The 57,671-nt window shown below is 38.6% G+C and carries 55 protein-coding genes and 1 pseudogene (1 of these 56 cut by a window edge); 35 read left to right on the forward strand and 21 right to left on the reverse strand.

Annotated elements, in window-relative coordinates:
- Positions 1–96: 96 nt before the first annotated feature.
- On the reverse strand, positions 97–2,454 hold the full coding sequence (locus RM541_RS01865; protein ID WP_311498526.1) for an AAA family ATPase: 2,358 nt from the start codon (positions 2,452–2,454) through the stop codon (positions 97–99).
- 284 nt (positions 2,455–2,738) lie between these two features.
- Here RM541_RS01865 and RM541_RS01870 point away from each other — a divergent pair, with 284 nt between their 5' ends.
- From RM541_RS01870 to RM541_RS01885, 4 genes are all read left to right on the forward strand, one after another.
- Positions 2,739–6,011, forward strand: coding sequence for an amidohydrolase family protein (locus RM541_RS01870; RefSeq protein WP_311498527.1), 3,273 nt, complete (start codon positions 2,739–2,741; stop codon positions 6,009–6,011).
- 280 nt (positions 6,012–6,291) lie between these two features.
- Positions 6,292–8,046, forward strand: coding sequence for an SLC13 family permease (locus RM541_RS01875; protein ID WP_311498528.1), 1,755 nt, complete (start codon positions 6,292–6,294; stop codon positions 8,044–8,046).
- A gap of 154 nt (positions 8,047–8,200) precedes the next feature.
- Positions 8,201–8,533, forward strand: a complete 333-nt coding sequence (locus RM541_RS01880; protein WP_311493603.1) for a DUF202 domain-containing protein — start codon at positions 8,201–8,203, stop codon at positions 8,531–8,533.
- An 18-nt stretch (positions 8,534–8,551) separates the two neighbouring features.
- Positions 8,552–8,935 (forward strand): DUF6122 family protein, encoded by a 384-nt coding sequence (locus RM541_RS01885; RefSeq protein ID WP_311498529.1) that lies wholly within the window; start codon positions 8,552–8,554, stop codon positions 8,933–8,935.
- On the opposite strand, the gene RM541_RS01890 is transcribed toward RM541_RS01885, so the two are convergent.
- Positions 8,932–9,852 (reverse strand): DUF302 domain-containing protein, encoded by a 921-nt coding sequence (locus RM541_RS01890; RefSeq protein WP_311498530.1) that lies wholly within the window; start codon positions 9,850–9,852, stop codon positions 8,932–8,934. The two genes, RM541_RS01885 and RM541_RS01890, sit on opposite strands and share 4 nt — an antisense overlap.
- A 263-nt stretch (positions 9,853–10,115) precedes the next feature.
- Between RM541_RS01890 and RM541_RS01895 the strand changes: the two genes are divergently transcribed.
- Complete coding sequence (locus RM541_RS01895) at positions 10,116–10,730, forward strand: deoxynucleoside kinase (RefSeq protein WP_311493608.1); 615 nt, start codon at positions 10,116–10,118, stop codon at positions 10,728–10,730.
- A 375-nt stretch (positions 10,731–11,105) separates the two neighbouring features.
- On the opposite strand, the gene RM541_RS01900 is transcribed toward RM541_RS01895, so the two are convergent.
- From RM541_RS01900 to RM541_RS01915, 4 genes are all read right to left on the reverse strand, one after another.
- A complete protein-coding gene (locus RM541_RS01900) occupies positions 11,106–12,143 on the reverse strand; it encodes an App1 family protein phosphatidate phosphatase (RefSeq protein WP_311498531.1) in 1,038 nt (345 codons plus the stop codon).
- Between the two features lie 71 nt (positions 12,144–12,214).
- Positions 12,215–14,677: a DNA ligase D gene (gene ligD / locus RM541_RS01905; RefSeq protein WP_311498532.1), complete on the reverse strand. Its 2,463-nt coding sequence runs from the start codon at positions 14,675–14,677 to the stop codon at positions 12,215–12,217.
- On the reverse strand, positions 14,677–15,450 hold the full coding sequence (ku, locus tag RM541_RS01910) for a non-homologous end joining protein Ku (protein ID WP_311498533.1): 774 nt from the start codon (positions 15,448–15,450) through the stop codon (positions 14,677–14,679). The genes ligD and ku overlap by 1 nt, the downstream gene beginning before the upstream one ends.
- Before the next feature lie 172 nt (positions 15,451–15,622).
- Positions 15,623–15,871: a DUF7218 family protein gene (locus RM541_RS01915; protein ID WP_311498534.1), complete on the reverse strand. Its 249-nt coding sequence runs from the start codon at positions 15,869–15,871 to the stop codon at positions 15,623–15,625.
- 240 nt (positions 15,872–16,111) lie between these two features.
- On the opposite strand from RM541_RS01915, the gene RM541_RS01920 reads away from it, so the two are divergent.
- The gene (locus RM541_RS01920) at positions 16,112–16,585 is read left to right on the forward strand and encodes a hypothetical protein (RefSeq protein ID WP_311498535.1); all 474 of its coding nucleotides are present in this window, start codon (positions 16,112–16,114) and stop codon (positions 16,583–16,585) included.
- Positions 16,586–16,671: 86 nt separating this feature from the next.
- Here the strand turns inward: RM541_RS01920 and RM541_RS01925 are convergent, their stop codons facing one another.
- From RM541_RS01925 to RM541_RS01945, 5 genes are all read right to left on the reverse strand, one after another.
- The gene (locus RM541_RS01925; protein ID WP_311498536.1) at positions 16,672–17,526 is read right to left on the reverse strand and encodes an SDR family NAD(P)-dependent oxidoreductase; all 855 of its coding nucleotides are present in this window, start codon (positions 17,524–17,526) and stop codon (positions 16,672–16,674) included.
- Between the two features lie 316 nt (positions 17,527–17,842).
- Complete coding sequence (locus tag RM541_RS01930) at positions 17,843–19,108, reverse strand: MgtC/SapB family protein (RefSeq protein ID WP_311498537.1); 1,266 nt, start codon at positions 19,106–19,108, stop codon at positions 17,843–17,845.
- Positions 19,109–19,161: 53 nt separating this feature from the next.
- Complete coding sequence (locus RM541_RS01935; RefSeq protein WP_311498538.1) at positions 19,162–21,468, reverse strand: sodium-translocating pyrophosphatase; 2,307 nt, start codon at positions 21,466–21,468, stop codon at positions 19,162–19,164.
- A 119-nt stretch (positions 21,469–21,587) separates the two neighbouring features.
- Entirely contained in the window at positions 21,588–22,100 is a 513-nt protein-coding gene (locus RM541_RS01940; protein ID WP_311498539.1) for an inorganic diphosphatase, read from the reverse strand.
- Positions 22,101–22,334: 234 nt separating this feature from the next.
- Complete coding sequence (locus RM541_RS01945; protein ID WP_311498540.1) at positions 22,335–23,312, reverse strand: pyruvate dehydrogenase complex E1 component subunit beta; 978 nt, start codon at positions 23,310–23,312, stop codon at positions 22,335–22,337.
- 316 nt (positions 23,313–23,628) lie between these two features.
- Between RM541_RS01945 and RM541_RS01950 the strand changes: the two genes are divergently transcribed.
- From RM541_RS01950 to RM541_RS02000, 11 genes are all read left to right on the forward strand, one after another.
- The gene (locus RM541_RS01950; RefSeq protein ID WP_311498541.1) at positions 23,629–24,375 is read left to right on the forward strand and encodes an electron transfer flavoprotein subunit beta/FixA family protein; all 747 of its coding nucleotides are present in this window, start codon (positions 23,629–23,631) and stop codon (positions 24,373–24,375) included.
- A 77-nt stretch (positions 24,376–24,452) separates the two neighbouring features.
- The gene (locus RM541_RS01955; protein ID WP_311498542.1) at positions 24,453–25,421 is read left to right on the forward strand and encodes an electron transfer flavoprotein subunit alpha/FixB family protein; all 969 of its coding nucleotides are present in this window, start codon (positions 24,453–24,455) and stop codon (positions 25,419–25,421) included.
- Between the two features lie 75 nt (positions 25,422–25,496).
- Positions 25,497–26,123, forward strand: coding sequence for a bifunctional nuclease family protein (locus RM541_RS01960; protein WP_311498543.1), 627 nt, complete (start codon positions 25,497–25,499; stop codon positions 26,121–26,123).
- 79 nt (positions 26,124–26,202) lie between these two features.
- Complete coding sequence (locus RM541_RS01965) at positions 26,203–27,912, forward strand: NupC/NupG family nucleoside CNT transporter (RefSeq protein WP_311498544.1); 1,710 nt, start codon at positions 26,203–26,205, stop codon at positions 27,910–27,912.
- Positions 27,913–28,188: 276 nt separating this feature from the next.
- Positions 28,189–29,013: a thymidylate synthase gene (locus tag RM541_RS01970; protein WP_311498545.1), complete on the forward strand. Its 825-nt coding sequence runs from the start codon at positions 28,189–28,191 to the stop codon at positions 29,011–29,013.
- A 28-nt stretch (positions 29,014–29,041) separates the two neighbouring features.
- Positions 29,042–29,419, forward strand: a complete 378-nt coding sequence (locus RM541_RS01975; RefSeq protein WP_311498546.1) for a TonB family protein — start codon at positions 29,042–29,044, stop codon at positions 29,417–29,419.
- Positions 29,420–29,455: 36 nt separating this feature from the next.
- Positions 29,456–29,866 carry an energy transducer TonB gene (locus tag RM541_RS01980; protein WP_311498547.1) on the forward strand — a complete coding sequence of 137 codons (411 nt, stop codon included), beginning with the start codon at positions 29,456–29,458 and terminating at the stop codon, positions 29,864–29,866.
- Positions 29,867–30,119: 253 nt separating this feature from the next.
- Positions 30,120–31,283, forward strand: a complete 1,164-nt coding sequence (gene egtB, locus RM541_RS01985) for an ergothioneine biosynthesis protein EgtB (protein ID WP_311498548.1) — start codon at positions 30,120–30,122, stop codon at positions 31,281–31,283.
- Positions 31,284–31,294: 11 nt separating this feature from the next.
- Complete coding sequence (locus RM541_RS01990; RefSeq protein WP_311498549.1) at positions 31,295–32,257, forward strand: L-histidine N(alpha)-methyltransferase; 963 nt, start codon at positions 31,295–31,297, stop codon at positions 32,255–32,257.
- An 81-nt stretch (positions 32,258–32,338) separates the two neighbouring features.
- Positions 32,339–32,791: a hypothetical protein gene (locus RM541_RS01995; protein ID WP_311498550.1), complete on the forward strand. Its 453-nt coding sequence runs from the start codon at positions 32,339–32,341 to the stop codon at positions 32,789–32,791.
- Positions 32,792–32,796: 5 nt separating this feature from the next.
- Positions 32,797–33,078 carry a DUF427 domain-containing protein gene (locus RM541_RS02000; protein WP_311498551.1) on the forward strand — a complete coding sequence of 94 codons (282 nt, stop codon included), beginning with the start codon at positions 32,797–32,799 and terminating at the stop codon, positions 33,076–33,078.
- A gap of 57 nt (positions 33,079–33,135) precedes the next feature.
- On the opposite strand, the gene RM541_RS02005 is transcribed toward RM541_RS02000, so the two are convergent.
- Positions 33,136–33,426, reverse strand: a complete 291-nt coding sequence (locus RM541_RS02005) for an isoamylase early set domain-containing protein (RefSeq protein WP_311498552.1) — start codon at positions 33,424–33,426, stop codon at positions 33,136–33,138.
- Between the two features lie 167 nt (positions 33,427–33,593).
- Positions 33,594–34,676, reverse strand: coding sequence for an aminotransferase class V-fold PLP-dependent enzyme (locus tag RM541_RS02010; RefSeq protein WP_311498553.1), 1,083 nt, complete (start codon positions 34,674–34,676; stop codon positions 33,594–33,596).
- Between the two features lie 63 nt (positions 34,677–34,739).
- Between RM541_RS02010 and RM541_RS02015 the strand changes: the two genes are divergently transcribed.
- The 5 genes from RM541_RS02015 (at position 34,740) to fabD (ending at position 38,100) form a co-directional block, all read left to right on the forward strand.
- Positions 34,740–35,183: a 2TM domain-containing protein gene (locus RM541_RS02015; protein WP_311498554.1), complete on the forward strand. Its 444-nt coding sequence runs from the start codon at positions 34,740–34,742 to the stop codon at positions 35,181–35,183.
- A gap of 5 nt (positions 35,184–35,188) precedes the next feature.
- The gene (locus tag RM541_RS02020; protein WP_311498555.1) at positions 35,189–35,674 is read left to right on the forward strand and encodes a dihydrofolate reductase; all 486 of its coding nucleotides are present in this window, start codon (positions 35,189–35,191) and stop codon (positions 35,672–35,674) included.
- On the forward strand, positions 35,658–36,524 hold the full coding sequence (locus RM541_RS02025; protein WP_311498556.1) for a fructosamine kinase family protein: 867 nt from the start codon (positions 35,658–35,660) through the stop codon (positions 36,522–36,524). The genes RM541_RS02020 and RM541_RS02025 overlap by 17 nt, the downstream gene beginning before the upstream one ends.
- A gap of 101 nt (positions 36,525–36,625) precedes the next feature.
- Positions 36,626–37,126, forward strand: coding sequence for a pyridoxamine 5'-phosphate oxidase family protein (locus tag RM541_RS02030; RefSeq protein WP_311498557.1), 501 nt, complete (start codon positions 36,626–36,628; stop codon positions 37,124–37,126).
- Positions 37,127–37,218: 92 nt separating this feature from the next.
- Positions 37,219–38,100, forward strand: coding sequence for an ACP S-malonyltransferase (fabD, locus tag RM541_RS02035; protein WP_311498558.1), 882 nt, complete (start codon positions 37,219–37,221; stop codon positions 38,098–38,100).
- Between the two features lie 148 nt (positions 38,101–38,248).
- Here fabD and infB read toward each other — a convergent pair whose 3' ends face one another.
- From infB to rimP, 3 genes are read right to left on the reverse strand one after another with little or no spacing between them, the layout of a single operon-like run.
- Entirely contained in the window at positions 38,249–41,041 is a 2,793-nt protein-coding gene (infB, locus tag RM541_RS02040; protein ID WP_311498559.1) for a translation initiation factor IF-2, read from the reverse strand.
- Positions 41,042–41,099: 58 nt separating this feature from the next.
- A complete protein-coding gene (nusA, locus tag RM541_RS02045) occupies positions 41,100–42,332 on the reverse strand; it encodes a transcription termination factor NusA (protein WP_311495120.1) in 1,233 nt (410 codons plus the stop codon).
- Between the two features lie 12 nt (positions 42,333–42,344).
- Positions 42,345–42,806, reverse strand: a complete 462-nt coding sequence (gene rimP / locus RM541_RS02050) for a ribosome assembly cofactor RimP (RefSeq protein WP_311498560.1) — start codon at positions 42,804–42,806, stop codon at positions 42,345–42,347.
- A 157-nt stretch (positions 42,807–42,963) separates the two neighbouring features.
- On the opposite strand from rimP, the gene RM541_RS02055 reads away from it, so the two are divergent.
- Positions 42,964–43,794: a universal stress protein gene (locus tag RM541_RS02055; RefSeq protein WP_311498561.1), complete on the forward strand. Its 831-nt coding sequence runs from the start codon at positions 42,964–42,966 to the stop codon at positions 43,792–43,794.
- Here the strand turns inward: RM541_RS02055 and RM541_RS02060 are convergent.
- A complete protein-coding gene (locus RM541_RS02060; protein ID WP_311498562.1) occupies positions 43,791–45,305 on the reverse strand; it encodes a hypothetical protein in 1,515 nt (504 codons plus the stop codon). The genes RM541_RS02055 and RM541_RS02060 overlap by 4 nt on opposite strands.
- A 182-nt stretch (positions 45,306–45,487) precedes the next feature.
- Here RM541_RS02060 and RM541_RS02065 point away from each other — a divergent pair, with 182 nt between their 5' ends.
- The 3 genes from RM541_RS02065 (at position 45,488) to RM541_RS02075 (ending at position 46,896) form a co-directional block, all read left to right on the forward strand.
- On the forward strand, positions 45,488–45,703 hold the full coding sequence (locus RM541_RS02065) for a hypothetical protein (protein ID WP_311498563.1): 216 nt from the start codon (positions 45,488–45,490) through the stop codon (positions 45,701–45,703).
- A gap of 92 nt (positions 45,704–45,795) precedes the next feature.
- Complete coding sequence (locus RM541_RS02070; RefSeq protein ID WP_311498564.1) at positions 45,796–46,425, forward strand: metallophosphatase domain-containing protein; 630 nt, start codon at positions 45,796–45,798, stop codon at positions 46,423–46,425.
- 138 nt (positions 46,426–46,563) lie between these two features.
- Positions 46,564–46,896, forward strand: coding sequence for a hypothetical protein (locus RM541_RS02075; RefSeq protein ID WP_311498565.1), 333 nt, complete (start codon positions 46,564–46,566; stop codon positions 46,894–46,896).
- 85 nt (positions 46,897–46,981) lie between these two features.
- On the opposite strand, the gene RM541_RS02080 is transcribed toward RM541_RS02075, so the two are convergent.
- On the reverse strand, positions 46,982–47,380 hold the full coding sequence (locus RM541_RS02080; protein WP_311498566.1) for a response regulator: 399 nt from the start codon (positions 47,378–47,380) through the stop codon (positions 46,982–46,984).
- A gap of 354 nt (positions 47,381–47,734) precedes the next feature.
- Here RM541_RS02080 and RM541_RS02085 point away from each other — a divergent pair, with 354 nt between their 5' ends.
- The 8 genes and pseudogenes from RM541_RS02085 to RM541_RS02120 all read left to right on the forward strand — a co-directional run bounded on the left by RM541_RS02085 (position 47,735) and on the right by RM541_RS02120 (position 51,960).
- Complete coding sequence (locus RM541_RS02085; RefSeq protein WP_311498567.1) at positions 47,735–48,322, forward strand: YceI family protein; 588 nt, start codon at positions 47,735–47,737, stop codon at positions 48,320–48,322.
- A gap of 35 nt (positions 48,323–48,357) precedes the next feature.
- Positions 48,358–49,674 carry a hypothetical protein gene (locus RM541_RS02090; RefSeq protein ID WP_311498568.1) on the forward strand — a complete coding sequence of 439 codons (1,317 nt, stop codon included), beginning with the start codon at positions 48,358–48,360 and terminating at the stop codon, positions 49,672–49,674.
- Positions 49,675–49,758: 84 nt separating this feature from the next.
- Entirely contained in the window at positions 49,759–50,337 is a 579-nt protein-coding gene (locus RM541_RS02095) for a YceI family protein (protein ID WP_311498569.1), read from the forward strand.
- Positions 50,338–50,341: 4 nt separating this feature from the next.
- On the forward strand, positions 50,342–50,497 hold the full coding sequence (locus tag RM541_RS02100; protein ID WP_311498570.1) for a hypothetical protein: 156 nt from the start codon (positions 50,342–50,344) through the stop codon (positions 50,495–50,497).
- Positions 50,494–50,773: pseudogene (locus tag RM541_RS02105) on the forward strand (acetyl-CoA hydrolase/transferase C-terminal domain-containing protein); the annotation flags it as partial. The gene RM541_RS02100 and the pseudogene RM541_RS02105, both read left to right, overlap by 4 nt.
- A 96-nt stretch (positions 50,774–50,869) precedes the next feature.
- Entirely contained in the window at positions 50,870–51,169 is a 300-nt protein-coding gene (gene trxA / locus RM541_RS02110) for a thioredoxin (RefSeq protein ID WP_311498571.1), read from the forward strand.
- Between the two features lie 109 nt (positions 51,170–51,278).
- A complete protein-coding gene (locus RM541_RS02115; RefSeq protein ID WP_311498572.1) occupies positions 51,279–51,563 on the forward strand; it encodes a hypothetical protein in 285 nt (94 codons plus the stop codon).
- Between the two features lies 1 nt (position 51,564).
- Entirely contained in the window at positions 51,565–51,960 is a 396-nt protein-coding gene (locus tag RM541_RS02120) for a group III truncated hemoglobin (RefSeq protein WP_311498573.1), read from the forward strand.
- Positions 51,961–52,553: 593 nt separating this feature from the next.
- Here the strand turns inward: RM541_RS02120 and RM541_RS02125 are convergent.
- The 3 genes from RM541_RS02125 to RM541_RS02135 all read right to left on the reverse strand — a co-directional run bounded on the left by RM541_RS02125 (position 52,554) and on the right by RM541_RS02135 (position 55,786).
- Positions 52,554–53,363, reverse strand: a complete 810-nt coding sequence (locus tag RM541_RS02125; RefSeq protein ID WP_311498574.1) for a universal stress protein — start codon at positions 53,361–53,363, stop codon at positions 52,554–52,556.
- A gap of 88 nt (positions 53,364–53,451) precedes the next feature.
- On the reverse strand, positions 53,452–54,501 hold the full coding sequence (locus tag RM541_RS02130) for a response regulator (protein WP_311498575.1): 1,050 nt from the start codon (positions 54,499–54,501) through the stop codon (positions 53,452–53,454).
- Between the two features lie 31 nt (positions 54,502–54,532).
- Complete coding sequence (locus RM541_RS02135; protein WP_311498576.1) at positions 54,533–55,786, reverse strand: ATP-binding protein; 1,254 nt, start codon at positions 55,784–55,786, stop codon at positions 54,533–54,535.
- Positions 55,787–56,123: 337 nt separating this feature from the next.
- Between RM541_RS02135 and RM541_RS02140 the strand changes: the two genes are divergently transcribed.
- Positions 56,124–57,671: the 5' portion of a CRTAC1 family protein gene (locus RM541_RS02140; protein ID WP_311498577.1), read on the forward strand. It continues 672 nt past the right edge of the window; 1,548 of the gene's 2,220 nt are visible here — the first part of the coding sequence; it begins with the start codon at positions 56,124–56,126; the stop codon falls past the right edge of the window.

Consider the following 57,671-nt stretch of genomic DNA (forward strand, 5'->3'; position numbering starts at 1 on the left):
TTAAACTTTTTTCTTCCTCTGGTTCTTTTCCTGCATTTTTGAGAGAGAATTCCTCAATTCGAGTTATTCATTGTCGTGGGCGGTGCTTTTTCCCCTCTACTCAATCCTTATACTCATAAGTAATGCATCATACTGCTCACTATCTTTTTCATTAATTTTGTCCAAAATAAATGTAGCTGTTTTTTTCATTTCAGGAATATCGATTGGCGTCATACTTCTTTCGAACAATCCTTCTAAATGCGAAAATTCATTATTAATTCGGTCAGTCATAGTAGAAGCTTGTCTATTATCTCCGAAAAATTTTGTTAGCTTTTCAAGTTGGTCGTTAGCATTGGGGTATTTATAATAAAGAAATGCTTCTAAAAATTTACGGGTATTATTTCCAAAATTATAGAACAAATTATGTTGGTCTTCATCATCTTCATCTGCAGTTGAACATTTATAAATTTGGTGAAATAGAAAATTGAACTCAGTTACGTAGTCTTTCAGATATCTTGGCATTATTCTGATCTTACTATTTTCTTTATCTCTTGATATTAGAAAATAACCACATTCATTTTTATTTAAAGCACTTGGTAGCCGTTTTAAATATTTCAGAAAATCAAGATTATGTGTGGATAGGAAAATTTGTTCGAATTCTTGTTTAGCAAATATCTCTGCATTGATCAGGCTATAAACGAAAAATATATGATTACTATCTAAACTCGAAATTGGGTCATCTATCCAAATAACAGGTTTGCTACCTTTGGTTTCTATGTCTTCGAGTTTGGCCATAAAATAGCAGAATGCAATTAAGCTACATTCGCCTTCGCTCAAATGATGAGCTTTATTTCCATTCCTAACAATTTCAAACCTAATTTTTTTATCTGTTTCTTCTAATGCCTGCAATGTTAGGAAATCATGCCCGAAAAAATTATTTAAATATTCGTTAACCTTTAAAGCACCTTTTTCTTCATCTTTCATCAACCTTTCCTTGTCTTCAATCTGTAATTTTTGCTGTTGAATTTTATTCTCTATCTCTTTTTTTTTATTTGTTTCTATATCTGAAGAATCTTTTAAGTCTTGGATTTCTGCAATTTCTTTAACGTACTGAATAGTTTCTACAAAATCACTTATTTCCCGTAAACGAAGAATTTTTTTTGCTTCTGCTTGCTCACTTCCTAAAGAATTGCTGTAATCATTTGCTTGAGTTCGAAGGTTTTCAAATATTGTCCAAAATTCTTCGAGTTCAATACTCTTGTCACTAATTACAACAAATTCTTTAGGATTTAATAAGTCATCTTTTCGTATTTGAAGATATTTCTTAGTCCTAATTAATTCAGCTTTTATACCGTCAATTAATTGTTGCCTTTTCAAAATCAGATTATCTAAAACCGAGTGAAACTTTGAATAAAAAATATTCTTGTTTATAGGTATTATAAGGTCTATACGATTAATTTGAATATCCAATTCAGAAATTAAATGATCAATATCTTTTTCTAATTTCTCTGATTCTTCGTCAAAATGACTTTCAAGCTCTTCCCAACGTTCTTGAGAGATTTCATTACCACAAAATGAACAATTTTGAAGTTTGTCTTTATGGATTTGTCTTCCTTCTTTAACCCATCGATTAATAATAGCATCTTTTAAAAGTTGTTCTATTTTATCCGAACTACTTATTGATTTAGTTACAAGTTCTTTAGCTTTTGAATTGAGAATATCAAAGTCAATCTTTGGTTTTGCTATTTCTTGAATGTCTGAATTTACACTTTCCTTTAATAAAGAAAGCTTTTGTTCTATTTCCTCATCTGTAGAAGGTTTGAACTTTGAATGTAAGACAACATTAATATCTGCCTGTAATTTATTGATGTTGTAATTTTGGTCTCCAAACTTTTCAGATTTGTACTTAATTCCATTTGGATTGTTGGTAGCTTTAAAACTCAATTGGCTATTTAAGCTATCATTTTTATTTTTATAAGTTTGTAAAGCGGTATTTGCAATAGTTGTTGCGTTCTTCAATTCAAGATAAAATCCACTTTCCTCATCTTCTTCATCAACTCCTAGATCATCCTTTAGTGCCTGGATTTCAGTTTCAATCGTAGCATTACCTCCAATTATAGCAAAAGGCGTAATGCTTTCCTCTGAATTGACTATAAAACGGAGATTATCTTTTATGAAATCCTCATTGAAAACTCTTATTTTTTTTCCATGGTTGGCTAAATTATCTTGATTAGCATCTGCTATACTATGAATACTTACTTCAAATTGAGGATTTTCATATTTATCAGAAATGGAACCTGTCTCTAATGCTCTTATAATTCTTGAAAGAGTAGTTTTTCCCGAATAGTTACGTCCATAGAAAATATTAATCTTTTTAAATGGTACAACGTTATTCCCTTTATCTCTAATATTTGCGTCCCAACTGAAATTTTGAAAAACAGCAAGATTATTTATAGATTTGAATTTTGTAATCATCCTATTTTCTTTTTTGCATTATCCACAACAACTTAATCCTATGAAAAACACCAGCACCAAAATTTCTGTCTTTTCAGCACCAGCACATCTAAATCTAAAAATCGTAGGGAATTTTGTTAAAATCAAGATAAATTATTAAACCTGAAAAGTTTGTACGAAAAACTTTTCAACCTGATCTTAACAGGTTTAGAGATTCTGTTTCCTTAGCGTTCCTCCTTCCCCACTACCCTCCAGAAAAACTTTAAAACATTCGCTATATTTAGCCCTCTCAAAAACCACACATAATGCTTCATAAATTATTGCCTGCGCTACTGCTATTACTATCTTCTTCAGCAGTATTCGCACAGGAAGAAGAAAAGAAAAATGATACCACATGGGATGTTTCCAATCCTTATCCAACCGACTGGAATATTAAGGAAGTGCCGCTGCAAACCAGCGAAGGCACCTGGATGAACCTGGATGTAAGCCCCGACGGGAAAACCATAGTTTTTGACCTGCTGGGCGATATTTACAGCATGCCCGTTACCGGCGGGAAAGCCACAGCTTTAAGAACCGGCATGGCCTACGAGGTGCAACCGCGGTTTAACCCCGATGGCTCCAGGATTTCCTTTACCAGCGACGCGGGTGGCGGCGACAATATCTGGGTGATGCAAAAAAACGGAAGCGATGCCCAACAAATCACCGAAGAAGACTTTCGGCTGCTAAATAATGCCGTCTGGACTGCAGACGGAAATTCCATTATCGCCCGTAAACACTTTACCTCAGGACGTTCCCTGGGCGCCGGCGAAATGTGGCAATATCATTTGGCTGGCAAAGGCGGAATTCAGCTTACCGAGCGCAAAAACGATCAGCAGGACGTAAACGAGCCGAGCATTTCGCCCGATGGCCGCTACCTTTATTACAGCGAAGATATGTATCCCGGCGGCAGTTTTCAGTATAACAAAGATCCCAACAAACAGATTTACGTGATCAAAAGATATGATTTTGAAACCGGCGAAAATATGACAATTACCGGCGGTCCCGGCGGTGCTGCGCGACCACAGGTTTCGCCAGACGGTTCCAAACTGGCTTTTGTAAAACGAGTCCGCACCAAATCTGTGCTTTATATTCACGATCTCGAAACGGGCGAAGAGTGGCCGGTTTACGATCAGCTAAGTAAGGACCAGCAGGAAGCTTGGGCGATTTTTGGTGTTTATCCCGGTTTTAGCTGGATGCCGAACAATAAGGAACTTGTTTTCTGGAGTGAAGGCGGCATCAAAAAGGCAAATATCGATACGTATGAGGTGGAAGATATTCCGTTTGAGGTGAATACCACAATCCAGATTGCCGATGCTTTACATACATATCACGAGGTTTTTTCTGAAACTTTTAATCCGAAAGTAATTCGCCACGCGGTCACTTCTCCCGACGGAAAAACGCTTGTTTTTAATGCCGTGGGTTACCTGTGGAAGAAAAACCTGCCTAACGGAAAACCTCAGCGTCTCACCAATTCTGAAGATTTTGAATTTGAACCCGATTTTTCAGCTGACGGAAAAGAAATCGTTTATGTAACCTGGGATGATCAGCGAATGGGAAGCATTAAAAAGATTTCTGTTTCCGGAAGAAATGAAACTACGCTTACGTCTAAAAAAGGCATTTATCGTAATCCGTCATTTTCAAATGATGGTAAAATGATCGCTTTTGCACGGGAAGGCGGAAACAGCGACCAGGGACAGGTTTTTAGCAAAAATCCTGGAATTTACCTCATGAGCGCTTCCGGAGAAAACATTAGAAGGATTAGTAAAGAAGGTGATTTTCCAATTTTTAATGTAGACGACAGCAGGATTTTCTTCCAAACAGGCGGCTACTTTTTCGGTGACCTCGAGAAAAACCTGAAAAGTGTAAACCTGAACGGCGAAGACGAGCGTACCCACGTAAAATCGAAGTACGCTAACCGACTTCTACCAAGTCCCGACAATAAATGGATCGCTTTTTCCAATCTGCATAAAGTTTATATCGCGCCGCTGGTAATGACCGGGCAGCCGCTGGAACTGGACGATAAAACCAAGACACTTCCCGTAACGCAAATTACCAAAGACGCGGGTATTAATTTGCACTGGTCCAATAATAGCCAAAATATACACTGGACTTTGGGCGACGAATATTTCACCAATAAAGTGTCGGAACGCTTTACTTTTCTGAAGAATTCGCCAGATTCTATTGCTCCAATCACTGAAAATGGGCAAAAAATAGGCCTGGAAGTAAAAACAGACGTTCCGGAAGGGCAAATTGCCTTTACCAACGCCCGGATTATCACTATGGAAGGCGATAAAGTGATCGAAAACGGCACCATTGTGATAAAAGGGAATAAAATTGTTGCTATTGGACCTTCAGAAGAAATTAATGTGCCAAAAATTGCCAAAATTTACGATGCATCCGGAAAAACGATTATGCCGGGAATGGTAGATGCGCATGCTCATATAGGTGCTTTTCGATATGGGCTTACGCCGAAGCAACACTGGCCAAGTTATGCCAATCTTGCTTTTGGAGTGACCACCGCGCACGATCCTTCCGCTTTAAGTGAGACGGTTTTTGGAATTTCAGAATTAATAAAAAGCGGCGATATGGTGGGACCGAGATTATATTCCACCGGAATTATTCTTTACGGTGCCGAAGGGGATTTTAAAGCCGTGATCAACAGCCTGGACGACGCGAGATCTGCTTTGCGAAGAACGAAAGCTTTTGGAGCAACTTCAGTAAAAAGTTACAATCAGCCGCGAAGGGAACAACGTCAGCAAATTTTACTTGCCGCAAAAGAACTGAACATGAATGTGGTTCCGGAAGGTGGAAGTACTTTTCTTCACAATATGAACATGATCGTGGACGGCCATACCGGGATTGAACATAACATCCCGATTGCGCCGGTTTATAAGGATGTAAAAACGTTGTGGGGCGAAAGCAAAACCGGCTACACTCCTACGCTAATCGTGAATTACGGCGGAATTAACGGCGAATATTACTGGTATGAAAAAACAAATGTTTGGGAAAATGAAAAACTGCTGAATTTCACTCCGCGCCAGATCATCGATTCCCGGTCCCGCCACCGTACGATGGTCCCGCAGGAAGAATATGAAAACGGACCAATATTGGTTTCGGAAACTGCTAAAGAACTTTCTGATGAAGGTGTAAAAGTAAATATGGGAGCTCACGGACAGTTACAGGGATTAGGCGCACATTGGGAACTCTGGCTTATCCAGATGGGCCGAATGAGCAATATGGAAGCTTTAAAAACTGCTACAATCAACAGTGCTGAATATATTGGAATGGACAAGGAAATCGGTTCCCTTAAAGAAGGAAAACTAGCCGATTTGCTGGTGTTAAAGGAGAATCCGTTAGAAGATATTCAGAATTCCAACACGATTATTTACACGATGATAAACGGCCGACTTTACGACGCCGAAACCATGAACGAGATCGGGAATAATCCGAAAGAAAGAGGGGACTTTTATTGGGAGAATAATCGTTACAGCCCTGCGTTTGACTGGCATGAGCAGGGACACGGGTGTATGGCGCATTAGTCTGTAGACTGTAGTCGGTAGTCGGTAGTTTTTTTAGTCGCTGCGCTCGTAGTTTGGAGTTTGGAGTTCGGGGTTTGGAGTTCGGGGTTGGAGAAAAGTTTTCGCTGCGCTCATATCGAATTGAAAAAAGCTTCCGGTTATCCGTTGTGACTCATACTAAGAACTACGAACAAAAAACTACGAACTATAAAGAACAGCCCACCAACATTAAATCTGTGTTAATTGAGAAAGAAGGTATGAACTAAATTTACATATCTTTAGTTTCCGAAAAACAGGAACAATGGAGATAGCTTTAGTGATAGGCCTTTTAATTGTCGCCATAGTTCTTTTTGCTACGGAGAAGTTCTCTGTTGATGTTGTAACTGTCGGGCTACTGGTAATTCTGGCACTCACGGGAATTCTTACGCCAAAGGAAGCCTTTGAAGGTTTCAGCAGTGATTTTATGATTATCCTGGCCTCGATATTTGTCATTTCCGGGGCTTTGTCTGAAACGGGTTTATTAGACAAACTTGGTGCTCAAATGATCAAGCGCCTAAAGAGCGAAACGATTTTTATTACTTATACAATGTTGGTCACGGCGACATTTTCAGCCTTTATGAACAACACCACAGTAACAGCCCTGGTTACCGGACCCGTGGTGGGTATTTGCCGAAAACTAGGCATCAGTCCTTCCAAAGTACTTATTCCGGTAGCCTATTCGTCTATTCTTGGTGGCACCTGCACACTAATAGGCACCTCCACAAACGTGGCGGTGAGTGGCTACATTGCCCAGGCAGGAATGGAACCACTGGCATTTTTTGAGATTTTCTGGATAGGTGTGATTTTATGTATTACCGGAATTATATTTATTCTCCTCTTTTGGCGTAAAATTTTACCCGACTATAAGGAAACCAGTTTTACTGAAGATTATAAAATCAAGCAATACCTTTCTGAAATAATTATCTCTGAAAATTCCAATCTTATAGGTCAGCGTGCGTTTAAATCTGATTTGTCCCGCTGGGATGTAAGGATCATTAAAATAATTCGTGGTAAAGATGAAAATATTCCAAACCGAAGGACGACACTGGAAGAAGGTGACATTCTACTTATAGAATGCCCGGTAGATGACCTTATAAAAATTAAAGAATCGCCCGATTTAAAAGTACTGGCCGATATCATTCGGCACGAAGAGATACAAAGTGACAAAATAAATTTAATAGAACTTCTCGTAACACCCGGTTCCCGGCTGGCAGATCACTCGTTAACTGAGATAAGATTCCGACAAAATTATGATGTGGTGGTATTGGGCGTCCATCGATTTAAGACCACTGTTTCACAAAAAATCGCCAGCCTTAAATTTAAAATTGGAGATGTACTTTTGGTGCAGGGAACCGAAGAATCTATAGAAATCCTGCGCCAGTCGGGAGAGTTCTCCATAATCGGGGATTTTAAAGTAAACATGTTTAATGAACGGAAAGGAATACTTTCTGCAGTGATATTTTTAATAGCAATCATCGCAGCTTCCCTGCAACTGGTACCACTTTCCATAGCCTTTCTTACCGCAGCGCTGGTGACTATTCTGGTAGGTGCCATTACGGTAGAGCGTGCTTATGAAATTATGAACTGGAAGTTGCTCATCCTTATTGGCGGAATGAGCGCCTTTGGAACTGCCATGGAAAATTCAGGCGCATCAACATTTCTTGCTGAAAATATAATCTACCTCCTGGGAGACCTGGGCATAATGTATGTACTCGCGGGTTTCGTGGTGTTGGTAATTCTACTAACGCAGCCAATGTCCAATGCTGCTGCTGCCCTTGTTGTTCTCCCCGTGGCCATTGAGGCTGCGGAATTACTGGGTTCAGACCCACGTTCTTTTGCCATCGCAATTATGCTGGGGGCATCTGTCTCCCTTATCACTCCGTTTGAACCTTCCTGTATTCTGGTTTACGGCCCGGGAAGGTATAAGTTTATGGATTTTATTAAGACAGGTGTTCCGCTCACGTTAATCCTGCTGGTAATTATCCTGTTGCTGGTACCTGTATTCTGGCCTTTATAAATACTAAAAGACGAAAATGCCATTTTAAGACTATGATCTGTTTAGAATTTTTCTTCAGTTTAGACCAAAATGACTTTTTATTTTTACCTTTCAAAATGAATCATGCAAACCGGCTTTTTCTATAAGCCGATTTTGCATTTACGTTTCCTGTTAAATGAGAAAAGTAAAACTGCACAACCCGTTTAAAACCCGCATTATTGATGAGAAACTCATCAGGGAACACCTCGCTTTGGAGCGTACAAAGCTGGCAAACGAACGCACAGTACTTTCTTATATAAGAGCTTCTTTGTATTTACTTATTGGCGGGCTGGCATTGTTGCAAATTAAGGAATATGATCATGTAAAATGGTTGGGCTACCTGTCCCTTTTTATCTGTGTTGTTTTTATCACCGTGGGTATCTGGAGATATATTGCACTGAACAAAAAGCTTAACAGGCTGCTCCAGCCAGACGATCCCAAAGAGCAGAAAAAGGCTGATAAAGACTAAAATTACTTGCCCACGCCCATGCTTCAACCTTTGATCCATTATTTTTTACATTTTGTAGCTATTGCGCTTATTGCAGGGCTGGTGGATCGCAAAAACTGGAAACGATCTTATCTTATTCTGCTGGCTACCATGTTGGTGGACCTTGATCATCTTTTTGCCACCCCAATTTTTGATCCCGATCGCTGCGGAATTGGTTATCATCCCCTGCACTCAGAAATGGCAATTATCATATATTTCTTCGGAAGTATTCTTGTGAAGCACCAGGTTTTCAGACTAATTTTTATCGGCCTGCTCTTCCATATGCTTACTGATTTTATTGACTGTCTCTGGTCGTTCTCCAAATGCAGCGAATGCTATTATTCTTCTGAAATTTATAAGCTGAAGGAGTTTTGGTTTAATTAATCTCCTGTAGCAACAGCAGTCAGCGTTTCAAAAATCTGAACAATCTGCTGCAGTTCTTCAGAATTTCCTGTTAACATATGCCGGTTGATGAGATAATCTGTATCGTTATACGATACATGCACTACCTCCTCTTCGTCCTGCCAGACCAGTATTTTTTGCGGCAGGTCCAGCGCTACCGTCTGCGATTCCTGCATAAGTTGCGCTTCCAATTCGGGATAAGAAAACAGGATTAAAGTTGAAGGCGGAATTTCCACATTTTCGGCCGCCGCGGTTTCCTGATGATCTACCTGTGCCACTATATCCAGGTTTTCATTTGAAGAAATGTTGCTGCGTAATGCGTTGTAGGTTTCTTCAAAATTACGTGTACTTTCTGCGGTGATAATTCCTTCTTCCAAACCCACCATTGCATCTGCAGAAAATTTAACTTCAGCAGTAGTGGCAGCATTCGCAAGATTCTTCAGCAAGTTGGCATAGTCATCCTGGTTTTCTGAAGCTTCGAGTCCGTAGCGCGAATTCAAGTAAGGCATGGAATTGTAAACGGCAAAAACTTCAGAATTTTCATTCTGATAAAACATCATTTTATTGGGAAGATCTAATCCCGCCAGCGGATTTTCTGCCAGTATTTGTGCTTCATAAGTAGGAACCGTAAAAAACACAATGTTTGTAGAATTTAGAACCCGCCCGGTAGCTATGGCATTCGCGGCATGATCTACTTCAGCAATTATGTCTGAATCAGCATTCTGGTTTACGGCATTTATAAAGCCTGAATAAGTGGGATCATATGCATTATTACTTGCAGAATATCGGGTCCCGGTCACACTCATCACATCTGAAGAGAATAAAACATCCCCGGGATCATCATTATTACAGCCGATGAACACAAGGCAAAGACAAAATAAACAACAGAGTTTTTTCATAGCAGTATCTTAAAAGGTTTAATTTAAAATTTATCCCTAAACGGAAGAAATCTTTGTCGTTTTTTATTCCTTGCAGATGCCTGAAATAATCTGCATTTGTCGTTGGAACTCGTTTCCAGGCCTTAACGTTAAACCGAAATAAAAATTCCATAAATAGAGATTCCATAACAGTTCCAGGAATATATTTTTGCTCTAAAACTTGTATCTTTACCCCCGCTGTTTTAATTTCAACAGCATCATCAATCACCCAAAAAACTACACCTATGCACATAGCCATCGCCGGCAACATTGGGGCCGGAAAAACCACTCTTACCAAATTGCTCGCCAAACATTATAAATGGGAAGCCCACTTCGAAGATGTTCTGGAAAATCCTTACCTCGAAGATTTTTACAATAAAATGGAGCGATGGTCTTTTAACCTTCAGATCTACTTCTTAAACAGCAGGTTCCGGCAAATCCTTCAGATTAGGGAAAGCGGAAAAGATATTATTCAGGACCGGACAATTTATGAAGATGCACATATTTTTGCTCCTAACCTGCATGCTATGGGCCTGATGCCTAATCGTGATTTTGAAAATTATAAATCGCTTTTTGACCTTATGGAAAGCGTCGTGCAGGGTCCGGATTTATTAATCTACCTGCGCAGCAGTATTCCTAACCTGGTAGCACAAATTCAGAAGCGTGGTCGGGATTATGAAAATTCTATTTCTATTGATTACCTAAGCCGGCTAAACGAACGTTACGAAGCCTGGGTACACGATTACGACAAGAGTAATTTGCTGATCATTGATGTGGACAACATTAATTTTGTGGAAAATCCAGAGGATCTAGGAGATATTATCAACAGAATAGACGCGGAACTCCACGGGTTGTTTTAGAAATTGAAAGAGAGGAAAGTGAGAAGTGTGTAGTTTCTAAAGTTGAATTGTCTTTTTTGACCGGCCTATCGAAAGTTTATCGTAAAATTTGACGTGAAGCCACCGTAAAATTTTATGCTGTTTGAGCTGTGCAGAATTATGTATTAGCAGAAATTTGACAGCGAGTTCATAAAATTTAGGTGGCGAACGAGAAATTTAGATAAAGTTTCGTAAGCCTTGATTTTTTGTTTCTTTTTCATCTAAGGAAAAAGAAAGGGCGAAAATTTAAACACAAGCTCTAAAATTATAATAATACTGATAATTGCCAATTTTAAGGTCTGCCTTAATATTCCTCCAGGTTTTTTGAGCCCTGACATTTCTAAGAATTAGGATTAATTACTTTATAAACCCATTCTCCCTGGCATGCTCAACAGCTTCTTCAGAACTATGGACCATTAGTAACGGCGTGGAATCAAAATTATCAATTACACTTTGCACCCTTTCCATTTGCCGTTTATGTTTTACACTACGTAAATAGATGGCCAGAATCCTGTCGGAATACTGGGCGGCAATTTCAGTATAAATCGAAGCGTCATGTTCCCCGCTGTCCCCTATCAGGATAAACTTTAGATCGGGATAGGTCTTCAGGATATTCGCTATTTCCTTTTGTTTATGAGGTTTTTCCGGTTTTGTGGTCCTGTCAAAAGGTGTCCTGAAATTACGAAGTAGAATAGGTCCCTTTGGAAATTCATTATGATCCAGGAAAAGCTTCAGATATTCGTACATGTTCCACGGACTATTACTCAGGTAAAACATCGGATTCTGGTTTTTTCCGCTTTTTCCATGGTGCAGTTTTTTGTACAAATCAGGTGCACCTTTTAACGGAATCCGGCGATAGGCATTGGTAAGCAAAGAATTTTTAAGCAAGCGCCACTTTAAAAATGAAGTTACCCCGGTATGTAAGATGGTATCGTCAATATCACTAATTACCCCGTATTCGGCATCTGCAGAAGGCACGAGAAATTCACCTTTAAAGTAATCTTCCAGTAATTCTGTCTTAGGTGAAATTTCACCTTTGTAATGCAGCTGATAATCGATCCAGCCTTCTTCATCTGCATATTCGGCTACATTTTCTTTTAGCGTTTTATCAAAGAGAAAATACCCTTCACCATTGGTTTTATGACTCAGTTTAATTTTTCCTGGTATGACAAGTTCTATTTCAGCATCCGGAATTTCAAAACTGTCAAACTGCTTCCAGGTATTTTTTGATGTTTTCCAAAATGACTGATCCTGAACGATTTTTAGCGGCTCATTATCCAATGCCCTGCCAAAAACGTAAAGCCGGGAATACGTACCATAGCTGCGGTAAGGAATTATAAGTACCTGATCAAGATTTTTATATCTTCCTATAAATTTCTTTAAGCGTTTAAACATTTTTAAGCGATTCTATTCTTATTAATATAGTGGCAAAACAGCTAATGCCGAAAATTGCCAATTTTCGTCCATTACGCATTCAATCGTTCCAACGCTTCCCCCATGTCTATTCCAGATTTGAGCACGCCCGCAAACAAATCCCCCTTCCGCTCTATTCTTTCCGGCATAGTTTTAATGTTAAAGTCTGATAATTGCAATCCTGACTTTACCTCTTTCCAAAGCAGCGGTGCTGAAACCGTTGCGCCCGGTTTTGGTCTTGCACAATAAGGTGCAGCAAGAGTTTGCCCCCTTCTGTTCTGAAGAAAATCCAGGTAGATTTTTCCTTTGCGCTTTCTTACATTTCTTTCCATCGTAGTAATTTCTGGTAACATTTCGTTGATGAAATAGCAGAGTAACTTCGTGAAATCCCGTCCTTCTTCGTAGGTGTAAAGTGCTCCCAGCGGAATGTAAACGTGGATGCCACTTGATCCGGAAGTTTTACAATAGCCTTCTATCCCTGCTTTTTCCAGCACCACTTTTGCTGCCTGCGCCACTTCTATCACCTCTTCAAAGGTATTTTTTTCTGAAGGATCAATATCAATTACCGTAAAATCTGGATTCTCGAGATTCTGAACACGCGAACTCCACGGATTAATTTCTATACAACCCAGATTTGCCATGTACAGCAAAGTCGCTTCTTTTTGACAAAGCATATACTCAATATCTTTTTCTGAAGATTTTGAATGAATTTTAGTCGTTTCAATCCAGTCCGGTAAAATACCTTCATTATCTTTTTGGTAAAAGCCATCTTTTTTAATTCCGTTTGGATGGCGATGAAGGTTTTGCGGACGATCGATTAGATACGGAAGAATAACTTCGGAAATATTTAAATAATAATCGATAAGATCATACTTCGTAAATCCGGAATCTGGCCAGTAGATTTTATCAAGGTTGGTGAAAGGAACTTCTATTCCGCCAATTTCCAAATGTCCCGCTTTTGATGAACCTGAAGCCGACCCCGAAGGTGAATCAGAAGCTAAAACCGGGGTTTCCTCTACGGGCGTTTCCACTACTTTTTCGCCGGTTATTTCGGGAACATTTTTATCATTTCGGAGCCCTTTAAAAACCGGATGTCGCATATTTCCACTTTTGGTCCACTCAGTAAACTGAACTTCACAAATCAATTCCGGTTTTATCCAGTTTGGTTTTCGGCCCTTCAGATTAATTTTTTTTTCGAATGGATTTTCATCAGTTTCCCTCGCTTCAAACATTTTGATCAGTTCCCGTTGTTTGGAAGCTGAAAATCCCGATCCGCAATTTCCTATATAGGTTAGTTTTTCAACTTTAAACATTCCCAGGATAAGGGAACCAAAACTACCACTTTCAGAATCTGTATAGCCGCAAATAATAGCTTCAGTGCTTTCTATAGACTTTATCTTCAGCCATTTTTCGCTGCGATAACCCGGGGAATATGTAGAATCTGCTTTTTTTGCAATCACACCCTCCATTCCTGCATCTATTGCCCGTTTAAAGAACGTACTTCCCATACCTTCCATATGCTCACAATAGTAAGTATGGTAAGTATCTTCTATTACTTCTTCAATTAATGATTTTCGTTGAACCAGCGGAAGTTCCATCATACTGAGTCCATTCAGGAACAGCATATCAAAAACATAAAATCGTAATTCTCCCAACGTAGTTTCATCGTAATTCTGCAACTTCTGAAAATCTGGAATTCCCTTTTTATCCACCACCACAACTTCGCCGTCCAGGATCGCATTGTGATCAATTTGCTCCAGGTCCCTTACCAACCTGGCGAACTTCTGGTTATAGGAAATTCCGTTTCTGGAATACAGCTCCACCTCACCATCTTTTACGTTGGCAATCATGCGGTAACCATCCCACTTAAGTTCATAAATCCACTCCGGATCATTAAAAATAGATTTTGTGGTGGTAGCCATCATTGGTTTAATAGCCTCGGTAGGCTGAAGGGTTTTGACCTTAGGTTCCGGCGGATTTACTGCTACAGAAGAAGTGTAATCTTCAGCATTGTACGGTGTATCAATAGAAAAGTCGTCGTTTTTCTTGATCAGTAACCATTGATTTCCTTCTCCCCGTCCGGTTCTCACAAGCGCAAAAGTCCCCATGATTTTTTTTCCGAAGAATTCCAGTTTTAGATCACCTTTTTTAAGTTGTTCAATAAGCTGCTTTTTATCAATTCCACCGGTTCCCCTGTAGACACCTTCATCCCAGATGTCCATTACCCCGGCGCCATAATTGCCTTTGGGAATCGTGCCGTGAAAAGTAAGGTACTGTAAAGGATGGTCTTCTGTTTGAATTGCAAGGCGCTTGTCATCGGGATTCATAGAAGGACCTTTGGGAACAGCCCAGCTCTTAAGCGTTCCCTGCATTTCCAGCCTTAAATCGTAATGTAATCTACTGGCCTGGTGCCGCTGGATAACGAACCTTAGCTGCCCACCATCATTGGATATTGATCCTTTCGGCTCGGGGGTGGTTTCAAAATCTCGCTTTTTGAAGTATTCTTCTAAGCCCATCAGGAAGCTTTACCTTTCTTCTTATCCAAACTTGCTTTAAGTTGCGCCATAAGATCTTTTGCAGGAGTAGGTTTGCTTTCATATTTCTCTGCCTTGGAAATTTTTCCGGTAGATTTGGACTTGATGATCTTCATTAATTGATCATTATAAACATCTTTAAACTTCTCGAAACTGAAGTCTGTAGTGTACTGTTCGATCAGTGATATTGCCATATCTACCTCTTTCTTGGCTACTTTGGTTTCGGGTAATTTCAGGTCTCCGGGATCACGTATTTCATCAGAAAATCGTATCACATGGAGAACCAGTGCATCTTTATAAACCCCCACAAGGCTAAGATGTTCCTTTTGTCTCATCACAAAAGTCGCCACACCTAGTTTTTTGGTTTTCTTTAATGCATTGCGCAGTAAATTATAAGATTTTCCGCCTTCCTTCTGTGGCTCGAGGAAATAAGGCTTTTTAAAAAGAACATCTGCAACATCCTTTTCTTCAATAAATTCCTCGATATCTATGGTCTTACTTTTCTTCATATTGGCGTTTTCAAAATCTTCTTTTTCCAACACCACATATTTCTCGTCCTGTTTATACCCTTTTACAATATCCTTCCATTCTACTTCCTTTCCTGTCTCTTCGTTTACCCTTTTGTAACGGATACGGGCATTATCATGCCTGTCCAGCATATCCAGGTCGATCTTTTTATCTTCAGAACCGGAATACATTTTAATGGGTATAGATACTAAACCAAAGCTTATTGAACCGTTCCAAATAGATCTCATATTGGTATTGATTTATTTTAGTATTAGTGTTTAACCTGAAGAACTTTTCTTCTTCAGAATTGCTCCTGAAAAAGAAGCCGAATCAAATTTATTCTCCTACAGAAAAAACAAAAATTTTATAACTAAATAGGAAAATTCCTTCGAACAAAAATGTTAAAAATGTCAGGATGTTCTAAGAATTCCTCAAGGCTTTAATCAGCTCCTTTTTGCTCATTTTGCTCCTTCCCTCTACTCCTACTTTTTTGGCTTCTTCGTACAGATCTTCCTTACTTCGTTCTTCATATTTATCTGCTTCCCCTCCTTTTTCTCCTGAGTTTGGATCATTTGCTATACGCGCGGCTTTAGTTTTGCTCATGCCCTTATCACGTAATTTTTCATACTGCTCATCATTTTTTATCTGTGGTCCATGATCTTTTGCCATTATGCAGGTTTTAGAAGTTAGACTATTAAAGCTACAATAAAAGGTTGTTCTTCTTAAACAAATACTTTGGATTAACGCTGTTTTAACTCGGGTGACTTGGCTGTAACACCATGCTTTCGGTTTCATTTCAGTACTGCATAATTAAAACATTAAACAAACCTAAATATTTGTTAAATACGCAAATGGGTTAACGGACTCCCTTGTCATATCCTAAATTTATATTACAAATTTTTAATAATAATGAAAATAAAGAAGAAAATATTATTAATTGAATTGCTGGAAGAGCTAAGATCTGACAATCTTATAAATTGCCATTTCTACCAAAATGCCTACTTATCCTGTAACAAACTTTATGTGAAACACGTTTTTCTACGTCTTTGTAAGCAAAAGGAAACCTTTAATAAAGAGCTTGATAAGCTTATTAAAGAGCTACAACAGGAAGTTTATATTGTTAGTAACAATAACATTCCCAAATTCACCAGTCCGAAGAGAATCAAAAATAGCTCTCCGGCCTTTAAACTTTCGGGAAGACGAAACTTCTACGAAACTTTTAAACGTGAGACCAGGAGCTATGCAAAATATTTAGAATGTTTAGCCAAAGCAACCGATGGTAAGATAAGAGAAAAACTCATGTCTCACCGCCACAAAATTCATCTCACTCTTAAGGAAATGAATATCATGGGAATCAAAAAATATCCCATTGGATGGCTATAACAAACCTTCAAAACTCCCCATTTTTTCTATAGAAAGTCCTGAAGGTAATTACTTATAATATTGTAAGCCAAAACCTTGAAAAATTTTTATTTCATCTCAGTAGCTCCCTCTTTGGAGTGCTTCACGTCCGTTTTCACGTCTTTATCTTTCATTTCATCCGGAACCTGTTGTCCCACTGCTCCTTTTCCTATGGTAATCCCTCCATCTACAGAATAAACAGAACCTGTAACATAAGAAGCTTCATCTGAAACCAGGAATAGATATATGTTGGCAACTTCCTCTACAGTACCGCGCCTGCCCATTGGAGTCGCATTTACTATTGTTTTCTCCATTTCTTCATTCATAGGACCGGTTTCTTTATGTGTCCAGGCAGTATCTATGGCTCCCGGTGCAACAATATTTGCCCTCACGCCGTTTTTCGCCTGTTCGCCGGCAATTCCTTTGGTAAACGCGTGATTAAATGCTTTCGTTCCACCATAAACCGCCACTTCAGGAATTCCCAGAATTGCCGATTCTGATCCGGCAGATACAATACAACCTTTTGTTTTCTGCAATTCCGGTAAAGCATATTTTGTAAACATAAACGTGGTGCGGACGTTGTTCTTTATAAGATTATCAAATGCTTCTACAGAAAATTCATCTGCAGTATTGCTTTCAGGAAAAACACCGGCATTATTAATAAGAATGTCCAGTTTTTGCCATTTATCAATAACTATTTTTAGAGCTTCCTTCACATTTTCTTCGGAAGAAATATCTTTGTGAAAAGCTAAAGCCTCACCTCCTTTTTCCTCAATTTCTTTCACAACGGCATCTACAGGATTATCTGGCAGGCCAATAATAAGCACTTTTGCCCCCTCAACACAAAATCGTTTTGCTATTGCCTCTCCAATCCCTGTGGCGCCACCGGTTACAATCGCTGTTTTCTGTTCTAATCTTCCCATTATTCTTTTTTTAGTCTGGTTAATAAACATTTTACCTGAAATTACCACTTCAAATTCAGAATTTTAAAGGAAAACGGGTGATTATAATAAGTTTAATAGTTCTTTTAAAATTATGAATATTTCCTGTTTATACTTCCAAAAAACAGAAGCTTAAAGAGGTGCTGAAAATGGCAATTTTCGGTATTCAGTAAAAAAGAACACGCACAAACGAATATTAAAAAACTACTAATCTTAAAAGGTTTCCGTAGAAGACGCTATTCACTCTTCACTACTTACTTGCAAGAAAGAGAAGTGCTAAAAGTGGCAATTATTGACCTTAGAAATGCCAGGCTTGCGGCCAGAGAAAGATGGTTAAAAGTCCTACGGCAATAGAGAGTCCAAAAGCTATTGCAAGCCACTTAACAATTTTTCCGGTGCCGATTATTGCCGCCATAACTCCCTTAAAAAGTAAGTTTGACAGTGAAGCAAGCAGAATTAATTTCCAGCCGAGATTAGTTTCTAACTCGTCACCTTTAATCATTTGCGCCAGAGAAAGTGTGATCGCATCTACATCTGTTAATCCGCTTATAATTGCTACAATATACAATCCCCCGCTCCCAAACTGTTCTTTTGTAAAAGCAACAAGAAGTAAAATAAGTCCGTAGAGAAACCCAAAGATAAGAGCCGCTTTAAGTTGTGCCGGATTTTCCGGTTCGGGTAATTCTTCAGATTCATCATCTGATTTTATAGTGTAAAAAAGCCAGGCACAAATAATTCCCATTATAACAAAATTGAAAGCAATAGGCATAGCCAGCGCAGCAAATTCACCCGGAGCAACAACGAAAATCTCTATCAGTACCCTTGCAAGTGCTATAGCTGAAGCAGTTGTTATCACAAAAACGGCAACTTTTGCAATATTGGGAGCCTGTTTTTGTTTGCGTGCAAAACTAACTGTCGTAGCTGTACTACTTATTAATCCCCCCAGAATTCCGTTGGAAATAACTCCGGAATCTTTACCTACAAATTTATAAATGAAATAACCAACAACGCTCAGTCCCACAATAAAAACCACCATTAACCAGATATTGTGCGGATTCAGTACATCATAAGGACCATACGTCTGGTCTGGCAGTATAGGCAGGATGATAAGTGAAATCCCTGCGAGGGTCATAATCGCCGAAATATCTGAATCTTTTAATTTGTCAATGAAACTGTGCAAACGAGCTTTTGCGTAAAGGAGCATTGTTAACAACCCACCGGCAACAACGCCAATTACACGATCTCCCAGCACCAGGTAGGCACCAATGGCAAACATAAGCAGAATGGCAACTTCTGTAGTTTTTCCAGGATCTGCTTCAGATTTCCCGCTTTTTCCTCCTGCATAAATAAGTACAGCCAGGGAAAGTCCCAATGCAGGCAGAATAAATTGATTTCCCATATCCCGGGTCAGGAATCCTGCAACAGTACCAAGAATGGCGATTAATGTAAAAGTACGAACCCCGGCAATGCGCTGCTGGGAATGTTCACGTTGCAAGCCAACAAGCATTCCCAGTCCCAGTGCAATTCCTAATATTGTTAGATCTTCATAATTCATAGAATACATGAAAATACGTAATATGAGAGATTATCGCATATCCCTTTTCAGGAAATTAACACTTACCTGATTTCTTCCGAAGTTAAGATTGCCAGGGTATCATCACGATTTTCTTCAGTATTAAAAGCACCTGTAGCGTTCTGAGTGTTTTCTTCCCGCACATCTTCAGCGTCTATAGTATGTCCTCCCAGGATGGGAGCCAGCACAAGACCAATTAGACAGGTAAGTTTGATAAGGATGTTCATAGATGGTCCTGAAGTATCTTTAAAAGGATCACCAACGGTATCTCCAGTTACGGCCGCTTTATGAGCATCAGATCCTTTATAGGTCATTTCACCATTAATCATTACTCCGGCTTCAAAGGATTTTTTTGCATTGTCCCATGCACCGCCGGCATTGTTTTGAAATATCGCCCAAAGTACTCCGCTCACGGTGACTCCCGCCATATATCCGCCCAGCATTTCGGCGATTAGTAAATTGTCATACCCGAATATCATTGGTAAAAAAGCGATTGCGACAGGAAACCCTATTGTCAAAATTCCTGGCAAAAGCATTTCTTTTAAAGCTGCATTGGTAGATATTTCAACACATTTATCGTATTCCGGTTTTGCGGTTCCCTCCAGAATACCCGGGATTTCCCTGAACTGTCTTCTCACCTCGTTTACCATTTGCATGGCAGCTTTTCCTACAGAACTCATCGCAAGCGCAGAGAATACCACAGGCACCATCCCGCCCACAAAAAGCATTGCGAGAACCGGAGCTTTAAAAATATTAATACCGTCAATTCGGGTAAAGGTGACATAAGCTGCAAAAAGAGCCAGAGAAGTTAAGGCTGCAGAAGCAATTGCAAAGCCTTTTCCTGTAGCAGCCGTGGTATTTCCCACGGAATCTAATATATCTGTTCTTTCTCTTACCTCTGCAGGGAGTTCGCTCATTTCAGCAATACCTCCGGCATTATCAGCAATTGGTCCAAAAGCATCGATAGCAAGCTGCATCGCCGTGGTCGCCATCATTGCTGAAGCTGCCATAGCCACACCATAAAATCCTGCCAGACCATAGGAGGCCCAGATTGCAGCAGCAAAGAGCAACACTGAAGAAAAAGTAGAAATCATTCCGGTGGAAAGGCCGGCAATAATATTAGTAGCTGCGCCGGTACTCGAGTTCTGAACGATAGATAGCACCGGTTTTTTTCCAAGACCGGTATAATATTCAGTAAAAGCAGAAATAAGACCTCCAACTCCAATTCCCACTAAAGTAGCATAAAATACGCGCATGGCCGGAATGGTAACATAATTGAAACCTTCGCTACCACCAACAAAAAATCCCATCTTCATAGTTGTTTCAGGAAGCATCCATTTTACAAGGAAGAAACTTGTAACTGCCACAAGTGCGATAGAAACCCAGTTTCCGATATTCAGCGCTCTTTGCACTTCATTTTCTTTTGCTGCATTGTCTTTAATTTTTACAAGTAAAGTTCCAATAATTGAAATTATAATTCCGGCACCGGCAATAGCAATCGGAAGCAAAATCGGTCCAATTCCGCCGAAACCTTCTGAGGTAATATCACCACCCATATCTTCTATAATATAATTTCCCAGCACCATTGCAGCAAGCACTGTTGCAACATAGCTTCCGAAGAGATCGGCTCCCATTCCAGCAACATCGCCCACATTGTCACCAACATTATCTGCAATAGTAGCGGGGTTTCTCGGGTCGTCTTCAGGGATCCCAGCTTCTACCTTGCCAACCAGATCGGCACCTACATCGGCCGCTTTAGTATAAATTCCACCACCAACACGTGCAAAAAGTGCAATAGATTCTGCTCCCAGGGAAAAGCCGGCAAGGGTTTCCAGTACAACCGTCATTTGTGCAGTATTTGTCCATTCGCCACCCATAAAATAATGAAAAAAGAAAATGAAAAATGCACTAAGACCAAGAACAGCAAGGCCTGCAACCCCCAAACCCATTACGGTGCCTCCACCAAAAGAAACTTTTAAAGCTTGTGGAAGACTGGTACGTGCTGCCTGGGTGGTTCTAACATTGGTTTGGGTTGCGATTTTCATCCCCATATTTCCTGCAAGGGCAGAAAAGAAAGCGCCAAAAATAAAAGCTACAATGATGAGCCAATGGGTAGTAGGTACCACAAAAGCAATAACGGCAAGAGCTATACTGGCACCAATAACAAAAATAGTAAGTAGCCTGTATTCTGCTTTCAAAAAAGCCAGAGCACCTTCGTAGATATGTGAGGAGATGTCCAGCATCTTACCGTCACCGGCATCCTGTCGCATGACCCAGGATCTTTTAAACCACATATACAATAGTCCCAAAATGGCCAATATTGCAGGCAAGTAAATCATCATTGCTCCCATATAACCTAAAGAATTTGTTAATATGGCTAAATGTAGTAAATCAATAACAATTAAAAAAGCAATAACTTTTTAAGGCTATTGCTTTTAATTATCTAATCTTTAGTAAAAAAAACTACGAATTATATACCGAACCTGCTTTTATCGCCATCGTATTCTTCAAAACGTTCAATACATTGTCTAATAATCTCACGTGCTTCCTCTGCATTTCCAAAATCACCAGTGTCCACTTTTTTCTTTTCAAGATCCTTATAAACTTTAAAAAAATGTTCAATTTCTTTAAGCATATGACCATTTAAATCAGAGAGGTCACTAAGTCTGTTCCAGATAGGATCAGAAACCGGTACACATATTATTTTTTCATCAGGTCCTTTTTCATCTGCCATATGGAAAACACCAATTGGCTTTACTTCCATTACAATACCGGGAAAAGTTGGCTCGGACACCAAAACCAGTACATCCAGAGGATCACTATCCAACGCCAGGGTATTAGGAATAAAACCATAATCTGCAGGATACATCATCGATGAGAAAATCATCCGGTCGTAACGTACCTTTTTCAGTTTAAAATCGTACTCGTATTTATTTCTACTCCCTTTCGGAATCTCTATTAATACATCAAAAGTTTCAGACATTCTTTTTCTATTTTTTTCAAGTTTTAAAGGCCGTAAATATAAGTAATTCAGACTTTATTTAATGTTATTTAAAGGGTAAAGCCTTAGCAGCTTAACAAAATAATGGATCATAACTTTTTGGATCACAACCAGGAGCAACAATACACGGAAGAAACTTTCTTATAATTTTCTTGAAAAACAAAAACTCCACCGGGCTATGGTGAAGTTTTAGTAAACTCATTAAAACCTTCTGTCTTATTTATAAAGCACCTTCTTGACAGCTTTTATCACATCGTCGCTATCTGGCAACCATTCTTTTAAAAGAACTGGAGAATAAGGTGCAGGCGTATCTGCAGTATTTATTTTAATAATTGGTGCATCTAAATAATCAAATGCTTTTTCCTGAACCTGGTATGTAATTTCTGTAGATATATTTCCGAAAGGCCAGGATTCTTCAAGAATTACCAGACGGTTAGTTTTCTTAACAGACTCCAGAATTGTCTCATGATCCATTGGACGGATGGTCCTTAAATCAATAATTTCACAGGAAATATCTTCTTTTTCCAATTCTTCCGCAGCTTTATAAGCTTCTTTAATAATCTTTCCGAAGGAAACAATAGTAACATCAGTTCCTTCGCGCTTAATATCTGCTTTCCCAATTTCGATTACATATTCCTCTTCAGGAACCTCCCCTTTATCTCCATACATTTGTTCACTTTCCATGAAGATAACAGGATCATTATCGCGAATAGCCGCTTTAAGCAGCCCTTTTGCATCGTAAGGGTTAGAAGGAACTATTACCTTAAGTCCAGGAGTATTTGCATACCAGCTTTCAAAAGCCTGTGAGTGTGTTGCTCCTAATTGCCCGGCAGAACCCGTTGGCCCACGGAAAACAATAGGAATATTAAACTGTCCACCACTCATTTGACGCATTTTAGCAGCATTGTTTATAATCTGGTCAATTCCCACTAAAGAGAAATTGAAAGTCATAAATTCAATTATAGGGCGGTTACCATTCATTGCACTACCAACTCCAATCCCGGAGAAACCAAGTTCAGAAATAGGTGTATCAATAATTCGATCAGGACCAAACTCATCCAGCATACCTTTAGAAGCTTTGTAGGCTCCGTTATATTCTGCTACTTCCTCCCCCATAAGGTAAATGGTATCGTCTTTGCGCATCTCTTCGCTCATTGCCTGCTGAATGGCTTCCCTAAATTGAATTGTCTTCATTATAGTGTATTATGTTATTGTATAACTTGAAAGAACAAAAATAGTAATTCAATAAAGTTTTTACCATAATACCAGTACAAAAATTTCGAAGATTCCTTTAAATAATAAGAGGATAGCCTGAAACGTCAATTTTCGACCTGCGAGGATTAACCTATCCTATTCATTTTAAAGCTGTTCCCTGAAAATAAAAACTAAAGAAGCTTTAAATAACCAGAATTATAAAATTCATAAATTTATTATGCATGCATAGCATTTTTGAATTTAATTATGTACCTTCGTGAAAGAGCACAATTATTACTATAAAATTTAAATATATATGAAAATCTTAGTGTGTATTAGCCACGTACCTGATACTACATCAAAAATTAACTTCACTGATGGTGACAGCAAATTTGATACTAACGGAGTTCAGTTTGTAATTAATCCTAATGATGAGTTTGGGCTTACCCGCGCCATGTGGTTTAAAGAAAAACAAGGAGCCACCGTAGATGTGGTAAATGTTGGAGGAGCCGAAACAGAGCCTACTTTAAGAAAAGCACTTGCTATTGGTGCCGACTCTGCCATACGCGTTAATACCAGTGCGCTGGATGGTTTTCAGGTAGCCAAAGAGCTTGCAAAAGTAGCGAAAGATGGTGAGTATGATCTTATAATTGCCGGTCGTGAATCTATCGATTATAATGGTGGAATGGTACCGGGAATGCTTGCCACACTTCTTAAAGCCAATTTTGTAAACAATTGCATTGGTTTAGAAATTGAAGGCGAAAAAGCAAAGGCTATTCGTGAAATTGAAGGTGGTAAAGAGACTTTAACTGCATCTTTGCCTTTGATTATAGGAGGTCAAAAAGGTCTTGTTGAAGAGAGCGACCTTAAAATCCCAAATATGAGAGGGATTATGCAGGCTCGAAAAAAACAATTGAATGTGATAGAGCCCAGTGAACCTGAAACTAAAACAGAAACGGTGAAGTTTGAAAAACCGGCACCTAAAGGAAATGTAAAGATGATTGATCCCGAAAATCTTGATGAGCTCATAGATTTACTTCACAACGAAGCTAAGGTGATCTGATTTTTTACTACTGTTTTTAAATCAGGAAATAAATGTAAATGATTTTCGCCCAGGCGGAAGGATAAAAAAATAAAAACATGTCAGTTTTAGTATATATAGAATCAGAAGAAGGAAAATTTAAAAAAGCATCCTTTGAAGTAGCCTCTTACGCAAAAGAAGTCGCCGATAAAACAGGAACATCAGTAACTGCGGTCACTTTTAATGTGCAGGATACTTCAGAATTAGGGAAATATGGTGTAGACAAGGTTTTGGATATTTCCGACGATAAACTTTCTAAATTTAACGCTGAGGCTTATGCTGATGCATTAAAACAGGCCGCAGAAAAGGAAGATTCCAAAGTAATTGTACTCTCACAAAGCTCCAACAGTAAATATTTAGCACCCATTCTCGCTGTACAGATGGAGGCAGGTTACGCTTCTAATGTTGTGGCACTTCCTGAAAGCACAGACCCTTTTACCGTAAAGCGAACAGCCTTTACAAATAAAGCTTTCAGTTTTACTAAGATTAGTACTGATGTAAAGGTAATTGGAGTTTCGAAAAATGCCTTCGGTATTAAAGAACACCAGGGAGATGCGCAGAAAGAAGACTTTTCTCCAAGTCTCTCTGATGAGGATTTCACGGTGAATGTTGAATCTGTAGATAAAGCAACAGACAAAGTAACCATAGCAGATGCCGAAATTGTAGTTTCCGGAGGACGCGGACTTAAAGGTCCTGAGAATTGGGGAATGATTGAAGAAATGGCTGAAATTTTAGGAGCCGCTACTGCCTGTTCAAAACCGGTAAGTGATATGGGATGGAGACCGCATGGCGAGCATGTTGGACAAACAGGGAAGCCTGTAGCCTCCAACCTTTACATAGCAGTGGGAATCTCCGGAGCGATCCAGCACCTTGCAGGAATTAATGCCGCCAAGACTAAAGTAGTAATTAACAACGATCCTGAAGCTCCTTTCTTCAAGGCTGCAGACTATGGAATTGTAGGTGACGCTTTCGAGATCGTCCCTAGGCTCAACGAAAAATTGAAGGAATTTAAAGATAAAAACGCATAATTTTTATAACTTGCGCCCCATTAAAAGGGCTGTCTAATGTCCTTATTTAGACAGCCCTTTTTCAATTTTTGGAATATGAGTTTAGTGCGCCTTAACATTAAAGGAATTTCTTACAGTCAAACCCAAAACGGAGCTTACGCTTTAATACTTAGCGAAGTGGACGGAGAAAGAAAACTGCCTATAGTTATCGGGGCTTTCGAGGCACAATCTATTGCTATTGCCCTGGAAAAAGAGATAAAACCTCCCAGACCTTTAACCCATGATCTTTTCCGCAATTTTGCGGAAAGGTTTTCTATTGTGGTAAAACAGGTAATTATTCACAAATTGGTAGACGGTGTTTTTTATTCCAGCCTTATTTGCGAACGTGATAAGATTGAGGAAATTATAGATGCCAGAACCAGTGATGCTATAGCCCTGGCTTTACGTTTTGAAGCCCCCATTTTTACTTACAAAAACATCCTCGACAAAGCCGGTATTTTCCTTAAAGGCGAAGAGCCGCAGCGAGGTCATTCTGCACGTAAAGAAGAAGAGGAAATCATTTCTGAAGAATTGCTTCCTGATGATATCGAAATAAAATCTGACGATACCAATTACAAAAAGTTATCGCTTTCAGAACTTAAAGATCTTTTATCACAGGCCGTGAACAGCGAAGATTATGAAAAGGCCGCACGTATAAGAGATGAAATTTCCAAACGTAAGTAAACGTGAATTTCAAGTTAATTACACGATTGCCAGATCTATTTCCGATAATTGCCATTTTTTCTTTTAAACTTTTTTCTAGATGAATAAGAGCTGGTCTATCCTGTTTTTAATGCTTTTTGGTATAACCACCGCATCTTCCCAGAGTATCACCAAAAGCTGGAAAATTAACCCGAATGAAGACACTACATCTTCTCCAAACGCAGCTTTTACTTCAGAAAATATCCTGAATTTATCAGAAGGAAGATTTAGCATTACAGAAGCTGGTATTAACGACACAATTGCTTCAGGTGATTTTATTTTTCAGAATAACGTCCTGGTTTTTTTCTACAACAAACCGAAAGATACCATTAGAAATTACCGCGTCACAAATTTGAGTGAAACAGCACTGGGAATTTCTGAAGGTGGTAACGAATATACCTTTCAGGAAAAGACAGAGACGATAAAAGAAGCAGTTCCGGCGCCAATGGCCAAAGAAATGATCCCAAGCGAAGGTCCTTCTTTTGGAAGCGTGACCCGCGGTGTACTGGGAATGATCGTGCTTTTAATAATTGCATTTCTTTTTAGTAGTAAAAGAAAAGCTATTAACTGGAAAACCATCGCGATTGGACTTGGAGCTCAGCTTTTACTGGCTGTAGGAGTATTAAGAATTACTTTTGTACAGCGAATTTTTGAATTTGTAGGAAATATTTTTGTCTTAATCCTGGATTTTACCGCCGCGGGAAGTGAATTCCTTCTTGGGGGAATGATGGACGTAGACAGCTTTGGGTTTATATTCCTGTTCCAGGTATTGCCTACCATAATCTTCTTTTCCGCACTTACTTCTGTGCTTTTTTATTTGGGAATTATTCAGTTTGTCGTTAAAGGAATGGCCTGGGTACTCACAAAATTAATGGGTATTTCCGGTCCTGAAAGTCTTAGTGTTGCCGGAAATATTTTCCTGGGACAAACAGAAGCCCCGCTTATGATCAAGGCTTATTTGGAAAGAATGACCCGCTCTGAAATATTGCTGGTAATGATTGGTGGAATGGCTACGGTAGCCGGTGGAGTACTTGCTGCTTACATCGGGTTTTTGGGAGGAGATGACCCTGTACTAAGGCTTCAGTTTGCCAAGCATTTACTTGCTGCCTCTGTAATGGCCGCTCCCGGCGCTATAGTAATTTCAAAAATATTGTATCCGCAGCAGGAAGCTGTAAATTCCGATGTAGAGGTTTCTTCAGAAAAAATAGGTTCCAATATACTGGATGCCATTGCCAACGGTACTACAGAAGGTCTTAAGCTGGCAGCCAATGTCGCTGCAATGCTTCTCGTTTTTATCGCTTTTATTGCAATGATAAATTATGTTCTGGGCTGGATTGGAGGATGGACGCACCTCAACACGCTTATGGCAGAATATACTCCTTACGGAAAATTTTCCCTTGAGTCGATAATGGGATTAATCTTTGCACCGCTTATGTGGGTAATTGGCGTGGCAAAAGAAGATATGATGTTGATGGGACAGTTGCTAGGAATCAAACTTGCCGCCAGTGAATTTGTAGGTTACGTACAATTGGCAGATCTTAAAAATCCTGCCAACCCACTTAGTCTTACTTATGAAAAGTCAGTAATTATGGCGACCTATATGCTATGCGGATTCGCAAATTTTGCATCTATAGGAATACAGATCGGCGGGATAGGCTCCCTTGCTCCCGGACAGAGAAAATTACTTTCTGAATTTGGTATGAAAGCGCTTATAGGGGGAACGTTAGCTTCTTTGCTTTCAGCGACTATTGCTGGAATGATTTTGGGATAAGCAGAAAAACTCTGGACTCTTCCAATCTTTTTAAATTCGAATTACTACTGGCTTTTCCTGAAAGAGAGGAGAGAGGAAAAACATTTAGAAATCAGATCGAAAATTAGCATTTATGAAGCCTCACAGGAAAGTATTAAAATTCAGGTTTTTCCTCAGGTTTAAATTGATATCCACTATGTAAACCTTCAAGGTCGAAAATTGACAATTTTGAGGCAGCACTGGGAGAAACAGATCTAATTCCATATTTTTAGAAACTGTTATATAGAAGAAAAATTTATGAAACAATATCACGATTTACTAGAACATGTACTGAAGAATGGCGCTGAAAAAGGTGATCGTACGGGAACAGGAACCAAGAGTGTTTTTGGTTACCAGATGCGGTTTGACCTTAATGAGGGTTTCCCAATGGTCACCACAAAAAAACTGCATTTAAAATCTATAATTTATGAGTTACTCTGGTTTTTAAAGGGTGATACTAATGTGAAGTACCTTCAGGAAAACGGGGTACGCATCTGGAATGAATGGGCAGATGAAAACGGAGATCTGGGACCTGTATATGGTCACCAGTGGCGCAATTGGAATGACGAGGAAATAGACCAGATAAAAGAAGTGATCCATAGTTTAAAAAATAACCCGAACAGCAGGAGAATGTTAGTTACCGCCTGGAATCCTTCTGTTCTTCCCGATACTTCAAAATCTTTTTCTGAAAATGTTCAGAACGGAAAAGCGGCACTTCCGCCATGTCATGCTTTTTTTCAGTTTTATGTAGCAGATGGTAAACTATCCTGTCAGCTTTATCAGAGAAGTGCAGATATTTTTTTGGGAGTTCCCTTTAATATTGCTTCCTATGCACTATTTACTATGATGGTGGCGCAGGTATGTGATTTAAAGCCGGGAGAATTCATCCATACTTTTGGAGATGCCCATATCTACAGCAATCATATGGAGCAGGTACAGTTGCAATTATCGCGGGAAACCCGAAAATTGCCAAAAATGAAGCTTAACCCTGAAATCAAAGATATTTTTGAATTTAAGTTTGAAGATTTTATATTAGAGGATTATAATCCGCATCCTGCCATAAAAGGCAAGGTTGCCGTCTAAAATCAAATTAATTTAAAATTTATTTATCATGAAAAAGTTACTGGTTATCGCATGCTTATTAATTGGAGGAATCAGCGCTGCACAAGCGCAGCAAACGTCTCCTGTATGGCCCGGCTGTGAAGGCAGTGAAGACGTAAAAACATGTTTTAACAAACAACTCTCGCAACACGTTAGGGAAAATTACGAATATCCAAAAAATGATGCCGGAGAATACGTTCGCGGAAAAGTCACCGTGTCTTTTACTGTAGATGAAGAAGGAAAGGTCGTTATTAACTCTGTTGAAGGACCAAAGCCAGAGGTAAATCAGGCTGCCAGAGAAATGCTTGAAAAAATACCTGACATGGAACCCGGAACTTTAGAAGGCGAACCCGATGACAGGAAGTTTACAATTCCGTTTAACTTCTAATGTAATGCCCCAAACATTACCATAACAAATTTTTGTATGAAAAAGATATTAGTAGTTCTCCTGCTGTTCACTGCATCCATGGGTTTTGCCCAGGAAGGCATTAAAGTTGATGGAAACACCATTACTGTTAAAGAATCGGCCCCTGTTTGGCCGGGATGCGAAGACAGTGAAGATAAAAAGGAATGTTTTAATCAAAACCTTATGCAGCACATAAAGGAGAACTACAAATATCCCAGGAACGAAGCAGGAGATTTTATACGAGGAAAGGCTACTATAGCACTTGCTATCGATGAAGAAGGGATTGTCGTTGTACGTTCTGTAAAAGGCGAAAATAGCCAAATTAATAAGGCCGCTGAAGTGATGATCAAAAAAATTCCGAAGATGCAGCCTGGAATGAGAGGTGGAAAACCTACATCGATTAAATACACTATCCCTCTCACTCTGTAATTCGGAAGTAACCGTTATTTCCTTTATTCTCCTATTTCCTTTTAAGTCTAAAACTACATTAGAATCCTGTCTACTGCTATTTGGTAATGATATCTTCCTGATGCAAAAAATCACCGCCCACGAATAGCTCTTTTCTCTAAACTTAATGAAGCAACCTGACACGGCGTACTTTAACTTCTCGTTAACTAGCGTTTGTTTCGGTCATTAACAAAAAAGTGTAAATTTGAAAAGCACCTTATAACGTGCTGTTTTTATGCTTTCACAACAAGATTTACTATTTTTATTTACTGAAACCAGAGCTCAATCAGAATTAATCTGTTCTTTCCTGGAAATCGAAGATTACGTGGTGCAGCCGAGAGAAAATGTCTCTCCTCCAAAATGGCATTTAGGCCATACCACTTGGTTTTTTGAAGAATTTGTATTAAAAGATCACAATAAAGATTACGAGCTCTACGATAAAAATTCGGCTTACGTATTCAACAGTTATTACGAAAGTGTTGGGGAGAAAGTAGTAAGAACAGACCGCGGGAACCTGTCCAGGCCCACCGTAGCATGGGTATATGCCTACAGAAATTATGTCACAAAAGCGATAATTAATTTTCTTGAGCAAACTGAAATATCGAAAGAACTGTGCGGCATTTTAGAAATTGGATGTCACCATGAAAAACAACATCAGGAATTACTTTTAACGGATATCAAATTTATCCTGGGTAATAATCCGTTGCTCCCAGTCTATAACAAGCAATTTGAAGAAAACCCTATTGAGGACTTTGAAGCTGAATGGTTAAAAATTGAAGAAGGTGTCTACGAAGTCGGCCATCAATCCAATGACTTTTGTTATGATAACGAACTAGGAGTTCATAAGACTTACCTTCAGAATTTTGAAATATCCACAAAACTGGTGACCAACAGGGAATATCTCGAGTTTATGGAAGATGGAGGTTATGAAGATGTTTTGTTATGGCACGCCGAAGGATGGGACTGGAAGAATAGTAATAAAATAAGTTCTCCTCTTTACTGGCATAAAATTAACGGAGAGTGGCATCAATATACCCTTAGCGGATTAATCCGCTTAATTCCTGATGCTCCTGTTAACCACATTTCCTATTTCGAAGCTTTTGCATACGCACAGTGGAAAGAAGCGCGCTTACCCACAGAAGCCGAATGGGAGATTGCCCAGAAGCAATTTAAGTGGGGCACTCGTTGGGAATGGACTGAGAGTGCTTATTCGCCTTACCCCGGCTTTAAGACTGCAGCAGGTGCTTTGGGAGAATACAATGGAAAATTTATGGTAAACCAGAAAGTACTAAGGGGAAGTTCTGTAGCCACTTCAGAAAAACATGCCCGCCATACGTACAGAAACTTTTTCCAACCAGAACTTCGCTGGCAATTTACAAGCCTGAGATTGGCAAAATAATTGAATTACAAATGAAGCCCATAACAATATTTAAGTCTGCATTCGAGGAAGACACCTATAAAGGACTTAACAGTTATCCAAAATATTTACTGTCAAAATATATCTATGACGAGAAAGGAGATAAGCTTTTTCAGAAAATAATGGATATGTCTGAATATTATCTCACCGAATGTGAAACCGAAATTTTTAAAGAAAATACTTCGGCAATTGCTGACTCCTTTAATGGCCCTGAAGGATTTGACCTGATAGAACTTGGTGCCGGTGATGGCAAGAAAACAAAGATTCTATTACGCCATTTAGCCTCAAAAAAATACGATTTCACTTATCAACCTGTGGATATCAGCCAGAATGTTCTGGATGAATTAAAAGCCTCCCTCCTGAAGGAACTACCAGAAGTCGAGGTGAAAACGCAGCAAGGCACTTATTTTAAAACCCTGGAACGCTTATCAGACTATAATGCACGGAAAAAAGTGATTCTTGTTTTAGGTTCCAACATTGGTAATTTGTTGCATAAAGATGCAATAGATTTTCTTAAGAACATAAAGTCTTCCATGAATACAGAGGACATGCTCTTTATGGGTTTTGATCAGAAAAAAAGTCCACAGAAAATTCTGGATGCGTATAATGATCCTGCCGGAATAACAGAAGCATTTAACAAAAATCTCCTAAACAGGATAAATCAGGAGTTAGATGCAGATTTTGACCTGGACTCCTTTCTACATTGGGAAACTTACGATCCCGAAACAGGAACCGCAAAGAGTTTTCTGGTTAGTAAAATACAACAGGAAGTAAACATCAAAAAGCTGGATTTCACTGTACATTTTAAGGCCTGGGAAACTATACATACCGAAATTTCTCAAAAGTATGACGATGAAGTGGTGGAGTGGCTCGCAGACGAATCTGGCTTAAGGATTGAGGATTCTTTTACCGATAGTAAACAATTTTATAAGAATTATGTTTTCAGGAAAGATTAAAATCTATTAAAAAGCACGTTTTCCTGACGCAACCATTTGCTGTGACATTCATCTAATTAGCAGTACGACTAAAAATTTAAGATGAAAAAAACACATTTACTATTCGCCTTTACCTTCTTTTTCTTATCATGCGAAGATGATTGTGAGGACATAGCCTGTTTCACACCTCCCGAACCTTTTAGCTTTGAGTTTGTAGATGCCACTTCCGGCGAAAACATTTTTACCAACGGCACTTTTCAAGAAGAAGATATTTCTATAATAAACCAGGCTGACGATTCTAATATAGAAGTTAATTTTATTTCTGAAAACGACTATAATATTCTTCAAATTGGATCAATAGGATGGCAATCTGAAGATGCTGATTACTTAATTGAAGTAGGAGAAGATATATCTTTTAATCTATTGATAGATGCGGAAAGAACTAACGAAGATTGTTGCACATTTACCAGAATAAATAATGTGGAAATAGAAGGTGAAGAGTATGAAAAAGATGCAGAAACCGGATTATACCGAATTTTAACAGAACAAAATTAAAGCCTATGAAAGCTGTCTGGAAAAATAAAATTATCGCAGAAAGTGATGAAACCAGGATTGTAGAGAACAATCATTATTTCCCAATGTCTGCGGTTAAGCAGGAATTTTTAGTAAATAGCGACACCCATACGCGCTGCCCATGGAAAGGCAAAGCTTCCTACTTTCATATTAAAGTAGGAGCAGAAAAGAATGAAGATGCCGCCTGGTTTTATCCATCGCCCAGCAAGGCAGCAAAACCTATTGAAAATTATGTAGCATTCTGGAAAGGAGTTTTGATCACGGAATAATCTTCAACACTAAATTGCTGTAAAATAAACCTACCGGGATACCAGGACCTGATATACTTACACTTCCAGCACACTATTTTCTGCTGCTGCAAAATCGTTCCAGTTAAAACGATCTGCTTCAGTTTCGTTTACCCATTCCCCATCAACAAGATAACGGAACTCGTAAGCTTTATCCACAGAAAGGTTTAACTGACCTTTAAACGTACCATTTTTAAGCTTCTTTAATTCTGTTTTTTCCCAGGAGTTAAAATCTCCTGAAACTGCAACAGAAGAAGCTTCTTTAGCAGGCACATTAAAAGTCACCTTACACTCTGGTTTCGACTTTAAATATTGTTTAGTGATCGCCATAAATTCCAATTTATAAATTTTAGTAAAAATAGCAATTGAATTGATTTAATCCAGTGAAAATCTTCTTGTTGAATCAGTTTTGCGAAATTATAGGAAATCGTTTTTACATTTTACAAAAAATCGATTCAGAACCTTACTTTTTTAGAAATCACTAAACATTTTGTAAATCAAGGTCTGCCTTCTAGTGCAGCCAACAACTTTTCCACCTCTTCTATAGTGTTGAAATAATGCAAACTCACGCGAATACCATCACCTCTCTGTGAGGTAATTATATTCTTATTTCTCAGAAACTGAAATAATTTCTCATCCCCTTTTATGTTATAGATCGAAGAATGTTCCTTACGCTCTACCACAAGATCTTCCAGCAGGCCCATTTCGGAAAATTTTTCTTTTGAGAAATCCTTTAATTTCTGAATCTGTGCCTCGATTTTATCCATACCGGTTTTCTCAAGCAGTTTTAAGGCGACACTTAAACTTCCATAATTCAGGGTATCCTGATGTCCCGGTTCAAACTTGCCGATGAAATTCCCTTCATGTGCTTTATACTTTCCCTGCAGCGAGCCAAATCCCAGATGTTTAGGACTAATTTTTCCTTCCACGTTTTTATTAAAAAGAATAAAACCATTTCCATAACCACCATTCAGCCATTTGTAACTACTGCTTATTACCACATCAATTCCGGTAGAATCAAAATTAAAGCTTTCAGTTCCCAGAAACTGCGTACCATCAGCAACAAAAAGTGTGGCGGGAAATTCTTTTTTTAGATCTTTCAGAAAATTAACACTCAGCTTTACACCGTTTATATACTGTACAATACTAAAGGCAAAAATATCGGGTTGATGCTTTTTAAGCGCGGCTCTAATGTTTTCTTCCAGATGTGCGTCGATCTCTGCGTAAAAACAATTAAAATCCCGCGATTCCACAGGCCAGTTAATAGAAGGGTAGTCATTTTTGATCAGTAAGGCTTTCACAGGTTTTTCCAGGCCTTCCAACAAAGTATTGAATCCGTAGGAAAAATTAGGGACCAGTGCCACCCTCTCTGGTGCACATCGAAAAAATTTCCCAACCGTCTCCCTTACTTCGGTAAGAACCTCTCCCTGCTTTTCCTTTAAAATGCTCGCGGAAACAAGAAAATCCAGGTCGTGATCCTGCCGGAATTCAAAAACTTTTTCAGGCAAAAGACCTGAAGCTGCCGTGTTTAAATAAGTGTAATTTTTCAAAACCGGAAAGCCTTTTCGTAAATTATTCATAGGTGGCGGGAAATTCTTTTTTAAAAAATGTAAATTTGATATTACACTAAAGTACTTTTAATTATGCTTTCCAAAAAGAAAAACACCTCCAAACTGGACGCCGAAAACAGGGAACTCTATGAATATGCTCGTAAGCGTACCCTTCAGAAGAAAAGGCTTTTTCAGCATTTCGTGGTATTCCTGATCGGGGCGGTTTTTTTAATTGTTTTAAATGTGGTTATAGGGTATCAGGAAGAGTTTCAGCCTCTGGGCTATAACTGGTTTGTATGGGCGGTACTATTATGGGCACTGATCTTTCTTGTGCACTTTTTTAATGTGTTTGTAATACACACCTTTATGGGCAAGAAATGGCAGGACAGGCAAATGGAACTATTGGTGAAGAAACAGAAGGAAAAGATAGCCGAAATGCAGGGGAAAGTGGAAAAAGATTATCCTCTAAAAGAAGCAAAAGAAACCAGGAATAACCGCACTGATCCCGAGACGCCACGCAAACCTTACAATACTTAGAATTTATGTTAACAATGGTAGCGGCGGCGGCCGAAAATGACGCACTTGGCAAAGAGAACGACCTTGTATGGCATTTACCGGATGATTTTAAGCGTTTTAAGAAAATCACTTCGGGACATCATATTATTATGGGTCGTAAAACTTTTGAGTCGTTTCCAAAACTTCTGCCCAACCGTACACATGTTATTATTACCCGGAAAAAAGATTATCAGCCAGAAAATACCATAGTGGTGAATTCACTGGAAGATGCCTTGCAGGCTACCGGAAATGACGAGGAGGTTTTTGTAATTGGCGGAGGAGAAATTTATAAACTTGCCATAGAAAAGGCTGATAAAATTGAACTCACAAGAGTTCATGGGACTTTTGAAGCAGATACTTTTTTCCCAAATATCGACCCTGAAAAATGGCAAATATCTTCTGAAGAATTCCATCCAAAGGACGAGCGACACGAATACTCCTTTACCTATATTACCTATGAGCGCCGAAAGTAGATTTTCAGAAACTATAAATCAGGCGGGGGAAGAAAATGGATTTTCCGTAAAAAAAATCCAGCCCCTCACAGGCGGGGATATTAACGAAGTCTTTCTTATAGAAACCGGAACTTCAGAAAAGCTGGTTATAAAAATTAATAACAGCAATAAATATCCAGGCATGTTCGAGGCAGAAAAAGCGGGGCTTGATGAGCTACGGAATGCTGAAGTTATCGATGTTCCGGAAAGCCTCTATACTGGAGAAGTGCAGGATCAATCCTACCTGATATTGCGCCACATAGAATCAGCTGATAAAGCACCGGAATTCTGGGATACTTTTGGGGAACAAATGGCCGCTCTGCACAAGACAACCTCAGAAAAATTCGGTTTTGAAACAGACAATTATATTGGTAGTCTTCCGCAGTACAATAGTAATTGTAATTCAGCTTCAGAATTTTATATTTCACAGCGCCTGGAACCTCAGCTAGAAATGGCAAAAAATGCAGGTTACGACCTCGGAAATACCTCAATTTTCTTTAAAAACGTCTCACATTTAATTCCAAATGAGCCTCCCGCACTCATCCACGGCGACCTTTGGGGTGGAAATTATATTGTTAACGCTGAAGGCTCTCCCTGTCTCATAGATCCTGCTGTAGCCTATGCACCCCGGGAAATGGATCTTTCTATGATGAAGTTATTTGGAGGTTTTGACGCTGAATTATTTAAAAGCTACAACTCACATTTTCCTCTTGAGTCCGGTTTTGAAGAAAGAGTTCCGCTTTGGCAACTTTACTACCTTCTTGTTCACCTTAACATCTTTGGATTAGGTTACAAAAATTCTGTTGAAGGAATCATTCGCCGCTACTCTTAAATTTGCAATTCTTAACAGTAAGAAATTATCTTTTAGCAGTTTATTAGCTAGAATGATGAAACCTGCTTATTATCTTCAAACCTCACACTAAATTATTGAAAATGAGTACGAAGAATTTAGATCATAAAGAAGCAAAAGAAAAATTAATTGAACTGGTTGAGGATATCAAAACAGGATTTCTGGCAACCGGTTTAACAAAAAAACCTGTAAGTGCAATTCCTATGTCCACTAAGAAGGTTGATGACGAAGGGAATCTTTGGTTCCTAAGCAGCATGAACAGTGATCATAATGGAGATATTGCGCAGGATGCAGACGTGCAAATGCTCTATGCAAATAATTCTGATATGGAATTTATCAGCATCTTCGGAAAAGCATCTATTGTTACAGATAAAGAAATACTGGAGGATTTTTACTCCAAAGTAGATGATGCGTGGTTTTCAGGCTCTGATGACCCGAGCCTTTCTGCAATTAAAATTGTACCACAAGAAGCTTATTACTGGGATTCTAAACAGAATAAATATATCACCCTTTTTAAAATGGGACTCGCAGCCCTTGGTGGTGACCAACAGGATATAGGTGAAAAAGGAAAGCTTAATATTTAAGATAAAATACATCTTATGAAGGCCTCGTAATATTCCATTTATTATGAGGTCTTTTTTATTATGGCTATTTTAGCCTTCTAAAACCAAAATACATGAATGCATATATATTTCCTGGTCAGGGAGCACAATTTTCGGGAATGGGATTAGATCTTTACGAAAAATCTCCGGAGGCGCAGCGATTATTCGACAGTGCCAACAAAATCCTTGGATTTTCCATAACCGATATAATGTTTGAAGGTACTCCGGAAGATCTTAAAAAAACGCAGGTCACCCAGCCAGCGGTTTTCTTACATTCCGTTATTCTTAGTAAAGTTTTAGGAGAAAATTTTAAACCAGATATGGTGGCGGGACATTCCCTTGGAGAATTCTCTGCATTGGTGGCTAACGGAGTTTTAAGCTTTGAAGAAGGACTTAAGCTTGTCCACAAAAGAGCGCTGGCCATGCAAAAAGCCTGTGAATTAAAACCATCTACCATGGCAGCAGTACTAGGGCTGGAAGATGAAGTTGTGGAAGCGATTTGTGCAGATGTAGAAGGAATAGTTGTAGCTGCAAATTATAATTGCCCGGGGCAACTTGTAATTTCAGGAGAAGTAGACGCTGTGGAAAAGGCGTGTGAAGAACTTAAAGATAAAGGTGCTCGAAGGGCAATGGTCCTACCTGTAGGAGGCGCATTTCACTCTCCCTTAATGGAACCCGCAAGAAAAGAATTAGCTGATGCAATAGAAAAGTCGACCTTTAATAAGCCGACCTGTCCAATTTATCAGAATGTAAGCACTTTTGCAGTTACAGATCCTTCGGAAATTAAAAAGAACCTGGTTTTTCAATTGACTGCACCTGTAAAATGGACACAATCCGTTCAGAATATGATAAAAGACGGCGCAAAAACTTTTACTGAAGTTGGTCCTGGAAAAGTTCTACAGGGACTTGTAAAGAAAATCGACCGCAGCGCAGAAGTTAAATCGGGAGAGATCTAAAAAGTGGAAATTTCATAACTCAATATTTGGCACTTTTGAGAAGTAAAAAAGAAGGCACGAACAAAATAATGTTCGTGCCTTCTTTTTTACGCAGCCGCCGCTTTATACAAAATCGGCTTCTCCTTTTTATGAGTAAACAAAAATTGACCTATTTCAATTTCTTTTTAACCTCTACCTCTCTAAATGCTTCTACCACATCTCCTTCTTTAATATCATTGTAATTCTTTACCTGGAGACCACAATCATAACCTTTTGCAACTTCTTTTACGTCGTCTTTAAAACGTTTTAATGAAGACAGCTCTCCCGTATAAACTACTACTCCGTCGCGAATAAGCCTCACCCCGGCACTTCTAAAGATCTTCCCTGAAGTAACCATACAACCAGCGATTGTACCGATTTTAGAGATTTTAAAGGTCTCTCTGATTTCGGCAGTACCGGTAATCTCCTCTTTTAATTCAGGAGACAACATGCCCTCCATGGCATCCTTAAGATCATTAATAGCATCGTAGATAATGGAGTAAGTCCTGATATCTATCTCCTCCTTATCTGCAACCTGTCTTGCATTACCTGCAGGACGAACATTAAAGCCTATAATTACGGCGTCAGACGCTGAGGCCAGTAATACATCACTTTCAGTAATAGCTCCTACACCTTTATGTATAATATTGACCTGAATTTCTTCCGTAGAAAGTTTCTGGAAACTGTCTGTAAGTGCTTCTACAGAACCATCCACATCCCCCTTCAGGATTATATTCAATTCCTTGAAATCTCCAAGAGCAATCCTTCTTCCAATCTCGTCCAGTGTAATATGCCTTTGAGTTCGCACCGACTGTTCTCGTTGTAATTGAGTTCTCTTTGAAGCTATATCTTTCGCCTCCCTCTCATCGGTCATTACCTTAAACGTGTCACCGGCCTGCGGCGCACCGTCCAGACCAAGTATGGAAACCGGAGTAGAAGGCCCCGCTTCTTTAATCTCGTTTCCTCGCTCGTCGTGCATCGCTTTTATCTTACCACTATTTCTACCAGCAAGAACATAATCTCCTATCTTTAAAGTACCTGATTGTACCAGTATTGTAGAAATATAACCACGACCACGATCCAAATAAGCCTCGACCACAGTACCTACAGCAAGTTTATCAGGATTCGCCTGCAATTCCAGGATTTCGGCTTCAAGTAATACTTTTTCCAGCAATTCTTTCACACCCATTCCTGTCTTCGCAGAAATATCATGAGACTGGATTTTACCACCCCAATCTTCTACCAGCAGGTTCATACCTGCTAGTTTTTCTTTAATCTTTTCCGGATTTGCCGTTGGCAAATCAGACTTATTTATTGCAAATATTATTGGAACACCTGCAGCCTGTGCATGTGAAATTGCTTCTTTGGTCTGAGGCATCACATCATCATCTGCGGCGATTACGATAATTGCTATATCTGTTACTTTAGCACCCCTGGCCCTCATCGCGGTAAAAGCTTCGTGACCCGGTGTATCTAAAAAGGCAATTTTCTGCCCGCCTTCCAGTTGTACACCATATGCACCAATATGCTGAGTAATACCACCACTCTCACCGGCTATTACATTCTCCTTACGAACATAATCCAGCAGCGATGTTTTACCATGATCTACGTGGCCCATTACAGTAACGATTGGCGCCCTCGGTTTAAGATCCTCAGGGTTTTCTTCAATTACTACAGTACTTTCTTCTACATCTGCAGTTACAAATTCTACTTCGTATCCAAATTCGTCCGCAACTATAGACAAGGTCTCTGCATCCAATCTCTGATTCATAGTAACCATCATCCCTAGAGACATACAGGCAGAAATTACCTTGGTTACAGGAACATCCATCATGGTAGCAACCTCACTTACCGTAACAAACTCTGTCACTTTAAGCGTTTTGCTCTCAAGCTCCTGTTGTGCAAGATCTTCTTCTGAACGTTGACGGTGCTGATCTCTTTTACCTCTTCTATATTTCGCCCCTTTACCTTTTCCAGATTTACCCTGAAGCTTCTCAAGCGTTTCACGCACTTGTTTTTGTACTTCTTCCTCGCTAGGCTCCTCCTTGGTTAAAGGTCTTGAGCGCGGTTTTGAACCACGACCTTTTCTTGCGGCTCCACCCGCTCCAGATGCTCCCGCTCCCGGTTTAGGATCTTTACTTATTCTACGACGACGTTTTTTACGCTTCTCCTTTTCCTCGGCAGCTTTTTTGTCATCTTTTTTCTTCTCAGGCTTTTTGAACTTAGAGAGATCGATTTTCTGCCCGGTGAAATTTGGACCATCCAGCTTTGCGTAATTCGTTTTCAAAGTACTGGATTCTTCCTCTTTCTTCTCCTCTTGTTGCCCTTCCTCTTTCTTCGTCTCCTGTTCTTCCTTCTTCTTTTCCTCCTGAGGTTTTGCTTCTTCTATAGGCTTAGGCTTTTCTTCTTTAGGGGGCTGCGGAGTCTCTTCCACGGTTTCTTTTGCAGTTTCCGGTTTAACTTCTTCTACTGCCGGAGTCTCTTTTTCCTGTGGCTGCTCAGGTTTTACAGATTCCTCTTTTTCCGCTTCTTTTTCTTTTTCCTTTAAAGGTTCCTCAGGTTTTTTATCAAGATCTATTTTCCCAACCTTTTTTGGCCCGGAAAGTTTCGCTCTTCCTGAAACAACTTCTTCTACCTTCTTCTCTTCAGCTTTACGCTTTTCCTCCAACTCCCTTTCGCGAGCTAAACGAATTTCTTCCTTCTCCTTCTTTTTCTCTTCTCCTACTTCCTTGGAAGCCACTTTCTTGCTCTTATCAGTTTGAAACTCATCAAAGAGTACCTGGTAAGTTTCAGGAGAGATCTTGGTAGTAGGACGTGCCTCAATGTCGTGACCCTGGGAATTTAAAAATTCCACAGCCCGATCCAACGAAATATTGAATTCACGTAATACCTTGTTTAATCGCATTGTTTTTGCTTCAGCCATAAATTGCCCTCTAAATTAACCTCTTTTTGTTTATTATAAAAAATCTAAATCCAGACCATTACTCTTCAAATTCGTCACGTAATACCTGGAAAACCTGTCTTATTGTTTCTTCTTCAAGATCTGTACGACGCACAAGGTCTTCCAAATCCTGTTCCAAAACGCTTTTTGCAGTATCTAAACCAATTTTAGAAAATTCTTTTATTACCCAATCTTCAATTTCATCGGTAAATTCGCTCAACTCAACATCTTCCTCAACACCTTCTCTAAAAACGTCTATTTCAAAACCAGTTAATTGGCCTGCAAGTCTAATATTATGACCTCCTCTACCAATAGCCTTAGAAACTTCTTCTGGCCGCAAGATAACCTCTGCTCTTTTATTTTCTTCATCTAATTTAATAGAAGTAATCTTGGCAGGACTTAAAGCTCTTGTGATAAACAACTGGTCATTGTTAGTGTAATTGATAACATCTATATTCTCATTACCTAATTCACGCACAATACTGTGGATTCTTGATCCTTTCATACCTACACAAGCTCCAACAGGATCTATTCTGTCGTCATAAGAGTCTACTGCTACTTTTGCTTTTTCACCTGGCACTCTCACCACTTTTTTAATGGTAATAAGACCATCAAAAACCTCCGGAATTTCCTGCTCAAATAACTTCTCAAGAAAACCGGGTGCTGTACGAGACATTATAATAGTGGGCTTATTCCCTTTAAGCTCTACACTCTCTATAACCCCTCTTACATTTTCTCCTTTTCTGAAAAAATCTGAAGGTATTTGCCTGTCTTTTGGTAATACAATCTCATTACCTTCGTCATCCAGCAAAATTATTGCACGATGTCTTATATGATGAACCTCTGCATTGTATATTTCACCCTCAAGCTCTTTAAATTGCTTGTAAATATTGGTGTTATCGTGCTCGTGGATTTTCGAAATAAGGTTTTGACGCAAGGCAAGAATTGCCCTTCGTCCTAAATCCTTAAGCTTTACTTCTTCAGAAACATCTTCCCCAACTTCAAAATCCGGCTCTATCCTGCGCGCTTCGCTTAAAGAAATTTCCTGGTTAGAATCTTCAACCTCTCCATCTGCCACCACTACACGATTCCTCCATATCTCAAGATCCCCCTTATCAGGATTTACAATAATATCAAAATTATCATCTTCTCCATATTTCTTTTTTAAAGCATTCCTAAAAACATCTTCTAAGATCGACATCAAGGTGACTCGATCTATTAATTTATCATCCTTAAATTCTGAAAATGATTCTATCAGGGCGATATTTTCCATATCAATTTTTAATTAAAATGTTATCATAACTTTAGCTTCTACAATAGCCGAATATGGCAGCACAGCTTCTTTCTCTACTGTATGCTTCCCTTTACCAACTGGTTTTGGCTCCCGGGCTTTCCAATTCAAGCTTATTTCTTCTTCATTTGCATCGGTTAAAGTTGCTTCGATTTTTTCCTCGGCGGTTTTCACCTGCAATGTCCTTCCTATGTTTTTTTTGTATTGGCGGGGCAAGCTCAATGGCTCCGAAACTCCTGAAGAAGTAACTTCTAGGGAAAAATCTTCTTCTTCCCTGTCCAGGTTGTGTTCCACACTCCGGCTGATTTCTATACAATCATTAACCGAAATCCCCTGATCACCATCAATCACTACTCTAATTTGATTATTGCTGTTTATTTCAAGGCTGATTAAAAATAAAGATTTATTTTCTTCAAATGCCTCATCCAGCAACTTTTCTACTCTCTCCTGCAACATAATGGTTATAAAAAGAGGGGACTTTACGTCCCCTCGCTGTACTTTTTAGTTTCAACGATGCAAATATAATAATTAATTCTGAGATAGAAAACAGCTGCGCAAATGATAATTTATTAGTAAATTTATGATAATAAGCATATTCCAATCCCTTTATATCATGAAAAAGATCTTAGTACCAACCGATTTTTCTGACCAAGCCGAAAACGCATTAAAGGTTGCAGCAAAGCTGGCAAAAAGATTCAACAGCGAGGTTCATCTATTGCATGTTTTGGAACTACCGTTGGAATTGATAGATCCTGTGCAGGGGCATTCCAGCCGAAACCTGCCGGAATCAATTTTCTTTATGAAACTGGCACACCAGCGGTTTTCAAAACTCCTTAAAGCACCTTTTCTGAAAGGTATTGAGGTTTATGAAAATGTTCAGTTTAACGAGGCCTACAAGGGAATCCTGGAACATAGCGATAAGAACGAATTTGACCTAATTGTGATGGGTTCCTATGGCGCCAGTGGTTTTCAGGAAATGTTTATTGGATCCAATACAGAGAAAATAGTGAGACATTCAACTACCCCGGTACTTGTTATCAAGAAAACTGCAGAAGAGTTTTATATTAAAGAGTTCGTTTTCGCTACAGATGCTGAACCTGTCAATAAACATACGCTACAAAAGGCTTCAGAGTTTGCCACTCTATTAGGGGCTAATTTGCATTTACTCTACATAAATACTCCCAATAACTTCAGATCATCAAAAGAGGTTCAGGATCAAATAAAAGTCTTTACCGAAGGGCAAAATGATATTGTACTCAAAAGTTATATTTATAACGATATTACAGTAGAAAAAGGTATAATGAATTTTGCTGCAGAAATTAATGCCGACCTAATGGGAATAAGTACTCATGGCCGCAAAGGAATTGCGCATTTCTTTAATGGAAGCATAAGCGAAGATCTTGTAAATAACGCAAATCGCCCTGTGATCACTTTCAGAATTTAGATAAGAGTCTTAATTGCACCTTCTTTAATAAAAATCCACAAATAATTCCAGAACGATTTTTTCTTATCTCTTGTCACCTCTACATCTTTATACTGCCTTTCCTCACTAGTTGTACCGTCCATAACAAAATTAGCTATTGCAGATAAGAAATTATTCTTTTCTGTGCCATCGTCCTTGAGAACCTCAACCTTAAAATCATTATAAGAAAGCTTCATATCTCCACTTCCCGCGTCATCATCACCGGAAAAATTAAACTGCATATCTTCAATAGACCCGGTTGTTGAAACATTCATTGCAGGCTTTAAAAATTCATCAATTTCAGCGCTTGCCATTGCTCCCATATTTCCAGAGATCTGGAACCTGTCCTCACGATCACTTACATCAAACTCCCAATGCACCTTTAACGGTGCTTTTTCAAAAATAAGGCTTTGAACATCTATTTCGGTCTTTGGAAAATCAGGTTCCTCCATTCCGATATTGGTAAAATTATAGATGGTAGCATCCAAATTGGAAAGATCAAGAGACCCGGGAGGACGGGAAGCTCGCGCTCGCTCTTCATATAAAACATACCCATCTTTAAGCACAATGCTGTCAAATTTTATCTTAATCGGTAAATTTCTGATGGTTTGACTATACAGTGATTTCTGCCTGGGATCATCTGGCGGTGTTTTATCCCGGTAAACCTCCAGGTTGGGCTGGTTAATCTCCATATATGGGTTACGAAGGTGCAGTGTATCATTCTCCATAGACCAGGTTAGGTTTTCCAGTTGAATATTAGAAAATGCAAAATTGTAACGATCCTTTTCATAAGGAATATGCTGCTGATGCTCCTCTTTATCGAAGTTTGGCAACATCTTTAAAGCTACTACCTCAAAATGCCCATTTTCGGCATTTATTTCTTTAGCCGTTAGGATATGCAATTCATCTAATTGAAAGTATAGTGTATCGTTCTGAAAATTATAGCCTTCAAACTTAAAAGGAACAGGAGCTTTAAGTGTATTTTGATCAATTTTCACCTTCTGAAGGGCGATTTTGCTGAATTTCGAGAACAATTTACTTTCAGAATCCTCCTGAAGAATTTGAACTTCAGCATTTGTCAATTTCACATTCTCTATTAACACCTTTTTCTTAAAATCTGAGCCTCCCTCTGAAGGCTTCTTAGCCACAGTATCTTTTTTACCATTATCGATCAGAAAACGAGGATCAGTGATCGAAAGCTCCTCTATCTCAATATTTCCGTTGCGCAGATAGTTAATTATACTAATACCATCCAGGTTAACAGCAGAGGCTTCGAGAGTTTTTTCAGCAAGATTTAGCTTTATCTGCTTTACTTCAACAGAACCTCCAAGTAAATTCACATCCAGCTCTTCATAAGAACCTCCTGCTTCTTTTAATCTGGAGTCCAGCGTATTTTTTAATTTATTTTCAGCAATCAGGTTAATAATTACCAGAATGATGCCCAGTAAAATTACAGAGCCGATGCCTATAAGAATTTTTCGAGATATCTTCAAAGAGAAAAAATTAGTTAAAACAATGTACAATTAAAATCAATTTTGTCGAATCCTTTTGCCATAATTTAACGGAAAAACTAATCCCTTTATCACCAAGCTGTTAAATTTTAGTCAAACTAAAAGAACATTGACAGGATCAAAGTTTTTTGATTGTATCTTTGGAACAAAACCCACTTGTACCCATGTTAATTAAGCTAAGTGTAAAGATTGTATTTGTAGCTTTAGAACTCTTTCTGGGATTCTATAGCATGGTCCTTAGCGATAGTCTCCTTGTAAAATTTATCTTTTTTGCAGTAACAGCCGTTATGATAGCTTTTATCGTGACGAAACTTATAGACAAATTACTCCCTGCAGACAAAGATTATATTTCCGGGGAACAGACTGAAAATGGCGAATAGCTAAAGTAGCATCTGAATTTTTTACAGAGATATTCATCCGGTGAGTGACTTCCACCGGATTTTTTATTTTTACAGCTAAGATAAAAAACAGCATGAAGATTACCTGTATTTCTGACACCCACGGTAAACACAGCGAATTGACTTTACCCACTGCCGACGTTCTTGTTCACGCCGGAGATTGCACGGAAGCAGGCACAAAAAAGGAAACTCTGGATTTTTTGAACTGGTTTTCCTGTCAGGACCATGAGCACAAAGTTTTTATAGCAGGCAACCATGACTATTTTCTTGAAAAAAATCAGAAACAGCTGGATTTTCTTCCTGCAAACATCCATTATCTTAATGACAGCGGAATAAAAATTGGAAAATTTAATTTTTGGGGATCACCTGTCACCCCCGGTAACTCAAACTGGGCTTTTGAAAGAGCCAGGGGAAAAAGCATAAGAAAACACTGGGAAAAAATTCCAGAAAATACAGATGTGCTTATCACACACACCCCTCCTTATAAAATAATGGATATCCTTGACAATGGAACAGCAATAGGTTGCGAGGAATTACAGAGGTACGTAAATACCATAGAGCCACAGCTTCATATATTTGGACATATACATAATTCTTATGGCTCTGTAAGAACAAAAAAGACGCTCTTTATAAACTCTTCTTGTTTGGATGGAAGGTATAGAAATATCAATGTCCCCATAACATATTCTGTTGAAGACTCTTAATAAGAAATTAAACGAAACTGTAAACGAGTTAAATATTTACTAACTAGAGTATTATTAGACTTTTTTTAACACCAAATATCCTTTGTCATAGTAACTTAGCACCCACAAGAAGATTAACTAACTAAAAGAAAGATTTTTATGGAGAACAGCTATACACCTACAGAGCTGATAGATGAGGTCAAAAATCTTATTTCATTCAGCATATCAAACCTGGATGCAGAGAAATCTAATTTTACAATTATGCACAGGGCTATAATTAAAAAGTATTTTGAAGCTAAAAATGTAAAAATAGATTACGAGAAACAAATGGTTACAATGCAGATTCCAGTCGGAAGAAAGAAATATACTAATATAACTTTCGACTGTCAGGATCTTGAGCGTTTTCTTAAAGCGTGCCTTAAGGACGACAAAAAGAACGTTTACTTTTATAAAGAATTGCTATCGCACTACAACTTAATTGTAGCCGCCTAAAACAAAAAACTTCAGTCTCTACTGAAGTTTTTTGTTTTATATCCTTAAAGCGATCTTTCTGCTTCAGTTTTATAATTTTATTCCCTTACTCCTCTTCCAGTGTTCTGGCTATATTCACTATCTGAGCCACATCCACCGGTTTACTTAGAAAACCACATACTTCAGGATAAGACTTTGCCTTCGTGTAATCTGATTGTGCTATCGAAGATGTGACAATATAAATTCTTGTTTCCTTTTCAAAGCCGGAGCGTTTTTTCCGCATTTCTTCTATAAACTGCCATCCGTTTATTCCAGGCATATTAATATCCAGTAAAATAAGGTCTGGTAAAGAGTGAGCCAAATTCTGGAATGATTCCAGAGCATCTTGTGCATTATAAAAGCTCTGCCTTTTAGCAAACACATCGGCTTTACCAATCACCCTTTTCATGATCATCTGGTAAATCTCGTCATCATCTATTACGCAAATTTTCTTTTCCACCTTCATTACTACACTAGCTAATAAATAAAAAATTCTCTACCACCGTATATCGCCATCGGAAAAGCAATAATGCGAAGAGTACAAAGCACCTCTATTATACAAATTGAAATAATACCATTTGTGTTTATGCCTATGATGGAGCAGGCGACCAAAACGGAGTTTGCTAAAATTTAATCGGGCGAAGATAAGGAAATTTACAGTACCTCTATAATCTTTACTGCTCTCCCCACAATTCTTATTTAATTTTCTACCACAACCTTTTTCTAAAGTTTTATTTCAAAAAATACTGAATGCTGATAATTGTCATAATTCAGTACGCACTCCCACCCCATCTTTGTAATATAATTAAAAACAAGAATTATGAAGACCTCAAAACAAATTTTAATGGCACTGGGAAGCCTGATAATATTTTTCTCAGCACAAACTGTACTTTCTCAAAATTATAGCGTAAACAAGAATGCCTCCAGCATGAAGATAGAAGGAACTTCCAATATTCATGATTGGGAAATAATAGCAGAAGATTTTAAAGGAAATCTGAATGCAGAAATGAAGGATGGCCAACTTGTCGATATCTCCGCATTAAATTTTACTGTGGTGGCAGAGAGCCTTAAAAGTGGTAAAGGAGGAATGGACAAGAACACTTATAAAGCGTTAAAGACAGACCAAAATAAAGCAATTACATACCAGCTTAACAAGGTAAAAAAGATAGACTGTACTTCTAAAAGCAAGTGTATAGTTTCAACCTCTGGCTACCTGAAGATAGCGGGCACAAAAAAACCCATTGACATGGTTTTTAATGCAGAAATAAACGGAAACCACATAAGCTTAAGCGGAAATCAAACTTTACAAATGACCAACTTTAATGTAGACCCTCCCACTGCAATGTTCGGGACCATTACTACAGGAGATGAGGTAAAAATTAACTTTCAAATTACTTTTTCAAAATAACTACAAATCAATTATAAAATTAAAACTCGATCAAAATGAAAAATCTAATCAAATATTCAGGTATCGCCTTATTCATGGCAATGGGTCTTCAGTCACAAGCGCAAGATGTAGATGTCCTGGTTGTAGAAGAAGATGAACAAACCACACTTTGGGACAGAAGTCTTCCTAACTATAGATATCCCGATCAACGCGGTATTAGCACTTTCGAACCAAATAAAGATGTGGTGTATGGAGATTTCGAAGGTGTACAAGTAAGACTGGGTGGAGCTTTCGCACTACAATTCCAGGGACTTGATCAGGAAAATGCATCTGGAGCTCCAGATCTTCATGAATTGGGAAGTGACTTTAACCTTGCTACTGCCAACATGACCTTTGACATTCTTCTTGCTAAAGGAGTAAGAGTTCACCTTAACACATACCTTTCTTCTCAGCACCACCCGGAAGCTTATGTAAAAGGAGGGTACCTACAGGTAGATAACCTGGACTTTATAAGCGAAGGATTGGCTTCAGGGTTAATGGAACACCTGCGAGTTAAATTTGGTCACATGGAAAATAATTATGGTGATGCACACTTTAGAAGAAGTGACAACGCGATGGCTCTTTACAACCCATTTGTTGGTAACTACCTGATGGATAGTTTTACTACAGAAGTTGGTGGAGAATTGTACTACTTCAACGAAGGATGGTTAGGTATGGTTGGGTTTACCAACGGTAAATTAAACCAGTCTACAGTAGGTGAAGGACACACCAGCCCCTCTCTTCTGGGGAAAATTGGATACGACAAACAACTTTCTGAAGACTTTAGGTTTAGACTTACAGGATCTGTATTCCACAGTGCTCACAATAATGGAAGAGGTATTTACCTTTACAGCGGTGACCGTGCAGGATCAAGATATTACAACGTAATGAACGGTCCTGATGGTGGCGACAGTTTTAGAGCTGGTAGAATTAATCCAGACCTTAAAAACGAAATGACCGCTTTTATGATCAACCCATTCATTAAAGTTGGTGGTCTTGAGTTCTTTGGAATCTACGAAAATGCATCTGGTAAATATGCATCTGAAAAAGATGAGAGAACCTGGAACCAATATGCAGGAGAACTTATCTACCGCTTTGGTAAAACTGAAAACTTCTACGTAGGTGGGCGTTATAATACGGTAAACGGAGAGCTCGCTTCTGGTGAAGATGTTTCAGTAAATCGTCTCAACCTTGGAGGTGGCTGGTTCATGACTAAAAATATTCTTACAAAAATCGAATACGTGAACCAGGACTATAATGACTATCCTACGGGAGATATTCATAACGGCGGATCATTTAATGGATTTAACGTAGAGGCAGTAATTAGCTTCTAAAATAAAAATTGTTTGAATTAGCCAAAAGAGCGGGGGAATCAAGCATTCTCCCGCTTTTTATTTAAAAACTAAAATCCCGTAAAAATGAAAAATGTTCTGCTCATTGTTACCGTACTGTTCTTTGGTGCATTTACAAGTGCACAGAATAGCTTTCAAAACAAAACCGTAAAAATTCTTCCTAAAAGTAAACTGAAAATTACCGGAGACACCAATATAAAATCATTCGACTGTGTTTTTGATATGAAGTTTCTTCAAAAGGAATATCCCATAGAATACATCACAGATGAACCTAATCACGTAAGGTTTAAAAATGCTGTTCTTGGTCTTAATACAAAAGGATTCGACTGCGGAAACGGACCTATAAATAGTGACTTCCACAAGTTAATCCAGTCAGAAAAATACCCCCACATCCTGATAGAGTTGCTGGAAATACGCCGCCAGCAGGAAGGCTCTGCCAACGCTGTGGTTAATATTACCATCGCCGAAACAAGAAAAGAGCATACCTTCCCTGTAGAATTCAGTAAAGGTGAGGTTTCAAATATCAGTGGGATATTAATGCTGGATATTAAAGACTTTAAACTTGAGCCTCCTAAAAAACTGTTCGGAATGATCGTGGTAAAAGACGACATCGAAATCAACTTTAATCTGAAGGTTAAAAAATGACAGAATGAAAAAGGACGAACTGCATAATATTTCAACCGACAAAGCAGTATCCTGCGTGAAATCTGGTGACCGTATATTCTTTCAAGGTGCTGCAATGACAACTAATATTTTAATTGATGCTTTATGCGACCACTACAGAGTTGAAGAAAGTAGAACATGAATTTCATTCGCGGGGCATCCTTATCTAAAGGTGGGAAAGCTATTATCGCCTTACCTTCTATGACCAATAAAGGAGTTTCCAAGATTGTACCTTTTCTAAAGTTAGGCGCTGGAGTAACCACTACCAGGGCTCGCGTACACTACATAGTGACCGAATTTAGCGTCGTAAATTTCTTCGGAAAATTACCTGAAACAACGTGCAAAAGCTCTTATCTCCATTGCTCATCCAAATCACCGGGAAGCGCTAAAAAAAGCTACTTTTAAGATGATTTATTAAGTGAAATAGTTACCTCTCCCCGTCACAAAACTGCATCAAAACCTTTATAATTACGGGGTAATCCGTAAATTTAAGGGAGACACAAAAACATTTGCTATGAAAAGTAATTTTAAGGAAATCATCAACTCAGACAAACCTGTGCTAATAGATTTTTATGCCGATTGGTGCGGGCCGTGCAAAACGCTTGCTCCTATTTTAAAGGACGCCAAAGAAGCCCTGGGTGAAAAAGTGAAAATTGTAAAAATTGATGTGGACAAAAATGAAACCCTTGCCGGCAAATACCAGGTACGAGGTGTACCTACAATGATTCTTTTTAAAGATGGCGAACAACTCTGGAGACAATCTGGAGTATTGCCAAAAGACGAAATTATAAGGATAGTAGAGTCTCATTCTTAATTTTGCAGCCTGGATCCAAAAATGGCAAATATCGCCTTAATATGATCTTTATCATATATTAGGCAGGACTTTAGTGATAATTTTACACCATAATTAAAAGTAAAATATCATGAAACTATACCAAAACTTACTTGCCGATTTCGAAGAAACCTATTACGCTTATATGTCTGCCGGAATTATCGTATCCAGCTGTCTAGGTTCTATTGCCGCTATGATGATATTGATGCAGGGACACGCTTTGATCAATATGATTGAGTTATTTTTTGTTGTAGTGGTAGCAATGGGTTACAATGCTGCTGTATTAGCTCAATTAAAACCTAAATTCGTACTTAATTCTTTTATACTAAGCATAGTGGTAAGCACAATTCTTATCGCGATAAATGTACCGTTATAATATGCAAAAGGATCTTCGGAATAGAGAGGACGTACACCTATTGGTAACATCTTTCTATAAGAAAGTGAGAAAAAATCCTGAAATCGGTTACTTTTTCAATAACAGTATTAGCGACTGGGATGCACATCTTTCCAAGCTTACAGATTTTTGGGAAAGTAACCTTTTCTTTGCAGGTAATTATAACGGAAATCCCCAGCGGGCGCACGTAAAAGTAGATCAGGAAAACGGAGGGAAAATAGATCAGTCCCACTTCGGGATCTGGCTCAACTTATGGTTTGAGACTGTAGACGAACTCTATAAGGGCGAGCTGGCAGAAAGGGCGAAACACAATGCCAGGAAGATGTCTACTCATCTTTATATTAAAATGTTCCAGAGCCGCCAGGTAAAAGAGGATTGATTGAAAATTGCCAATTTTGGCTATGCATAATTAAGATTGCATAAATGCCTGTTCAATAATACGATTCTGAATCAGGTTAAGGAGTATAGTTTTCCAATAACGCACTCTGCAGAATAATGGCAACTCTAAAAAGCCAGTTTTCGACCTTCAGTATTTACTTCTATCATTTTTTAAAGCTGAAATTATTCATTCTGAAACGGAAAACCACTTCAGAAGAATTGTAAATAATAGAAGGCACTTCTAAAATGTCAATTATCGGGTGGTAGTTTTTCATTCTGCGGATTCTATTTGAAAATTTCTTCAGGCTCAAAAAAGAGTACCTTAAAAAATGCCAGTTTTCGGCCTTTAGGATCTGTTCCTATTGTTGAAAAACTTCAGCATTAAAAAAACTGAAAAAATTAAGGCTTGAAAAGGAAGATTTAGATCGAAGGCTGGCTGCACGTGCCACAATAAGCTTTCCGCAGAAAGTGCTACCTCTAAAATGCCAGTTTTCGACCTGTAATTAGTCTCGTAAAGAAGATAAGACCTTATAAATTCCGAAAAAGTATAATTTAATTTTGATCCTCAGAAATTACACATTTCTGAATGCAATATTATTGATGTAATACGAGGATTGGCAACATATTGTCTATTTTGGAACATAGGCCATAGCGGTCGTTAAGGAGCTTATCGCATACATTAAGATTCTTGCCGATAATTGCGATAATATCGAATTTATCCTGGATTTCCAACAACAAATCTCTGTCAAATATTGTTGTTTTCTCCATATCTACATACTCCACCTTGGCTTGCTCTAACTTATTTGATAAAACCTCACAAATAACTTCTTTATTAGCCTCCACTGGATGCCCCTCATTAAGTTCCAGTACGGTCATGTGGGAATTTTTAATAAGATCGCATTTTTGAATAAGTTCAAAAGTTTTTTCTTTGGATAGGACAGAGTAATCTATTGGGAGCATACTGGTTCTGGGTTTTCGATAAACACTTTTGCCCGGTACAGCAACAATGTTACACTTTATTTTCCGAACCACTTCATAAGCATGGTTCCCGAGGATAGGATGGTGCCTCACATCCTGACTGGCAGCACCAATAAAGATGAGATCAATTTTCTTTTCGGCTATACATTTGCGGATAGCGCTAATAAGATTTTCAGAAGATAAGATGCTATGGAATTCCAGACCTTTATCCTGGGAATAGGCTTTAAGCATTTCCAGGGTCTTATGAAGTTCCTTAGAAATATGAAGCATCTTCTTCTCCAGCGTAATAGGATCTGTTTTGCTAAAATTAAAATCCTGAATATTTAGCACATAAACATTTCCGGGCCTGCCGGCCAGATAATCCAGGGCATATTTTCCTGTATTTTCTGACACCTCTGAAAAGTCGGTCAGGATTAATATATTCATCGTTATGGTTCAATAATTTATACAAAACTATATGAACTATACATGATGAAAAATGACAGAAGTCAGTTCTGAGAATTTTCAGCAGAATCTACACCACATTCTTGAGGGCCTGGGAATCAATAAGTTTAATGTTCCTTCCTTCTATTTCTATTAATCCCTCTTTCTTGAAATCTGAAAGGGTTCTTATAAGGCTTTCCGGTGCCATTCCCGCAACACCTGCAAGATCTGCCCTTGAGATTCTTATACTTTTTAACGGATGTTTTTTAATTCTTTCTGCAAAAAGCAAAATTGTATTTGCTGTTTTTTTACGGACGGAGCCGTATGCCATCCCCATCAATTGCTCTTTTAACCCTGAAAGGCTGTTGCTCAAAATTTCAACTAATTCCAGGGTTACCCGACCGTTATTTGCTAAAATCTTATGTAATTCTTCTTTAGAAACGGCATAAAGCTGAGTTTCTTCCATTGCAGTTGCAAAATCCTGATATGGGCTTGCATTATTCAGAGAAATATTTCCGAAGAAGTCATCATCTTTATAAAGCTCTGTTATAAGTTCTTTTCCCTGGCTATCTATCCTGTGCGCTTTCACCACACCGCGCTTTACCAGGTAAAAGTAGCTGGACTGCTTGCCCGGTTCATAAATATTTTCCCCTTTACGATATTCCAATAATTCATTTTCACTTATAAGGCTGCGCAGATCTTCCAAGCCTTTTAATAAATTTCCCTCCGGCTGCTGCGACTCCTTACTTTTCTTTTTAAAAGAATTGATGATGGCCACCCTCGCCAGCCTGCTTTCTATGGCGCTAAGTAAATCTTCCTCTTCAAAAGGTTTGGTGAGATAGTCATCGGCTCCAAGATCCATTCCCCTTCTTATGTCCTTATGCTCAGTTTTTGCAGAAAGAAAAATAAACGGAATGTCTATAGTTTCTTCACTCTTGCTCAACTCCTCGAGAACACCGTAACCATCCATTTCTGGCATCATAATATCACACACGATCACGTCTGGAAGAATTTTTTTGGCTTTTTCCACACCCAGACGACCGTTAGAAGCCGTTTCGATATCGTAACCCGAAAGCTCCAGCAATTCGGCTGTATTTTCTCTTACAGTTACATCGTCTTCTATTAGCAATACCTTTTTCATTGTAATAACTCTTTAATTTCTTCAGAAATTTTTATGGCTTTAAAATCGGGACTTCTACAGTAAATTTTGTCCCTACGTTCTCCTCACTTTCAAACTTTATACTTCCCCCAAGATTTTCCAGGTGAGTAAAGGCAATGTTAAGCCCAATCCCTGTTCCCTGGTCCAAAAGAGCATTTTCTGCTCTAAAATAACGTTCAAAAATATGCTTTTGATCTTTCTCCGGAATTCCTATTCCCTGGTCCTGAACTTCAAAAATTACAGAGCTATCGGTAGGAGTTACACGAAAATCTATCAGCGTATTTTCAGGAGAATATTTAATGGAATTACCCAGTAAATTAGAAAGAATAAGTTCCAAGATTTTTTCGTCGTGGTAAAGCACAATATCTTCCAGATCTTTGGAATAGGTTATTTCCTGACCATTTTTTAAAGTAATATTTGCGTTATACACCACTTCATTGATCAACCTTTTAAGGCTAAAGTTGGTGTATTTATATTGTCCCTTTCCTGCTTCCAGTCTTTCTATGGAAAGAAAATCATTAAGTATATTATTAAGGTAATGAACTTTATTTCTAATCGTCCCTAAATGCTTTTCCCGCTTGTCCTGCTGTTCAGATTTTACATATTTTTCAGCAAGTGTCGCTGAAGTTAGAATGCCGCTGAGAGGAGTTTTAAATTCATGAGAAACCAGCGAAAGAAATTTTGTCTTTAACTCATTAAGCTCTTTTTCCTTCTGCAGGGCATCTTTAATTTTTCGCTCAGCCGCTTTTCTCCTTTGAATTTCATCTTCAAGATCCAGGTTTAGATGCTGCAATTTTTGAACACTCTCCTGAAGCTCCTGTGTTCTTATCGCAATTTTATCCTCGAGTTTTGTATTAAGCTCCCTTATTTGTCGCTGTGTCTCATTACGAACAGTAATATCGATAATAAGTGACATTACATAATCCTCACCATCTATCTGGAACGGGTTTAATCCTGCTTCAACAGGAAACTGACTCCCGTCCTTTTTTAAACCATGCAGGTCCCTGCCATGGCCCATTTGTCTTTGTTCACTGTTATCTAAGAATTTTGAAAAATGCTTACCGTGGTTAGGTCGATAATTTTTGGGGATAAGGATGTCCAGCGGCTTTCCTGTTAATTCACCAGAATCATAACCAAACATATGTTCCGCAGCAGTATTTGCGGCAATCACCATCTGGGTAGAATCAACTACAATAATTCCTTCGGAAGCAGCTTCAAAAAGAACATTGAAAACATTTTTATTCTGAATGAACTCGCTTTTACCCACAGTTATTGTTTTACACGAATTTACAAAAGCTTAATTAAATGAAGTTAGCACTAAACCAAAGATTATGTATTCAATTTTCACATGAAAAAATATGTATTCAAATTTGGCAATTTTCGATATTCCCTGTTGATTAAAATTTTTCTATACGCATAATTGATAGTTTTATAATATTGTAGGTTTCCTTATAAAAGTCTCCTATCCTTTGTTATTTTTGAAGAAGGTCCAAATGTTTCTTTTAACTGTGGGAAGTTCGACATTCTTAATTCTTCGGAATAGTTATTCAGAGCCCGCTCATAAATTTCATAAGAAAAAAAGAAGGGGTGACGCAAATAACATCATGAAATACGTAGTAACGATAATAATTCTGTTATTCTTTCTGTTTGTCTCCTGTGACGGCAAGAAAACTATGCCTGAACTTTTGAAAGAAACAGCTGAAACTCAATTTTTCGTTCCGGAGAATATTTATGCCTCTTCTGTAAGAGTTCGTTATTTTGACAGCATTTCCAACGTAGTCCCTGGAAATCAAAAAGAACGATACCAACTAAAAAAAGGACGTGCACTGTTATACGCCGGTAAAACTGAAGCTGCTATAGCTATTTTTAAAGATTTATGGGAAGCAAGTAACAACGGCATATTACGTTATAAACTCGATTCAAATGAAGAAGAAAGTTTAGGGCCTTTACTGGCATTGGCTTATATGCGGTTGGGAGAACAACAAAATTGTATACATCACCATAATGCTTCTGCATCCTGCATTATTCCCATTAATCCAGAAGGCTTTCACCAGGCCCCGGAAGGATCCAGAAAAGCTATTGAACTTTATGAGGAATTTTTGAGACAGGACTCCCATGATTACAACAGTAAATGGCTTTTAAATATTGCTTATATGACTTTAGGGGAATATCCTGAAGGTGTACCCGAAAAATGGCTGATTCCCGAAATTGCCTTTGAATCTGAATACCCACTAAAAAAGTTTGAAGATATAGCCCCACAACTTGGCCTGAATGTTAATGAATTATCTGGAGGCGGGATAGTAGATGATTTTAACAACGACCATCTTTTAGACGTCGTAGTTTCCAGTTGGCTTCCTTCAGATCACTTACGGTACTTTATCAATAACGGAGACGGGAGTTTTTCAGAAAAAACTGAAAGCTCTGGACTGGAAATGGCTACTGGAGGGCTAAATATGGTGCAGGCCGATTACAATAATGACGGATTTCTGGACATTTTCGTACTGCGGGGAGCGTGGATGGGAACTCTGGGCAAACATCCAAATTCGCTGATAAGGAATAACGGAGATAACACCTTTACAGATGTTACCGTAGATGCCGGCTTACTTTCCTTTCATCCTACACAAACCGCGACTTGGGCAGATTTTAATAACGACGGTTGGATAGATTTATTTATAGGAAATGAATCTGAAAAAGGAAATGTTCACCCTTGCGAGCTTTACATTAACAACGGGGATGAAACCTTCTCTAATCGTACTGCCAGTGCAGGGCTTACAATTAGTACTACTGAAAAGCCTTACTACGTGAAAGGAGTAACCAGTGGAGATTATAATAATGACGGATGGATGGATATCTATGTCTCTACGCTACAATCTTCAAGTAAAAATTTATTATTTCTGAACCAGGGAACTGATAAAAATGGAAATTTAAACTTTGAAGAAGGGGGATCGCGGATTGGTCTGGGGGAGCAAATCTCCAGTTTCCCCACCTGGTCTTTTGATTACAACAACGACGGATGGACGGATATTTTTGTAGCAGGATATCAAAAATCTGACTTTTATACCATTGTTCCCGATATCGTTAAGGAATATTTAGGAGAACCAAACAAAGCAGAAACGATGCGGCTTTACAAGAATAATGCTGGTATTTTTACT

The organism is Autumnicola psychrophila (assembly GCF_031846645.1).
In the GTDB taxonomy this organism is placed as follows: domain Bacteria; phylum Bacteroidota; class Bacteroidia; order Flavobacteriales; family Flavobacteriaceae; genus Autumnicola; species Autumnicola psychrophila.

Bases quoted from the DNA above. Each gene is read 5' to 3' on its own strand.
- RM541_RS01865 (WP_311498526.1), bottom strand. From the start codon at position 2,454: ATGATTACAAAATTCAAATCTATAAATAATCTTGCTGTTTTTCAAAAT.
- RM541_RS01870 (WP_311498527.1), top strand. From the start codon at position 2,739: ATGCTTCATAAATTATTGCCTGCGCTACTGCTATTACTATCTTCTTCA.
- RM541_RS01875 (WP_311498528.1), top strand. From the start codon at position 6,292: ATGGAGATAGCTTTAGTGATAGGCCTTTTAATTGTCGCCATAGTTCTT.
- RM541_RS01880 (WP_311493603.1), top strand. From the start codon at position 8,201: ATGAGAAAAGTAAAACTGCACAACCCGTTTAAAACCCGCATTATTGAT.
- RM541_RS01885 (WP_311498529.1), top strand. From the start codon at position 8,552: ATGCTTCAACCTTTGATCCATTATTTTTTACATTTTGTAGCTATTGCG.
- RM541_RS01890 (WP_311498530.1), bottom strand. From the start codon at position 9,852: ATGAAAAAACTCTGTTGTTTATTTTGTCTTTGCCTTGTGTTCATCGGC.
- RM541_RS01895 (WP_311493608.1), top strand. From the start codon at position 10,116: ATGCACATAGCCATCGCCGGCAACATTGGGGCCGGAAAAACCACTCTT.
- RM541_RS01900 (WP_311498531.1), bottom strand. From the start codon at position 12,143: ATGTTTAAACGCTTAAAGAAATTTATAGGAAGATATAAAAATCTTGAT.
- ligD (WP_311498532.1), bottom strand. From the start codon at position 14,677: ATGGGCTTAGAAGAATACTTCAAAAAGCGAGATTTTGAAACCACCCCC.
- ku (WP_311498533.1), bottom strand. From the start codon at position 15,450: ATGAGATCTATTTGGAACGGTTCAATAAGCTTTGGTTTAGTATCTATA.
- RM541_RS01915 (WP_311498534.1), bottom strand. From the start codon at position 15,871: ATGGCAAAAGATCATGGACCACAGATAAAAAATGATGAGCAGTATGAA.
- RM541_RS01920 (WP_311498535.1), top strand. From the start codon at position 16,112: ATGAAAATAAAGAAGAAAATATTATTAATTGAATTGCTGGAAGAGCTA.
- RM541_RS01925 (WP_311498536.1), bottom strand. From the start codon at position 17,526: ATGGGAAGATTAGAACAGAAAACAGCGATTGTAACCGGTGGCGCCACA.
- RM541_RS01930 (WP_311498537.1), bottom strand. From the start codon at position 19,108: ATGTATTCTATGAATTATGAAGATCTAACAATATTAGGAATTGCACTG.
- RM541_RS01935 (WP_311498538.1), bottom strand. From the start codon at position 21,468: ATGGGAGCAATGATGATTTACTTGCCTGCAATATTGGCCATTTTGGGA.
- RM541_RS01940 (WP_311498539.1), bottom strand. From the start codon at position 22,100: ATGTCTGAAACTTTTGATGTATTAATAGAGATTCCGAAAGGGAGTAGA.
- RM541_RS01945 (WP_311498540.1), bottom strand. From the start codon at position 23,312: ATGAAGACAATTCAATTTAGGGAAGCCATTCAGCAGGCAATGAGCGAA.
- RM541_RS01950 (WP_311498541.1), top strand. From the start codon at position 23,629: ATGAAAATCTTAGTGTGTATTAGCCACGTACCTGATACTACATCAAAA.
- RM541_RS01955 (WP_311498542.1), top strand. From the start codon at position 24,453: ATGTCAGTTTTAGTATATATAGAATCAGAAGAAGGAAAATTTAAAAAA.
- RM541_RS01960 (WP_311498543.1), top strand. From the start codon at position 25,497: ATGAGTTTAGTGCGCCTTAACATTAAAGGAATTTCTTACAGTCAAACC.
- RM541_RS01965 (WP_311498544.1), top strand. From the start codon at position 26,203: ATGAATAAGAGCTGGTCTATCCTGTTTTTAATGCTTTTTGGTATAACC.
- RM541_RS01970 (WP_311498545.1), top strand. From the start codon at position 28,189: ATGAAACAATATCACGATTTACTAGAACATGTACTGAAGAATGGCGCT.
- RM541_RS01975 (WP_311498546.1), top strand. From the start codon at position 29,042: ATGAAAAAGTTACTGGTTATCGCATGCTTATTAATTGGAGGAATCAGC.
- RM541_RS01980 (WP_311498547.1), top strand. From the start codon at position 29,456: ATGAAAAAGATATTAGTAGTTCTCCTGCTGTTCACTGCATCCATGGGT.
- egtB (WP_311498548.1), top strand. From the start codon at position 30,120: ATGCTTTCACAACAAGATTTACTATTTTTATTTACTGAAACCAGAGCT.
- RM541_RS01990 (WP_311498549.1), top strand. From the start codon at position 31,295: ATGAAGCCCATAACAATATTTAAGTCTGCATTCGAGGAAGACACCTAT.
- RM541_RS01995 (WP_311498550.1), top strand. From the start codon at position 32,339: ATGAAAAAAACACATTTACTATTCGCCTTTACCTTCTTTTTCTTATCA.
- RM541_RS02000 (WP_311498551.1), top strand. From the start codon at position 32,797: ATGAAAGCTGTCTGGAAAAATAAAATTATCGCAGAAAGTGATGAAACC.
- RM541_RS02005 (WP_311498552.1), bottom strand. From the start codon at position 33,426: ATGGCGATCACTAAACAATATTTAAAGTCGAAACCAGAGTGTAAGGTG.
- RM541_RS02010 (WP_311498553.1), bottom strand. From the start codon at position 34,676: ATGAATAATTTACGAAAAGGCTTTCCGGTTTTGAAAAATTACACTTAT.
- RM541_RS02015 (WP_311498554.1), top strand. From the start codon at position 34,740: ATGCTTTCCAAAAAGAAAAACACCTCCAAACTGGACGCCGAAAACAGG.
- RM541_RS02020 (WP_311498555.1), top strand. From the start codon at position 35,189: ATGTTAACAATGGTAGCGGCGGCGGCCGAAAATGACGCACTTGGCAAA.
- RM541_RS02025 (WP_311498556.1), top strand. From the start codon at position 35,658: ATGAGCGCCGAAAGTAGATTTTCAGAAACTATAAATCAGGCGGGGGAA.
- RM541_RS02030 (WP_311498557.1), top strand. From the start codon at position 36,626: ATGAGTACGAAGAATTTAGATCATAAAGAAGCAAAAGAAAAATTAATT.
- fabD (WP_311498558.1), top strand. From the start codon at position 37,219: ATGAATGCATATATATTTCCTGGTCAGGGAGCACAATTTTCGGGAATG.
- infB (WP_311498559.1), bottom strand. From the start codon at position 41,041: ATGGCTGAAGCAAAAACAATGCGATTAAACAAGGTATTACGTGAATTC.
- nusA (WP_311495120.1), bottom strand. From the start codon at position 42,332: ATGGAAAATATCGCCCTGATAGAATCATTTTCAGAATTTAAGGATGAT.
- rimP (WP_311498560.1), bottom strand. From the start codon at position 42,806: ATGTTGCAGGAGAGAGTAGAAAAGTTGCTGGATGAGGCATTTGAAGAA.
- RM541_RS02055 (WP_311498561.1), top strand. From the start codon at position 42,964: ATGAAAAAGATCTTAGTACCAACCGATTTTTCTGACCAAGCCGAAAAC.
- RM541_RS02065 (WP_311498563.1), top strand. From the start codon at position 45,488: ATGTTAATTAAGCTAAGTGTAAAGATTGTATTTGTAGCTTTAGAACTC.
- RM541_RS02070 (WP_311498564.1), top strand. From the start codon at position 45,796: ATGAAGATTACCTGTATTTCTGACACCCACGGTAAACACAGCGAATTG.
- RM541_RS02075 (WP_311498565.1), top strand. From the start codon at position 46,564: ATGGAGAACAGCTATACACCTACAGAGCTGATAGATGAGGTCAAAAAT.
- RM541_RS02080 (WP_311498566.1), bottom strand. From the start codon at position 47,380: ATGAAGGTGGAAAAGAAAATTTGCGTAATAGATGATGACGAGATTTAC.
- RM541_RS02085 (WP_311498567.1), top strand. From the start codon at position 47,735: ATGAAGACCTCAAAACAAATTTTAATGGCACTGGGAAGCCTGATAATA.
- RM541_RS02090 (WP_311498568.1), top strand. From the start codon at position 48,358: ATGAAAAATCTAATCAAATATTCAGGTATCGCCTTATTCATGGCAATG.
- RM541_RS02095 (WP_311498569.1), top strand. From the start codon at position 49,759: ATGAAAAATGTTCTGCTCATTGTTACCGTACTGTTCTTTGGTGCATTT.
- RM541_RS02100 (WP_311498570.1), top strand. From the start codon at position 50,342: ATGAAAAAGGACGAACTGCATAATATTTCAACCGACAAAGCAGTATCC.
- trxA (WP_311498571.1), top strand. From the start codon at position 50,870: ATGAAAAGTAATTTTAAGGAAATCATCAACTCAGACAAACCTGTGCTA.
- RM541_RS02115 (WP_311498572.1), top strand. From the start codon at position 51,279: ATGAAACTATACCAAAACTTACTTGCCGATTTCGAAGAAACCTATTAC.
- RM541_RS02120 (WP_311498573.1), top strand. From the start codon at position 51,565: ATGCAAAAGGATCTTCGGAATAGAGAGGACGTACACCTATTGGTAACA.
- RM541_RS02125 (WP_311498574.1), bottom strand. From the start codon at position 53,363: ATGAATATATTAATCCTGACCGACTTTTCAGAGGTGTCAGAAAATACA.
- RM541_RS02130 (WP_311498575.1), bottom strand. From the start codon at position 54,501: ATGAAAAAGGTATTGCTAATAGAAGACGATGTAACTGTAAGAGAAAAT.